The sequence below is a fragment of the Streptomyces sp. NPDC001153 genome (assembly GCF_053598315.1).
Genome location: NZ_JBSFJZ010000001.1, coordinates 170,877 through 226,044, shown reverse-complemented (window position 1 = coordinate 226,044; position 55,168 = coordinate 170,877). Strand labels below are relative to the sequence as shown.

Genomic DNA, 55,168 nt, shown 5'->3' with positions numbered 1-55,168 from the left:
CCGCCGGCGCGTCCAGCCAGGTCACCCCAGGCACCTCGTGCAGCCCGCCGGTGACCCGGTGGCCCAGCTCGGCGCCCGTCCCGTGCACGCTCACCCGGCGCACCCGGTTGCGCAGGCCCCGCACGGACACCGTCTCGCGCGGGACGTCGAAGCACACGAGGTACAGCGTCCGCCGGTCGGCCGACAGGGTGCTGGGGCCGTAGTGATGTCCCGGCGGCAGGCCGGCCACCGTGCCGTACACGGCGGTGCTGGAAACCCCAGGAGTCGTTGACGGTCAGGCACAACTCCCAGGCGCCGTCGGGTGCCTGGAGCGGCACGCCCTGCTCCGGGGTGGCGTAGTCGCCGTGGCTCAGCATGCGCGCGTTGAGGACCGTCTCCGGGTTGCCGGCCAGGATCCGCGCGGCCAGAGCCTGAAGGCCCCACTGCTCCTCGGTGCGCTCCCACTCGCCGTCGAACCACAGCAGATCCGGGCGGAACCGCTCCACCAGCTCCCCGACCTGACCGTCCCGGTAGGCGAGGAACCGCGCCCGGGCCGCCGGATCCTCCGCACCGGGCCGGGCGTGCGCGACGGGGTTCGGGGGATCCTCGTCCGGGTCGGGGTGCCGGGTGCTCGCGTAGTCGGGGTGGTTCCAGTCCGAGTGGGAGCAGTACAGGCCCACCCGCAGGCCGCGCCCGCGCAGCGCGTCGGCGTACCCGGCGATCAGGTCACGCCCCGCCGGCGTACGGCGCACCACGTTCAGGCCACCGTGGGCGCTGTCCCACAGGGCCACACCGTCGTGATGGCGCGCGGTGAGCACGGCGTACCGGGCTCCGGCACGGGTGAACAGGTCCGCCCAGGCACGCGGGTCGTAACGGGACGTGGTGAAGCCGTCCAGCTGCTTCATGTACCGCTCATGGGACACCTGCCCGGTGTAGAACGACCAGGACTCCGGGACGCCGTCCACCGCGTAGACACCCCAGTGGACGAAGATCCCCATCTTGGCGTCGCGGAACCATGGCTGCATCGGCATGCGGCCACGCTGGAGCCCGGGTGACCCGCGCGGGCGACGATGGCCCCTGCCGGTGGATTTTCACCGTCCCCGGCCACCACCGGGACCGGGCCACCACCGGATCTCCCGCCGATCCTCACGCATGTCCCGTGGCCCACCGGGTACGCGAGGCGGAGCACGCCCGGGCGCGGTTCCACCCCCCGGGTGGCCTGTACGACCGTCGCGACCTGGGGACATGCCATGGAGACACCCGCACAGAACGACCTGCCGACGCCGGCCCAGCAGGCGCTGGACGCGCTGGCCGTGAACGCCGAGGACCAGAGCGCGCTGGACGTCCTCGCCCACAGTGACGTGCTCGTCCCCGTGCCGGACGACGCGGTCGACGGGGAGGGCGCCGATGCCACCACCGTGGCCCTGCCCGTCCTGGAACAGCCCGGAGGCGATGCCGTCGTCCCCGTCTTCACCACGGAGGGCGAGATGGCCGGGCTCCTGCCCTTCGTCTCCCGTTACCGCCTCATCCCCCTCGGCGCCCTGGCCTCCCAGTGGCCCGACGAGGAGCTCTCCCTGGCGATAGACGGCAGCTCCACCCACGCCCTGACGCTCACTTCCCAGGGGGTGCGCACTCTGCTGGCCAGGTGAGGAAGCGCCCCGTCAGGGGCGCGGGGCCGTATCGACATGCGGCTCCGCCGCGCGCGTACGAGGACGGCTGGAACTGCCCCCTGCCGAGGGGTGGACACAGGCCTTCCGGAGGGGAAGATCCCCGGCGAGAGACAAAGCGCGGCGCGTGAAGGAGCCGATGGTCGTGAGGGTCGTCCTGCTCGGCACCGCCGCCGGTGGCGGCTTCCCGCAGTGGAACTGCGCCTGCTCCCTGTGTACGGCGGCGAGGGACGGCAAGCTGGCCTCCCGCACCCAGGAGTGCGCCGCGGTCACCGGCAACGGCCGCGACTGGTGGCTGCTGAACGCCTCGCCCGATCTGCGCACCCAGCTCTCCGCCACGCCGGCGCTGTGGCCCGGGCCCGGCCCCCGGGACACCCCGCTGCGTGGCGTCCTGCTCACCGACGCCGAGGCCGACCACGTCACCGGCCTGGCCGAGCTGCGCGGAGCGGCGGGACTGAAGGTCTACGCCGCCTCGCCGGTCCGCGCCGTGCTGGCTCCCGCCCGGGCCGCACTGGACCGTTACGCCCCCTGGGAGTGGGCGGACAGCCTGGCCGACGGCGGGTTCGTGCTGGCCGGCGGGCTGGTGGTCACGGCGCATCCGGTGGGCGCGAAGATCCCGAAATACGTGCCGGTGCAAGCGCCGGAGCCGGCCGGCCCGTGGGTGACGGCGTACCGCGTCGAGGATCTCGCCAGCGGGGGAGTGCTGGTGTACGCGCCCTGCGTGGGCGCCTGGAGTCCGGAGCTGGACGAGCTGTGTTCCGAGGCCGACTGCGTACTGCTGGACGGCACCTTCTACACGGCCGACGAGATGGGCACGACGGTACGGTCCGGGCCCCGCCAGGCCGCCATGGGACACCTCCCGGTCACCGGCCCGGACGGCACCCTCGCCGCCCTGGCCCGGCATCCCGCTGCACGCCGGATCTACACGCACCTCAACAACACGAACCCGCTGCTCGACCCGGAGTCACCGGCACGCGCGCGTGCCGCCGAGGAGGGCGTGGAGGTCCTGCCCGACGGGGCCGAGCTGGTGCTGTGAGGGTCCTGTCCGGTGCCCTAGTGGTCCTGACCGGTGCTCTGGCGCTCCTCGCCGGTCAGCATGCGCTCCAGCACGGCGCGCTGCAGTGGCAGCACCTCGGCGTGCAGCCCGCGGCCCCTGGGGGTGAGCGCCACCCACACCCCGCGCCGGTCCTCCGCGCACACCGAGCGCTCCACCAGCCCGTCCTTCTCCAGCCGGCCGATCAGCCGGGACAGCGCGCTCTGGCTGAGATGGACCCGGCCGACCAGGTTCTGCACCCGGCACTGGTCGCCCTGCGCGGGCGACTCGGTCGCCAGGATGTCCAGCACCTCGAAGTCGCTGGCGCCCAGCCCGTACGGATGCAGGGCCCGGTCGATCTCGCACATCGTGTGGGCGTGTACGGCGAGGATGTCTCGCCACCGTTCCTCGAGCCGGGCGTCGGCCGTCTTCACTGCCATACCCGCACCGTAGCACCGATCCGGCCAATCGTTGAGTGTGCAACTAGTGCGGGTGCAAGAAGGCGGTTCGTGCGAGTGGGGCCGGGTCTCAGGCGGCCGGGTCCTGGAGGAGGCCGATCATGTTGCCGTCGGCGTCCTTCACGGAGGCGATCAGCCGGCCGTTGCCGACGTCGCGCACGTCCTGGACCACCTCGGCGCCCGCCTCCAGCAGGGCCGCGAGCCGCTCGCGGAGATCGGTCACGTGCCAGAACGGCACCGGTCCGGTCAGCCCCTGGGCGTGCCCGTTCGGGTCGAGGCCGACGTCCTGCCCCTCGGCCTTGAAACCGACGTAGTAGGGCTGGTCCGCGTACGGCTCGACACCCAGCAGCGCGGTGAACAGGGCCTTGGCAGCGTCCTTGTCCTTGACGGGGTAGATGATCGTCTGCACGCCGGCGGTCATGGGAGTCTCCTTCTGAGGTGCGTGGCCCGACGGGTTTTCCGTCGGTGCACCTCACGCTAGGACCGGGGACCCCGCCCCGGCTTCTTCGATCCTGACCGGTTGCGGGCTCCCCGTGGGTCACTCGGTGTGCAGCACCTTCCCGGCCACAGCGGCGCCGCAGACGCCCGACGACGTTTCCTGGCACCCCGTGGAGCGCTCCGGCGGCTCACGCGGAAGCGCGCCGCACCAACTCCGTAGGAAGGATCACCGCCGCCGCGTCCTCCCCGCCGATCTGCGCGAGCAGCACCCGCACCATCTCGTTGCTGATCCGGTCCCACGGCTGACGGATCGTGGTGAGCTGAGGGGTCGCGGCCGTAGCCGCCGGCGAGTCGTCGAAGCCGCCGACAGCGATGTCATCCGGCACCCCCTTGCCCGCCCGGTGCAGCGCCGCCAGCACACCCTGCGCCATCAGGTCGGAGGCGACGAACACCGCGTCGATGTCCGGGGCCTGCGCCAGCAGCCGCTCCGCGCCCGCCTCGCCGCTCGCCCGGCTGTAGTCCCCGGAGACGATCAGGCGCTCGTCGGCCCCGATGCCGGCCTCGGCCAGCACCTCCCTGTACCCGGCGAGCCGCTCCACACCACCGGGGGTGTCCAGTGGACCGGTGACCACGCCGATCCGGCGCCGGCCCAGCGACAGCAGATGCCGGACCATGTCCCGGGCCCCGTCGCGGTCGTCCGCGGCCACGTAACTCACCTTGGAGCCCAGGCCGATCGGCTTGCCGCAGGCCACGAGCGGCACACCCGCCTCCCGCAGTTCCTCGGCGACCGGATCGCCGGAGTGACTGGACACCAGCAGCACCCCGTCGACGTGCCCGGCGGTGATGTACCGCGTGATGCGCCGCCGTTCGTCCTCGGTGCCCGCGATCATCAGCAGCAGCGGGATGTCGTGCGCGGCCAGCGCCTGGGTGCAGCCGCGCAGCAGGACGTTGAAGTTGGGGTCCTCGAAGAACCGCTCCTGCGGCTCGGTCAGCAGGAAGCCGACCGAGTCCGAGCGGCCGGTGATCAACGACCGGGCGTGCCGGTTCACGACGTACCCGGTCTTCCGGATGGCGGCGTTGACCGCCTCGGCCGCGGCGGGGCTGACGTAGTGCCCGCCGTTGAGCACACGCGAGACGGTGCCGCGCGAGACGCCTGCCTCGCGCGCCACGTCGTGGATCGTCGGCGGTTTGCGCCGGCCCGCCGAATTGCTCATGGTCATGACTTTACGGCTCCGGAGAGCAGGTCGAGGCTCCAGAACCGCTGAATCACCAGGAACAGCGCGATCAGCGGGAGCACCGCGAGGAACGCGCCCGTGATCACCAGCGTGTACAGCGCCGGGGTGTTGGAGCCCTGCTCCAGCAGCGTGTACAGGCCGAGGGTGAGCGGGAACTTCTCGTCGTCGCTGAGCATGATGTACGGCAGCAGGAAGTTGTTCCACACGGCCACGAACTGGAACAGGAAGACCGTGACCATGCCGGGGATCATCATCGGCAGCGCGATCCGGGTGAAGATCCGCCACTCGCTCGCCCCGTCCATCCGCCCGGCCTCCACCACATCGGCGGGGACGGCGGCGGACGCGTAGATCCGGGCCAGGTAGACGCCGTACGGGGAGAGGATCTGGGGCAGCAGTACGGACAGGTACGAGTCCGTGAGGTCCGCCTTCGCCAGCAGCAGATACTGCGGGATGGCGAGGATCACCGGCGGCATCAGGACGCCCGCGAGCAGCACGTTGAAGATCGTCTCCCGGCCCTTGAAGCGGTAGGTGGCGAGCGCGTAGCCGCTGAACGCCGAGACGGCCGTCGACACCAGGGCGCCGAGACCGGCGTACAGGGCGGAGTTGTCCATCCACTGCCAGTAGATGCCGTCCCGGTAGGCGCTCAGGTCCTTGATGTTCCGGGTGAACCCGGTGCCCGGCAGGAAGGTGAAGGTGGAGAACAGCTCGTGCCCGGACTTGGTGGAGGCGATCACCACCCAGGCCACCGGCAGCAGGGTGTAGATCGCGCCGATCAGCAGGGTGATCGTCGGGACCAGGGCGATCCGGCGCCGCAGCGGCGGGCCCTGCGCCGTACCGGGTGTGGTGCCGGCGGCCGGCGCGGCCTTGTGGACGGCGAGGGCACTCATCCTGCTGCCTCCTGCTTGGTACGGCGGTTCGCGGCCCGCAGGAACCCGAAGGACAGCACCAGGGTGGCAAGGGCGATCAGCGTCGCCTCGGCCGCCGCCGAGTAGATGTCATTGCGGTGGAAGGCGTCCTGGTACACCTTCATCAGCGGACTCCAGCTCAGGTTCACGGAGTTGGTCAGCGGATGGAGGGTCGTCGGCTCGTTGAACACCTGGAGCGTCGCGATGATCGAGAAGAAGAAGGTCAGCACCAGCGAGGGCGCCACCATCGGGATCTTGATCCTCAGCGCGATCTGCAGCGGGGTGGCCCCGTCCAGCCTGGCCGCCTCGTACACCTCGGCCGGGATCGACTGGAGCGAGGTGTAGATGACGATCATGTTGAAGCCGGTGCCGCCCCAGACCGCGATGTTCGACAGGGCGAGATAGAGCGGACCGCCGTCCAGCAGGTTCGGCTGCGGCAGGTGCAACTGCTGGAGGACGTAGGAGAAGGGGCTGACGGAGGGCAGGTAGAGGAAGCCCCACATCAGCGCGGCCACGACGCCTGGGACGGCGTACGGCAGGAAGATCGCGAGCCGGGTGAACGGGGCGAGCCGTACCTTGTCGGAGTCCAGCATCAGCGCGAACAGCAGCGCGAGACCGAGCATGACCGGGACGACGATGCAGCCGTAGCCGAGCACGCGCAGTGCGCCGTGCAGCAGTTCACCGTCGTGGAAGGCGTCGGTGTAGTTCTCGAAACCGGCCCACACCTCGTTCCGGGCCCCCGCCCCCAGGCCGAGGCCGGAGACGTGCACCTTGCGGAAGCTGAGCCAGAGCGCGTACCCGATGGGCAGGGCGAAGAAGAGGGCGAACAGGATCGCGGCGGGGAGAAGGAAAAAGTAGGGCGCGCGCAGCGCTCCTTTGAGGGCGGTGGTGGGAGACGGGTGGGTGTACGGGGCCCCCTTGACCCCGTACGACTTCCGGCTTGCGGTGCTGGTCACTGGGAAACCCCGAAGCCCTGCTTCTTCATGTCGGCGACCGTGGCGTCCTGCATGGTGTTCAGGGCGGCGACGAAGTCCGACTTGTTCTTGGCGGCGGCGCCGAACGCGTCGTTGAAGGTCGCGTAGGCGACGTTCACGTTCGGGCCCCACGCGGAGGGCGCCGTGGTCTTCGCGATGTCGGCGGCCTTCGTGTAGAAGTCGGCCTGGTTGGCGAAGAACGCCGGCGGGTCGGTGAAGGCGCCGCTGAGCTGGGCGGAGGTGGAGGCCGGGTAGATCCCGCCGTCCTTGGCCAGCGCGTTCAGGGCGTCGTGGTCGGTGTTCAGCCAGGCCGCGAACCTGGCGGCCGCCTCCTTGTGCGCGGAGTCGCTGGTGACGGCGGTGGAGGAGCCGCCCCAGCTGCCGGTCACGTCCTGGTTCTGGGACCACTGGGGGAGCGGGGCCATGGCCCACTTGCCCTTCGTGTCCGGCGCGGCCGTCGTCAGCGTGCCGGGCGCCCACACGGCGCTGACCCAGGCGATCTCCTGGCCCGTGTTCAGGGCCTTGTTCCAGGCCGGCTGGTACATCGGCTGGTTGTCGATGACACCTTCCTTGACCAGCCCGCCCCAGAACCGGGCGACCTTCTGGGTGGCCGCGTCGTTGATCGCGACCTTCCACTTGTCGCCGGAGGTGGTCCACCACTTGGCGCCGGCCTGCTGGGCGAGACCGGCGAAGAGGCCGGAGTCGTTGGCGGAGAAGGTGGTCAGGGACTTGTCCGGCGCCTTCTTCTTCAGGGTGCGGGCGACCTGGGCGAACTCGTCCCAGGTGGTGGGGACCTTCAGGCCGTACTTCTTGAACAGGTCCGTGCGGTAGTAGAACATCATCGGGCCGATGTCCTGCGGTACCGCGTAGACCGCGTCCGTGCCGAGCGTGGTCTGCTGCCACACGCCGTCGGCGAACTTGCCCTTCACGTCGCCGACTTCCTTGGAGATGTCGGCCAGCGCGCCATTGCTGACCAGCGTCGGCAGTGCCTGGTACTCGGCCTGCACCAGATCCGGGGCCTTCTTCGCCTTGTGCGCGGTGAGGATCTTGGTGACCAGCGTGTCGCCGGAGGCCTGCTTCTTCACCGTGACGGTGATCCGGTCCTTCTTCCCCGGCCCCTTGTTCCACAGGTCCACGACCTTGTCCATGCCGGGCGTCCAGGTCCAGTACGTCAACGAGACCGGACCGGACCCGGACTTGCTGTCGTCCCCGGAGCCGCAGGCGGCGAGGGTGGTCGCGCCGAGCGCGACGGCGAGGGCGGTTGTCACGAGGCGACGACGCTTCGTGTGCGGCATGGTTTCTCCCCTGACCTGGGTCCCCGCCCGCTGCGGGGACCTGCCATGCAGATGTGCACGTTCACATGACCTGGGTGCTCATTTCTGGAGGGACCCTGCCATGCTTCTGTGAGCGTTCACAGTAGAGAAACATCCTGGACACTTGTCAATGGTTGTTGCTGTGCGGTTATGTTGGGAAAGCACCGCCGCTGTTGTGTGTGCACGTTCCCAAATGATCGATCCAACGGGAGACACTCATGCCGGACACCAGCCCCAGGGGCCTCACCAGGCTCGCCTTCGGTGGGGACTACAACCCCGAGCAGTGGCCGGAAAGCGTCTGGCAGGAGGACGTCCGGCTGATGCGGGAGGCCGGCGTGACGATGGTGAGCGTCGGGATCTTCTCCTGGGCCCTGCTGGAGCCCTCACCGGGGGAGTACGACTTCGGCTGGCTGGACCGGGTCCTGGACCTGCTGCACGAGCACGGCATCCGCGTCGACCTCGGCACGCCCACCGTGGCACCGCCCGCCTGGTTCTACCGCGCGCACCCCGAGGCGCTGCCGGTCACGGCCGAGGGCCTGCGCTACGAGTTCGGCTCGCGCGGCGCGATCTGCCACAGCAGCACCGACTACCGCGCCGCCGCCGCGGCGATCACGACCAGGCTCGCCGAGCGCTACGGCGACCACCCCGCGCTCGCTCTGTGGCACGTCCACAATGAGTACGGCGTCCCCGTCTCGGCCTGCTACTGCGACTCCTGCGCCGCCCACTTCCGCCGCTGGCTCGCCGAGACCTACGGCACCGTGGACGCGGTCAACGCGGCCTGGGGGACGGCATTCTGGGGCCAGCGCTACACGAGCTTCGAGCAGATCAACCCGCCACGGGCCACCCCTACCGTCGGCAACCCGGGCCAGGCCCTGGACTACAAGCGGTTCGCCGACGCCACGATCCGCGAGAACTTCCGCGCGGAACGCGACATCCTGCACCGCCTCTCACCGGGCGTCCCGGTCACCACCAACTTCATGACCGCCCTCAGCCAGTGCGACTCCATGGACTACTGGGCCTGGGGCCGCGAGGTCGACCTCGTCACCAACGACCACTACCTGATCACCGACGGCCGCCGCACCCACGTGAACCTCGCGATGGCGGCGGACCTCACCCGCTCGGTGGCCGCCGGCGACCCCTGGCTGCTCCTGGAGCACTCCACCTCGGGCGTCAACTGGCAGCCCCGCAACCCCGCCAAGGCCCCCGGCCAGATGGCCCGCAACTCGCTCGCCCATGTGGCCCGCGGCTCCGAGGGCGCCATGTTCTTCCAGTGGCGCCAGTCCCGGCACGGCGCCGAGAAGTTCCACTCGGCGATGCTCCCGCACGGCGGCACCGGGACTCGGGTGTGGCGCGAGGTGGTCGAACTCGGGGCCTCCATCGCGTCGTTGAGCACGATCCGCGGCACCCGCACCGAGGCCGACGTGGCCATGCTGTGGGACTGGCAGTCCTGGTGGGCGCAGAACCTCGCCTGGCGCCCCAGCGCGGACCACGACCCGCGCGAACGCGCCGACGCCTTCTACGAGGCCCTCTACGACCGCCACCTCACGGCCGACTTCGCCCACCCGGAAGCCGACTTGTCGGCCTATCCCCTTGTCGTCGTACCGGCTCTGTACCTGATGACGGAGGCGGCCGGGAACAACCTCACCGAGTACGTCGGCAACGGCGGCACGCTCGTGGTGTCGTACTTCTCCGGCATCGTCGACGAACACGACGCCGTGCACCCGGGCGCCCACCCGGGCGCGCTGCGCGACGTGCTCGGCCTGACCGTGGAGGAGTTCTCGCCGCTGCTGAAGGACGAGCGGGTGCGCCTGACCGGCCCCGAGGGCTCCGAGCTGAGCGGCGACGTCTGGACGGAGTTCGTCGTGCCGTGCGGCGCCGAGACCGTGTGGACCTACGCCGAGGGGCTCACCGCGGGCCGCCCGGCCGTCACCCGGCACCGGCACGGCCGGGGCACCGCCTGGTACGTCTCCACCCGCCTCGACGCCCAGGGCCTGGACGCACTCGTCGGCCGGGCGGCCGACGACGCCCGGATCGCCCCACGTGCCGACCTGCCCCGCGATGTCGAAGTGGTGCGCCGCAGCGGCGAGTCCGGGACCTACCTCTTCGCCATCAACCACACCGCCGGCGACACCAAGGTGCCGCTGGACACGCCCGGCACCGAGCTGCTGACGGGCGAACGCGCCGCGGGCCGCCTTCCGGTCCCGGCGGGGGCCGTCCGGGTCGTACGACTCGACGGCTGAGCCGGCTCCCCTCCGCCCGCGTGTGCCACGAGAGCCGTGGGCGGAGGGGTTCTCCTCCAGCCCCACCGGAGGACCCCCACCCCGTTCACGTCGAAGGGACGACGGACGATGAAGTTCCATCCCGGACGCACCACCAGGGCCCTGCTGCTGCCGCTCACGGCCGGGCTCGCCCTCGCCTTCCTGCCCGCCCAGACCGCGCAGGCCGCGAGCACCCTCACCAACGGCGGCTTCGAGTCCGACGGCACCGGCACGGCCACCCCCACCGGCTGGTCCGAGTACGGCGACACCGGCGCCTCGTACACCGAGGCGGGCGGCCACAGCGGCGGTTACCGGCTCACCCAGTACTCGTCCTCGGCCTACAAGGTGGAGACGTACCAGTACCTGTCGGGGCTGACCGACGGCAGTTACACGTTGACCGCGTGGGTCCGCTCGAGCGGTGGGCAGAACGCCGCGTACATGGCGCTCAAGAATTGCGGGAGTCCGGAGCAGCGTACCGATCTGCCCGTCTCGTCCAGTGGGTGGATCCGTATCGTCACGCCGATCAAGGTGACGAACAACCAGTGCACCATCAGCATCAACAGTGACGCGAACGCCGGCAACTGGATCAACGTTGACGATCTGACCTTCACGTCCGGTACCACCGGCACGTCCATCCACGGCGCCGACATCTCCTCCCTCGCCAAGAGCGAGGCCAAGGGCGGCATCTACAGGACCGCGTCCGGCACCACCGGCGACGCGCTCGCCATCCTGGCGTCGTACGGCATGAACTACGCCCGCCTGAAGGTCTGGGTGAACCCGGCCGACGGCTTCAACGACAAGACGCACGTCCTCGCCATGGCCAAGCGCATCAAGGCGCAGGGCATGAAGCTCCTGGTCGACTTCCACTACTCGGACACCTGGGCCGACCCCGGCGCCCAGACCAAGCCGGCCGCATGGACGGGCCACACATACAGTCACCTCAAGACGGACGTGTACAACCACACATACGACGTGTTGAACGCCTTGAAGGCTCAAGGCACCACCGCCGACATGGTCCAGATCGGCAATGAGATCAACGGCGGCATCCTGTGGTCCGAGGGATCCACGTCCAACTGGAGCCGGCTCGCCGGTCTGCTCAACTCGGGCTACGACGCGGCCAAGGCGGTCAGCTCCTCCACGGTCGTCGCATTGCACCTGGCCAAGGGCGGGGACAGGGCCGGCACCGAGACGTTCTTCGACAACGCGGTCGCGGGCGGCGTGAAGTTCGACGCGATCGGCCTGTCGTACTACGGCTACTGGCACGGTCCGCTCTCCGACTTCCAGACCACCCTGGACGACGCGGCCGCCCGCTACGGCAAGCCCGTCTTCGTCGCCGAGACCGCGTACCCCTTCACGCTGGCCGAGGGCGACTCGCTGGAGAACCAGATCGACACCGCCGCCAAGCTGGTCTCCGGCTACCCGGCGACGGTGGCCGGCCAGACCAAGTGGATGAACGACGTGGCGAGCATCGTGGAGGCCGTCCCGAACCACCGCGGCCTCGGTGTCTTCTACTGGGAGGCCACTTGGACCGCCGTCACCGGCAACGGCTGGGACCCGACCGACGCCACCTCCGGCAACGGCTGGGAGAACCAGGCCCTGTTCGGCTACGACGACAAGGCGCTGTCCTCAATGACGTGGTTCAGCCACCGCTGAACCACCGGTGACGGGCCCGGCCGCAAGGGGCGGCCGGGTCCGCGCCCATTTTCCAGGGTCATATGCACCCGCCTCGGTCGTACGGCCGTTCGGTACCGGACAACGACCGCCGAGTCCCGGACGCGACGGAGTCGGCCGGGCCACAGTGGGAACACTGCGTACGAGGAGGCCGGGGACGGAGGCGGACGGATGATGGGAACCCCCTCGGGCCGGATGCGGCAGACGATTCTGGAATGGCTCAAGGATCCGGCGACCCACTTCCCGGCGCCCCGCCGCCGCGACCTCGCCGAGACGGGAGTCACCGCGCGCGCCGTGGCCGCCAAGCTGGGCGTGCCCCGCCGGACCGCCCTCGCCCACCTGGACTTCCTCACCCGGCTCGGCCTGCTGCGCACCCGCCGCAGCTGTTGGGGCACCTGCTACCGGCGTGACGAGATCCGCATCGCGGAGGTCGCCCGGGTCTTCGAGAAGGGGTGGTGAGCCGAGCCCATGGACCGGCCTGCGGCACTGATCCCGCTCCACCACGTCGCCCTGGGCGCCCGCGGCCCCGAGGACGTCGTGGTGGACGGTCACGGCAGCGTGCTCACCGGAGTGGAGGACGGCCGGATCCTGCGCGTCCACGACGTCGGCGACCCGCGCACGGCCCGTGTGGAGGTGCTGGCCGAGACCGGCGGTCGTCCGCTGGGACTCGAACCGCTGCCGGACGGCGGCCTGCTGGTGTGCGACGCGGAACGCGGCCTGCTGCGCGTCGATCCCGCCGAAGGCGCCGCCGGCACCGTCCGCGTGCTCGCGGACTCGGTGGCGGGGGAGCGGCTCCGCTTCTGCAGCAACGTCGTCGCCCTGCCGGACGGCACCGTGTACTTCACCGTCTCCAGCCGCCGTTACCCTCTGGAGCACTGGATCGGCGACATCGTCGAACACACCGGCACCGGACGGCTGCTGCGCCTTCCGCCCGAGGGCGGCGAACCCGAAGTCCTGCTGGACGGGCTGCAGTTCGCCAACGGCCTGGCGGCCGGAGCCGACGGCTCCTTCCTGGTGATCGCCGAGACCGGAGCCTGCCGCCTCACCCGCTACCACCTCACCGGCCCGCGCACCGGGCACACCGACCTCTTCGCCACACTGCCCGGCATGCCGGACAACCTCTGGCGCGAGGGACCCGACGGCCCGCTCTGGGTGGCGCTCGCCAGCCCCCGCGTCCCACCGCTGCACCTCCTGCACCGCGCCCCGCCCGCCGTGCGCGGCGCCGCCGCCCGGGCCGCCGTACACGCGCCGTACCGCCCGAGCGCGACGATCGGGGCGGTGGCCCTCGACGACACCGGACGGACCGTCCGGCACCTCGCCCGCCGCCGCTCCCGCTTCCGCATGGTCACCAGCGTCTGCGCGAGCGGGGACCACCTCGTCCTCGGCAGCCTGTGGGAGCCCGGCGTCGCGGTCTGCGCGCGGACCGCGGCCCGCTGACACGGCGGTACGCTGGTGCCCGGCCGTGATCACCCGTCGGGGCAGGCCGAACAGGAGACGCAACCGCATGACAGCCCCGGAAGCCGAGAGCCTCCGTGTCCGCCCCACCCCACGGCGGCGGTCCGAGTGGCGTACCCAGATGCCCGTCGTCGCGGTGGTCGCCCTCGGCGGCGCCCTCGGCGCGTGCGCCCGCTACGGCCTCGCCCTGGCCTGGCCCACGCCACCCGGCGGATTCCCCTGGGCGACCTTCCTCACCAACGTCATCGGCTGCGCGGTCATCGGTGTCTTCATGGTGCTCATCACCGACGTGTGGGCCGCCCACCGCCTCGTACGCCCCTTCTTCGGCACCGGCGTGCTCGGCGGCTTCACCACCTTCTCCACCTACGCCGTCGACATCCGCAGGCTGGTCGACGCGGGCCGCCCGGGCCTCGGGCTCGTCTATCTCGCCGCGACGCTGTGCGCGGCCCTCGCCGCGGTGTGGCTGGCCTCGGTCGCCGCCCGCCGGGTGCTGATCGGGAGGAAGCGATGACGTCACTCACCGGCCGGGCTCTCAGGCTGACCGTCTACATCGGCGAGGACGACACCTGGCACCACAAGCCCCTCTACTCCGAGATCGTGCACCGCGCGCACGCGGCCGGACTCGCCGGGGCGAGCGTCTTCCGGGGCATCGAGGGCTTCGGCGCCTCCTCCCGCATCCACACCTCCCGCCTGCTGTCCCTGAGCGAGGACCTGCCCGTGGCGGTCGTCGTCGTGGACACCGAGGAGCGGGTGCGGGCGTTCCTGCCGCAACTCGACGAACTCGTCGACGAGGGGCTCGTCACCCTGGAGGAGTGCGAGGTCGTCCGGTACGTGGGACGCACAGGCGGCCCGGCCGGCACGGATCCGAAGGGTAAGAAGTCGTTGTGAACTGGCTGCTCGTCATCGCGGGGGCCGTGATCGGCGCGCCGCTGCGCTATCTCACCGACCGTGCCGTGCAGGCCCGTCACGACTCGGTCTTCCCCTGGGGCACCTTCGTGGTGAACGTCACCGGCTCCCTGATCCTAGGGCTGCTCACGGGCGCCTTCTCCGCCGGGGCGGCCGGGCCCCATCTGCAGCTGCTGGCCGGCACCGGATTCTGCGGGGCGCTGACGACGTACTCGACCTTCTCCTACGAGACCCTGCGGCTGACCGAAGCGGGCTCCGGCCTCTACGCTGCCGCCAACGTCGTGGCGAGCGTGGTGGCGGGGCTCGCCGCCGCCTTCGCCGGTGTCTCGCTCGCCGCCGCCGTGTGGGCCTAGGCGTTCACAAGAGCGCCAGGTGCAACAAGTACTGTCTACAACAATGTCGACCAACTCTCCTCAGAACTGGATCCCATGAGCGCCATCTCCGTCGGTCAGGCCGTCGTCCTCGGAGTAGTCGAGGGGGTGACCGAGTTCCTCCCGGTGTCCTCCACCGGTCACCTGAAGATCACCGAGGGGCTCATGAGCATCCCCGTCGACGACAAGTCCGTCGTCGGCTTCTCCGCCGTCATCCAGGTCGGCGCCATCGCCGCCGTGCTCGTGTACTTCTTCAAGGACATCAAGCGGATCGTCTCCGCCTGGTTCCGCGGTCTGACCAACCGCGAGGAGCGCTACCACCACGACTACAAGTTCGCCTGGTGGGTGATCGCCGCCACCATCCCGATTGTCCTGGTGGGTCTGGCGGCCAAGCCGCTGATCGACGGCGCGCTCGGCTCCCTCTGGGTGGTCGCCGGCTCCCTGATCGTCGGCTCCGCCGTGATGTGGTGCGCGGACCAGATGGGCCGGCACAAGCGCGGTGAGGACGACACGTCGTTCAAGGACGCGATGTGGGTCGGCTGCTCGCAGATCCTGGCCCTGCTCTTCCCCGGCTTCTCCCGCTCCGGCGCCACCATGTCCACCGCGCTCATCCTGGACCTGGACCGCGTCGCCGCCACGCGCCTGTCCTTCTTCCTCGGCATCCCGGCCCTGACCGGCGCCGGTATCTACGAGCTGAAGGACGCCCTCGGCGCGGGCGTCGGCGCCGCCCCGCTGGCCGTCGGCACCATCGTGTCGTTCGTGGTCGCCTACGCCTCCATCGCCTGGCTGCTGAAGTTCGTCGCCAAGCACTCCTTCAACGCCTTCGTGATCTACCGGATCGTCATCGGCGTGGGCCTGCTCGGCCTGCTCGCCACGGGCACGCTCAGCGCCTGACCGAACCCTCCTGATCACCCACGGGGTGCGGATGCCTGCATACAGGCGCCGCACCCCGTGAATGTTTCCTTACGGGACGCCTTGACAGCCCTGCCACGCAACCCGCAGGATCGCTCCGTGAACCTGTCAGACAGCCAGACAGGTGGCTCGGGTCCGCGGCGCATCAGCGCCATGGAAGCGGTCCTGGCCCACCTCCGCGACGCCATCGAACGCGGTGAGTACGCCATCGGCGACAAGCTCCCCTCCGAGGCCGAGCTGTGCCGCACCCTCGAGGTGTCCCGGCCCGTGCTGCGCGAGGCGCTGCGCGCGCTGCAGACGATGGGCCTCACGGTCTCCCGGACCGGCAAGGGCACCTTCGTCGTCGCGAACGCCGTCGAAGACCCCACGTTCGGCGACTACGCGGCCAGCGACCTGCTCGAGGTGCGCCGGCACATCGAGATCCCGGTCGCCGGATACGCGGCCGTGCGCCGCACCCCGGAGAACCTGGACCATCTGGCCCACCTGCTCGACCGCATGGAGCGGGAGACGGACACCACGGCCTGGGTCGCGATGGACACCCTCTTCCACCTCGCGATCGCCGAGGCCGCCCAGAACCCGGTCTTCCGCCGGGTCATCGAGGAGATCCGCGACGCACTGGCGCGTCAGTCGGCCTTCCTCAACGAACTGGGCGGCCGCCGCGAGCAGTCCAACCGCGAGCACCGCGCCATCGTCGAGGCGCTGATCGACGGTTCCGAACACGACGCCGTCCAGGCCATGAGCCACCACCTGGACCGCGTCGAGACGACCCTCACCGACATCGTGCGTCCCCAGCGGACGGACGACCTCCCCACGGAAGGCGGACCCGAGGCGTGAGCGAGCAGCACCTCAAAGACGAGACGCGCCCCTCGTCCGGCCATGTCGACGCCGGAGACGCCGGCTACAGCAAAGGCCTGAAGCACCGGCACGTCAACATGATCGCCATCGGCGGAGCCATCGGCACCGGCCTCTTCCTCGGCGCCGGCGGAAGGCTCGCCGACGCCGGGCCGTCCCTGTTCATCGCCTACGCCGTCTGCGGCGTCTTCGCCTTCCTGGTCGTACGCGCCCTCGGCGAACTCGTCCTGTACCGCCCGTCCTCCGGCGCCTTCGTGTCGTACGCGAGGGAGTTCCTGGGCGAGAAGGGTGCCTACACCGCGGGCTGGATGTACTTCCTGAACTGGGCGACCACCGGCATCGCCGACATCACCGCGGTCGCCACCTACACCCACTACTGGGGCATGTTCTCGGACATCCCTCAATGGTTGATCGCATTGATCGCCCTTGCGGTCGTCCTGACCGTCAACCTGATCTCGGTCAAGATATTCGGCGAACTGGAGTTCTGGTTCGCGATCGTCAAGGTCAGCGCGCTCGTGGTCTTCATGTGCATCGGCATCTTCCTGCTGGTCACCCGGCACCCGGTCGACGGCCACCACCCCGGCCCGTCCCTGATCACCGACAACGGCGGCGTCTTCCCCAACGGCCTGCTGCCGATGCTGCTGATCATCCAGGGTGTCGTCTTCGCCTACGCCTCCGTCGAGTTGGTCGGCGTGGCCGCCGGTGAGACCGAGAACCCCGAGAAGATCATGCCGAAGGCGATCAACTCGATCATGTGGCGTGTGGGCCTGTTCTACGTCGGTTCCGTCGTCCTGCTGTCCATGCTGATGCCCTGGAACACGTACAGCGCCGCCGAGAGCCCCTTCGTGACGGTCCTGTCGCACATCGGCATCCCCGCGGCCGGCGACGTGATGAACCTGGTCGTGCTCACGGCCGCCATGTCCTCGCTGAACTCCGGCCTGTACTCCACCGGCCGCATCCTGCGCTCCATGGCCATGAGCGGCTCGGCCCCGAAGTTCACCGCGCGGATGAGCCGCAGCCAGGTCCCGTACGGCGGAATCCTGCTCACCAGCGGTATCTGTGTCCTCGGCGTGGGCCTCAACTACGTCGTCCCCGCCGACGCGTTCGAGATCGTCCTCAACTTCGCCGCGATCGGCATCCTCGCGACCTGGGGCATGATCATGCTCTGTCACCTGCTGTTCTGGCAGAAGACCCGGAAGGGCGAGCTGACCCGGCCGTCGTACCGGCTGCCGGGCTCCCCCTGGACCGAAGTCGTGACGCTGGCGTTCCTCGCCTCCGTCCTGGTCCTCATGTACGCCGACGGCGGCGCCGGACGCACCACCGTGCTCTGTCTGCCGCTGATCGTCGCAGCGCTGGTCGCGGGCTGGTACGCCATCCGCGCCCGCATATCCCGCACGTCCACCGGCGCCGACGCGTGACCCGCGTACCGGCCGACCCCGACCCGTCGATGCAGGCAGTGATGTACAGCAGTTCCCCCGCCGACGCACCCGTCGTCCGCGAACCCCTCCATGCCCCCGTCGCCCACCTCGTCCGCGGCGGAGTCGTCGAGGGCATCCACTACGGCTCCGTCGTCGTCCTCGGCGCCGACGGCAAGGCGGACTTCCAACTCGGCGACATCGAGGCCGCCTTCTACCCGCGCTCGGCCGTCAAGCCCCTCCAGGCCGTGGCCATGCTGCGGGCCGGGCTGCCGCTCGACGGCGCACTGCTGTCGCTGGCCGCCGCGAGCCACTCCGGCGAGGAGCGGCACCTCGCCGGCACCCGGCGCATCCTCGAACTCGCCGGGCTCACCGAGGACCACCTGCGCAACGTCCCCGACATGCCGTTCGACCCGGTCGTCCGGGACGCCTGGGTGCGCGAGGGCCGCATGCCCTCCCGCCTCGCCCAGAACTGCTCCGGCAAGCACGCCGCCATGCTGTGGACCGCACAGCTCAACGGCTGGTCCCTGGAGGACTACCTCGACCCGCGGCACCCGCTCCAGCAGGCGATCCAGGAGATCGTCGAGGACCTGACCGGCCAGCGGGTCGCCCGGGTCACTGTGGACGGCTGCGGCGCGCCGCTGTTCTCCATCTCCCTGCACGGCCTCGCCCGCGCCCTGTCCCGGATCACCTCGGCCGCCCCCGGCACGCCCGAGGCCCGGGTCGCCGACGCGATGCGCTCACACGCCGAGATGGCCTCCGGCTCGGGGCGCGATGTCGCCGCGCTGATGCGGGCCGTGCCCGGATTGCTGGCCAAGGACGGCTTCGAGGGCGTGCAGGTCGCTGCCCTGCCTGATGGCCGGGCCATCGCGGTGAAGATCGCCGACGGGGCGAATCGGGCGCGGATTCCGGTTGCGGCCGCGGCGCTCGCCCGTGCGGGCGTGGACCCCGAGTTGCTGACCGAGTTCGCCGGAGAGCCGTTGCTCGGGGGTGGGGAGCCGGTGGGTTGTGTGCGTGCGGTGCGTGCGCTCGATCCGGTTCCGTTCACTGCCTGCGCGTAGTTCGCCGCATACCAATGGGGACTGCGGGTCGTCGCCGGGCTGCCGGCCATCTGTGGTTGATCGCGCAGTTCCCCGCGCCCTTTACGGGGCGCTCTCACCTCCGTACCTCAGAAAGAGGACCGTACCCTCATGACCGCCGCCACCACGCGCAGTGAGCACGACCTGCTCGGCGACCGTGACGTACCCGCCGACGCCTACTGGGGTGTGCACACCCTGCGCGCGACGGAGAACTTCCCCATCACCGGCACCCCGATCTCCGCCTACCCGCATCTGATCGACGCCCTGGCCGCCGTCAAGGAGGCCGCCGCTCTCGCCAACGAGGAACTGGGCCTGCTGGCGCCGGAGAAGGCGCGCGCGATCGTCGCCGCCTGCCAGGAGATCCGGGCGGGCAAGCTGCACGACCAGTTCGTCGTGGACGTCATCCAGGGCGGCGCCGGCACGTCCACCAACATGAACGCCAACGAGGTCGTGGCCAACCGGGCGCTGGAGCTGCTCGGTCACGCCAAGGGCGAGTACATGTATCTGCACCCCAACGAGGACGTCAACCTCGGTCAGTCGACCAACGACGTCTACCCGACCGCCGTCAGGACAGCGACGGTGTTCGCGGTCCATGGACTGCTCAGGGCGATGGCCGTACTGCAGGACGCCTTCGCCCGCAAGGCCGTCGAGTTCCGTGACGTGCTCAAGATGGGCCGTACACAGTTGCAGGACGCAGTGCCGATGACGCTCGGTCAAGAATTCTCCGCGTTCGCCGTCATGATCGAGGAGGACCGCAGCCGTCTTGCCGAGGCCGTCGAGTTGATCCATGAGATCAACCTCGGTGCCACGGCGATCGGTACGGGCCTCAACGCCCCGGCCGGGTACGCGGAGGCCGCCCGCCGGCACCTGTCCGCGATCACCGGGCTGCCGCTGGTCACCGCCGCCAACCTGGTCGAGGCCACCCAGGACTGCGGTGCCTTCGTGCAGATGTCCGGAGTGCTGAAGCGGATCGCGGTCAAGCTCTCCAAGAGCTGCAACGACCTGCGGCTGCTGTCCTCCGGGCCCCGCGCCGGCCTCGGTGAGATCAACCTGCCGCCGGTGCAGGCCGGATCGTCCATCATGCCGGGCAAGGTGAACCCGGTGATCCCCGAGGTGGTCAACCAGGTCGCCTTCGAGGTGATCGGCAACGACGTCGCCGTCACCATGGCCGCCGAGGCCGGACAGCTCCAGCTCAACGCCTTCGAGCCGATCATCCTGCACTCCCTGTCGGAGTCCATCACGCACCTGCAGCGCGCCTGCCTCACCCTCGCCGAGCGCTGCGTGTCCGGCATCACCGCCAACACCGAGCGGCTGCGCGCCACCGTGGAGAACTCCATCGGCCTGGTCACCGCCCTCAACCCGCACATCGGCTACACCGCCGCCACCGACATCGCCAAGGAGGCTCTCGTCACCGGTCGGGGCGTGGCCGAACTGGTCCTGGAGAAGGGCCTGTTGCCGGCCGAGCGGCTTGCCGAGCTGCTGCGCCCCGAGGTCGTCGCAGGCAGCGGGGCACCTGCTGCCTGACCTGCGGTTACGGGCAGATGTCAACCAGTTCGCGAGTGGGCCCCAGGGCCGGTCCGGAGGCACAATGGTGATCATGACAACGACGTCGTCCCTCACCTTCCTGCCGGTCCTGGAGCGCATCGCCGAGGAGATCGAGCGCACGCCCGGCCGCGGCCGGGCCGCCGACTACATCCCGGCCCTCGCCGCCTGCGATCCCCGCAGCTTCGGCATGGCCGTCGCCGAGCTGGACGGCACGGTGTACGGGGTCGGGGACTGGCGCCGCCCCTTCTCCACGCAGTCCATCACCAAGGTCTTCACGCTCGCTCTGGACCTGGCCCGCGAGGGCGACGAACTCTGGGAGCACGTGGGCCGCGAGCCGTCCGGCAACCCGTTCAACTCCCTGGTCCAGCTGGAGTACGAGAACGGCATCCCGCGGAATCCTTTCATCAACGCGGGCGCCCTCGTCGTCACCGACCGGCTGCAGACCCGCACCGGAGACGCGGCCGGTGAGCTGCTGGCCTTTCTGCGCGCCGAGAGCGGCAACCCCGAACTCGACTTCGACAAGGAGGTCGCCGCCTCCGAGACCACGCACGGCGACCGCAACGCCGCACTCGCCCACTTCATGGCGTCCTACGGCAACATCGACAACGACATTCCCGTCCTGCTCGACCAGTACTTCCGGCAGTGCTCCATCGCCGCGTCCTGTGCCGACCTGGCCCTCGCCACTGGCTTCCTCGCGCGGCACGGCATCCGCGCCGACGGCAGCCGGCTGCTCACCCGCAGCCAGGCCAAGCAGGTCAACGCGGTGATGCTGACCTGCGGGACGTACGACGCGGCCGGGGACTTCGCCTACCGCGTGGGGCTGCCCGGCAAGAGCGGCGTCGGCGGCGGGATCATCGCGGTCGTGCCGGGCCGGTGCACCCTGTGCGTGTGGAGCCCGGGCCTGGACGAGCGCGGCAACTCGGTGGCGGGGGTGGCGGCCCTGGACCGCTTCACGACGCTCACCGGGCTGTCGGTGTTCTGACGGCACCCGCAGCCGACGCGCCCCACCTACCGGTTACATCGTCGCCCCCGCCCGGCAGGGCTGTCGTCGCCTTTCGGCCACCCGGCGTTGACACGCTGAAGCAGTGTTGGCCATGGCATTCCCCGTCGATCTCCGCCGCTGCCAGGTGCTCGGGCTGGCCGGCACCGCCTTTCTCGCACTGGGCGGTGAGACGGCCGGTGCCCTGCCCGTGCAGGATCTCCTGGCGCCCGCCTCGGCGCAGGCCGCGCTCGGCCTGGTCGGCGTGTACTTCGGCGTCGTCCTGCTGATAGCGGCCTGGGTGCTCCTCGGCCGCCTGGTGCGCGGCCCCCAGCCGCCCACCCCGCGCGCCCTGCTGCTGGTGCTCGCCGTGTGGACGGCACCGCTGCTGCTCGCACCGCCGCTGTTCAGCCGGGACGTCTACAGCTATCTCGCGCAGGGCGCCATGGTCGACGCCCACATCGACGTCTACGCCCACGGCCCGGCCCAGCTCGGCGGCCCGCTCGCCGACGAGGTGGCCCCGATGTGGCAGCACACCGGCGCCCCCTACGGCCCCGCCTTCCTGGCCCTGGCCTCCGCGCTGTCCGGACTGACCCGCGGCCAACTGCCCGAAGGCCTGCTCGGCATGCGCCTGGTCGCCCTGCTCGGCGTGGCCCTGATGGCGGTGGCACTGCCCCGCCTCGCCCGGCACAGCGGCGCCGACCCGGCCGCCGCCCTCTGGCTCGGCGCCCTCAACCCGCTCGTCCTGCTGCACCTGGTCGCGGGCGCCCACAACGACGCCCTGATGCTCGGTCTGCTGGGGCTCGGCCTGGTCGCAGCGCGGGGTGACCGCCCGGCCGACGGTGTCCTCGGAGCCGTCCTCGTGACCCTGGCCGCCCTGGTCAAAGCGCCGGCCGCGCTCGGCCTGCTGGCGGTCGTGGCCCTCCAGGCCCGCTCCGGCCGCCGCCCGCTGCCGGCCGTACTGACCGCGGCGGCCGCCTCCGCCGTGACGACGGTCGCCGCCACGGCCGTCGCCGGCACCGGGTACGGCTGGATCGGCGCCCTGGCCACCCCGGTCTCCCCCCACAACTGGGCCCTGACCAGCCTGCTCGGCCGCGCCACCGGTGCCCTGCTGGAGCACCTCGGCAGCAGCCTGGCCCCGCTGGCCGTGCCGGCCTGGCATCTGCTGGGCCTCGCCGCCACCGCCGTCGCAGTAGCGCTGATATGGCTCCGACTGCGCGTCAGGCCGGTGTACGCGCTCGGGCTCAGCCTGCTGACGGTCGCCGTGTTCGGCCCGGCCATCCGCCCCTGGTACGTGCTGTGGGGCCTGTTCCTCATCGCCGCCGCCGCGCCCAGCACCTCGGTACGGCACCGGGTCGCGGCCCTGGCCGGCGTCCTCGCCCTCGCCGTGCTGCCGAGCGGTGGCCCGGCCGACCTCGGGCAACTCGTGCTCGCCGTCTCCGGCGGGGTCCTCGGCGTCGTCGTGCTGTGGCAGGCCCACCAGGCGGCTCAGGCCCCGGCCCCGGGACGCATGGCGTGAGGGGGCCGCGTACGACCAGGGGCCGTCTGCTCCTGGTCCTCGTCCTCGGCGCCGCGGTCACCGTCTTCACGGCGACCGTGCCCCTGCTGCGTGACTTCTTCGACCTGCGTGTCTACTACGGCACCGTGCACACCTGGGCGCACCACGGCGGACGGATCTACGACTACCAGGTGCCGGGCACCTCGTACGGCTTCACCTATCCGCCGTTCGCCGCGGTCGCCATGCTGCCGCTGGCGCTGCTGGACCGTACGTCGGCGATCGCGGCGTCCCTGCTGGTCAACCTGGCCGCGCTGGCGGTGATCCTGCGGATCCTGGCCGGCCCCGACTGGCGGCGGCACGGCTGGTACCGCTGGTCGCTGTGCCTGTGCCTGCTCGCGCTGTTCGAGCCGCTGCGGGACACCTTCAGCTTCGGCCAGGTGAACCTGGTGCTGCTCGCCCTCGTCCTGGGGGACTGCCTGCTGCTGGCGACCGGCCGGGAGCGCTGGGCGGGCGCCGGGATCGGGCTCGCCGCCGCCGTGAAGCTCACCCCCGCCCTGTTCATCGGCCTGCTGCTGCTCGCCGGTAGGCGCCGGGCGGCCGGCGTCGCGACGGCCGTGGCCGCCGCGGCGACCGCGCTGGCCGCCTGGGCGGACCCCCCGGCGTCCCGGTTCTACTGGACCGAGGCGCTCTGGGACACCGGCCGGGTCGGCCGGCTCGGCTATGTGTCGAACCAGTCGCTCCAGGGTGTGCTGGCCCGCCTCGGCGAGCCGGGCCGCCCGCTGTGGGCGACGGCGGTCCTGCTCACCCTGTGCGTCTGGGCCTGGCGGGCCCGTCAGGCGGTGCGGGCCGGTGACTGGACGGCGGCCTTCGCGCTGACCGGGGCGGCGGCCTGCCTGGTCAGCCCCATCACCTGGGTGCACCACCTGGTGTGGCTGCTGCCGTCGTTCGCCGTGCTGCTGCGCGCCGGGCACCCGCGGATCGCGGGCGCCCTGTACGCGGTGCTGTGCACGAGCGTGGTCTGGCTGTGGTTCGACGACGCCTCCGGCATCGGCGGCTTCCTCGGCAGCAACACCTACACCTGGATCACGCTGGGCCTGCTGCTCGGCCTGCCGACGGGTCAGTCGCGCGGGGTGCGCCTGCCCCGGGCCCGCAGCACCACCACCACGGCGCCGCGCAGCGCCACGACCGCGGTGCCGGCGACGAGTCCCGAGAGCCCCGCGAGGACGGCGGGGCCCGGCCAGCCCGAGCCGTCGTCCGGTGCCTGCGACGTGGCCGCGGCCACCGGTTTGGCCGGCACCGCGGGCCGCGGCCTGACGCGCAGCCCGTCCAGCGAGCCGACCGGGTCCACCCGGCCGGCCGCCGCGAAGCCCCAGTCGAGCAGCTCGCGCGCCTCCTGGTACACCGCCAACCCGCCGCCCACCTGAGGGTTCATCACGGTCACCACCAGCGTGCGGCCGCCATGGCGGGCCGCGGCCACCAGGGTGTTGCCCGCTTTGGTGGTGTAGCCGTTCTTGATGCCGATCAGCCCGGGGTACTTGCTCACGCCGTTCGCGCCGGTCAGCAGCCGGTTGGTGTTCCTGATGCCGTACGTCGAGCCGTCACCGGGGAAGTACGCCTCGGCGGTGGAGCAGTACCGGGCGAAGTCGGGATTGCGCAGGCCCTCCCGGCCGAAGACCGCCAGGTCGTAGGCGGAGGACACCTGGCCTTCGGCGTCGTAGCCGTCGGGGGAGACGACATGGGTGTCCATGGCGCCGAGCGAGCGCGCCTTGACCTGCATCTGGGCGGCCGTGGCCTCCCAGCCGCCGTTCAGCGAGGCGAGGACATGCACGGCGTCGTTGCCGGAGTTGAGGAAGACCCCGCGCCACAGGTCGGCCACCCGGTAGGTGAGTCCCTCCTTGACGCCGACCAGGCTGCTGCCCTGGCCGATGTCCGCCAGCTCCGCGTTGCGCACGGTGTGCCGCATCCCGGCGGGCAGGGCGGGCAGCACGGTGAGGGCGAACAGGGTCTTCAGGGTGCTCGCGGGCGGCAGCTTGCGGTGCGCGTCGCTCGCCGCCAGCACCGCCCCGCTGCCGGCGTCGGCCACCACCCAGGACAGCGCCGACACGTCCGGCAGCTCGGGCGCGTCCGGGTGCGGCCGGACCAGGGTGCCGGAGCGGTAGAGCTGGTTCGGCCCGGGCATCGCCGCCCCGGGCCCGGGCGGGGCGGGTTGCCCGGCACGGGGAGCGGCGGAGGCGGTGGCCGGGGTGAGTGCCAGCACGCCCGCCACGCACAGGGAACAGGCCGAAACGGCCACCCGATGAGAAAGTCCGCTGATCATGTGATCAACGTACGAACGAGTTGGCCATCCCTCGCGTTGGAAGGGCCGTTCGGCCCACGCGAGCAACCCGTAAGCCGCACCCGGCCGCCTCCGGGCGGGCTCAGCCGGCGGGCAGGGTGGGCCGGATCTGCCGCAGGAACGCGGCGTTGTCGGGGGTGGCGCGCAGCCGCTCCAGGAGGGTCTCCAGACCGGACGGCCCGCCCTCGCGGGAGCGCAGGACGCGGCGCAGACCGTGTACGGCCGTCAACTCGGCCGGAGTCAGGAGCAGTTCCTCGCGGCGGGTGCCGGTGGCGTCGAGGTCCACGGCGGGGAAGAGACGCCGGGCGGCGGCCTCCCGGTCCAGGCGCAGCTCCATGTTGCCCGTGCTCTTCAGCTCCTCGAAGTAGTAGCCGTCGGCGCGGGAGCCGGTGTCCACCAGGACGGTGGCGAGGATCGTCAGGGAGCCGCCCTCCTCGGCCTGGCGGGCGGCGCCGAAGAACCGCTTGGGGCCGATCAGCGCGCCCGCGTCGACACCGCCGCTCAGGGTGCGGCCGCCGGCGGCGGAGGCGTTGTTGTGCGCCCGGCACAGCCGGGTCAGCGAGTCCAGCAGGATCACGACGTCCTCGCCGGCCTCCACCAGGCGCTTGGCCCGCTCGACGACCAGCTCGGCCAGAGCGATGTGCTCCTTGGGCGTCCGGTCGAAGGTGGAGGCGTACACCTCGCCGCGCACCGAACGGCCCATCTCGGTGACCTCCTCGGGACGCTCGTCCAGCAGCAGGACGATCAGCCGGGACTCGGGGTGGTTGCCGGCCACGGCGGCGGCCAGCTGCTGGAGCAGCACCGTCTTGCCGCTCTTCGGCGGGGCCACGATCAGTCCGCGCTGGCCCTTGCCGAGCGGCGCGAACAGATCGGTGACGCGCCCGGCGACTCCGGACGCGGGGTGTTCGAGGCGGATGCGCTCGTGCGGGTGGAGCGGGGTGAGGTCGCGGAAGTGGCGCCGGCCGCGGAGGTCCGCCGGGGCGTGTCCGTCGACGCGGGTGACCTCGGTCAGGGCGCGCCGGTCACCCCGTACGCCTTCGACGAGGTCGCCCTTGCGCAGCCCGTGGCGCCGGATCAGGGCCGGGGAGAGCTGCGGGTCGGCGGGGGCGGGCAGGAGGCTCGGGCCCCTCAGGTGCCCCTTGCCCTGCGTGTCGATGTCGAGGACGCCGGTGACGAGCCGGGGGGCCGGGGCCTGCCGGGCCACGGGAGGGTGTTCGAGTGTGGTGGTCATGGTGGGTGTCCTTTCGCGGACGGAACGAAGCAGAGGTGGGAAGGGGGGGGAGAGGCCGCGAACGGGAGGCTGGACAGCTGCCTCCGGGCGGCGGGAACGGCACCTCGGGTACGGCGGAAACGCCCTGGTCACGAGGTGGTGCAGAGAAGAAGCCCGGGCCGGTCGGAAGCCTCGGCCGAGGGGCTGATGGAGAGAACAGCGGCATCGGTGTCCGTACGACGGGACACGCACACGCGCTGATCGCACTATACCCGTGCGCTCGCTTCGGTCAACATGACGCCGCCCGCGTCCATTCCCGCCCGGGCCGCACGGCTCGTCCGGCGACCGCGGTCCCTGGCGGGGCGCGCTTCCATAACGCCGAAGCGCTCAACTGCAGTCCGTGAGCGGGAAGTTGAGCCACTGCGTACCTGATCGCGCCCGCGGTGGTGATGAGCAGGAAAGCGCCTGCGCGCGGCCGGCGCCCCGCATCGCATCCGGGTCAACGCCATGGCCCCCGGCATGACCCCGCGCCCAGCCCGTCGGTGCGAGCCGCCGTGGACATGGGGGGGCCGGAACCGTCCCCCTGGCCCTCCGCGCAGGTCCGTCAGGTCATGGAACCGCATCAGATGTCCCCAGACCATAACGATCCCGGACGTCGGGGGACTTGACCGTCAACCTGAGACTATGTTCAAGACATGTCCACGCCACCGCAGCCCCCGCAGCCGGCCGGCCGGCCGGCTCCGCAGCCCCAGCAGCCCGCGCAGGCGCCGGCCGTCCCGCCGCAGCCGACGGCCTACCCCTACCCGAACCCGCAGTCGCCGCCGCCGGGCAACTTCTACGCCCAGCCCACGCTGGTCGGCCGGCCCACCGACCAGCAACAGCTGGAACAGCCGGGCCAGTTCGGTCAGCCGGGACAGCCGGGCCAGTTCGGTCAGCCGGGTCAGCCGCAGCCGGGGAACCCCTATGCCCAGGCCGCTCAGTTCGGGGGTGCGATGCCGCCCGTCCCTCCGTCCGGTGGCGGCGGGGCGGGCAAGGCGCTGCTGTGGGCCGCGGTAGGTGCGGTCGTCGCCTCCGCCGCCTGGGCGGGCGGTGTCCTCCTCATCGGCGGCAAGGGCGACAGCGCGGATCTGCGTGGCTACTCGGCGCCCGCCAACCTCTGCTCCAGCGCCGACTACTCCTCCTTCAAGGACGAGTACCCCCAGGACGGCTCCTCGCCGACCAAGAGCTCCCTCAAGAACGCGGCATTGGACGAGGGTTACTGCTACGTGGACCTGAAGAAGACGGGCTCCTCGTATGCCGACGCCTTTCTGTCCATGCAGCTCGACCTGCACAAGAAGACCGATCCCGGGCCCGAGTTCACGGCCCTGTGGAAGAACTACGGTGACAGCCACACCGGTTACGACGTCTCGCCGGTCAGCGGCATCGGCGACGAGGCCTACCTGGTCAGCCAGGACACCACCAGAGGCTCGTCCGGCAGCGGTTCCCGCTATGCCACGCTCGCCGTCCGCGACGGCTGGGTGACGTACACGATGAGCTACAGCGCCTACCTCACCTCGTACGACCAGGACAAGAACCCGCCCGCGCTCGGCGACGTGGACGACTGGCTGAAGAAGGACGCCAAGGCGACGCTGGGGCAGCTCAAGGGCTGACCCTCAGGTCCTGCCCGGCGCGTTCGTGACGGACGAACGCCGGGTTCGCGGAGGCCGGCTCCGGGGCCGCCGCCCTGGAGTGTGCTCACGCCGACCGTGCCTCCGCCTCCTTCACGATCTCGTCGAACCGCGCACCCATGGCCTCGGCGAGGGCGTGCGCCCCGGACAGCGGGCGGACCATGACCATGAGCTCGTCGATCAGGCCGTCCTCGTTCACATGGAGGAAGTCGCAGCCGGTCAGCTCGCGGTCGCCCACCCGGGCGGTGAACACCAGCGCGTGGTCGGGCGCGGCCGGGTCGCCGATCTCCCGGACGTACCGGAAGTCCTCGAAGACCTGGGAGACCGCGCGCAGGATCGCCGCGGTGATCGCCTTGCCCGGATACGGCTTGAAGACGACCGGGCTGGTGAAGACGACGTCCTCGGCCAGCAGCGCCTCGACCGCATCGATGTCGCCGGCCTCGACCGCGGCGCGGAACGCATGCATCGGATCACCTCGCAGAGTCAATGAGCTTAGTCAATTAATTGAATAGGTGCGGATGAGATTAATCAACGGCTGCTAGCCTTGTCCATATGTCGCTCAAGTACGCCGTCCTCGCAGCCCTGCTGGAGGGCGAGGCCTCGGGCTATGAGCTGTCGAAGTCGTTCGACGTCTCGCTCGCGAACTTCTGGCCCGCCACCCCGCAGCAGCTCTACCGGGAGCTGGAACGGCTGGCGCAGGACGGACTGGTCCAGGCCCGGACTGTGCAGCAGGAGCGCCGGCCGAACAAGCGGATGTTCACGCTCACCGAGGCGGGCCGGGCCGAGCTGGACGCCTTCGCCGCCGAGCCGCCGAAGCGGCCCACCGCCATCCGCGACGAACTCCTCATCAAGATCCAGGCGATGGACGGCGGCGACCCGGAGATCACCCGCGCGCTGATCGAGGAGCGCATGGGCTGGGCGCGCGGAAAGCTCGACCGCTACCGGCGGGTGCAGCGCGGCCTCCTCGGCGGCCGGACCGAGGACGAGTACCTCCGCGACGCCGACCGGGTCGGCCCGTACCTCACCCTCATGGCCGGGATCGGCTTCGAGGAGGAGAACCTGCGCTGGTGCGAGCGGGTGCTCGCGGTCCTGGCGCAGCGCGTGGCCCTAGGCTGAGGGGATGTTCGGTCCCGAAGGCCCCGGCCTGCGTGAACTCGCCGTACAGGCGCTGTCGTCCGTCGAGCACGGGTACGACCTGCTCGCCCCGAAGTTCGACCACACGCCTTTCCGGACGCCCGACGACGTCCTGGAGTCCGTGGCGAAGGCGCTCACCCCGCTCGGCCCGTTCGAGGACGGACTCGACCTGTGCTGCGGCACGGGCGCGGGCGCCGAGGTGCTCACCGGGCTGTGCCGCCGGAGCGTCACCGGGGTCGACTTCAGCGCGGGCATGCTGGACGTCGCCCGGCACCGGGTGCGGCCCGGCGGCGGGCCCGAGGTCGCCTGGGTGCGCGGCGACGCCCGAGCCCTGCCGTTCGCGGCCGCCTTCGATCTCGTCGTCTCCTTCGGGGCCTTCGGCCACTTCCTGCCGCGCGAACTGCCAGGTCTGTTCGCCCAGGTCCACTCCGTGCTGCGGCCGGGCGGCCGGTTCGCCTTCCCGGTGCTCGCCCCGCCCCGTCCGACGCAGGCCGGCTTCTGGCTGCTGCTCGGTTTCGACGCGGTGATGCGGGTGCGCAACGCGCTGTGGCGGCCGCCGTTCGTCATGTACTACCGGGCCTTCCGGCTCGGTGGCGTGCTCGGCGAGCTGGGCCGGGCCGGGTTCAGCGTCGAGCTGCACCCCCTGCCCGAGTTCGGGCGGCGCGGCGACGGCAGCCCACGGGCCCGGCTGGTGGTGGCCCGGCGGACTCAGCCGGCCGCGGGCAGCGTGAACTCGTAGACCAGCGCGTCCCGTTCGGCGTCCACCACCAGATCCGTGATCTCCAGCGGCCGGGCGTACTGGTCGTGCACCCGCCGGGTCACCCGCACCGAGGAGGCGCCGTCGACCTGGGTGATGGAATCGCGGTGGTGCAGGGACAGGCCCGCCTTGCGCATCCAGTCGTAGGCCCGCCGCAGCTGCGCGGGAGTGGTGCCGTCGGCCCGGCCCCGGTAGCGGGCCAGCTCCGCCACCTCGGCCAGGGCCACCGCCGAGAACGACGACACCGCCGTCCGCAGCGACCGGCCGTCCGGCGTGGCCGACCGGTAGCGGTGCACCAGCGTGGGCCGGTGCGGGGCCAGGCCCAGCGCCCGCGCGTGCTCCTCCGGCGGCGCCTCCCAGGTCACCGTGGCCCGGTCGACCGCGGACGGGTCCGCCGAGCGGGCGCCCAGCGGGAAGGCCGGCGTCCCCGGCGTCGCGACCGGCCGGGCGGGCAGCGTGGCATGGCTGCCCCGGCGGTCGGTGGAGACGGCACCGCTGCGCCGCAGCACCTCCAGCGCCTGCCGGACGGTCTCCCGGCTGACCTGGAAGTAGGCGGCCAAGTGCCGTTCGCCCGGCAGCCGTTCGCCCGGCGGGATGGTGCCGGCGCGCAGTTCGTCGAGGAGCAGCGCCGCGATCCTTCCGTACAGGGGCCGGTCGTCGCTCAGGGCGGGTTCGTGCGGGGTGGTGCGGGCCATGCCGCGCCCTCCTGTTGTGACAAGACGTAGTCGTGCGGGCTCGTTGCGCGACCACACTTAGCATTGGTCTAAACCACGAGGGAAGAGCGGTCTGCCGGTTCGGCCGAAACCCGCCCGCGCGATCACGCCGTCACAGGGCGCTGTACAGGGCGTCGATCAACGCCATCTTCCGTGGGTCGTCGGCGATGCGCGGCCCCATGCGGTTCATCACGTACCCCAGTGACACGCCCGCCTCCGGGTCGGCGAGCCCGCACGAGCCGCCGAACCCGTCATGACCGAAGGCCCGCGGATTCGGGCCGTACGATCCCTGCGGACCGCTCAGCCACAGACCGAGCCCCGCCTCGGTCTCGCGCTCGAAGCCCGCGCCCAGCACCAGATCGCGGCAGCTTCCCTGGCCCTCGCGCACCCGCTCCGCCGCCTCCGGCGACAGAAGGCGCCGCTCGCCGTGGCGACCGCGCCCGGCGAAGACGCCGTACAGTGCGGCGACCGCGCGTGCGGTGCCGTGCCCGTTCGCCGCGGGAATCTCCGCCGCCCGCCACTCGGGCGTGTTCGCCTCGGCCGCGCCGACCAACGGATTCGCCAGCGCCGCCAGCGCGGCGGGCACCAACTGGCTGAAGACCGCCGCCTGTTCACCGCGGGAGGCGGTCGGCGGACGCACCAGCTCGGCCGCCCGGCCCGCCTCCTTCGCCGGCAGCCCGACCGTGAAGTCGATCCCGAGCGGCCCGGTCACCTCCCGCTCCAGGAAGGCCCCCGGCCGCAGCCCCGAGATCCGCCGGACGACCTCGCCGACCAGGTGGCCGTACGTCAGCGCGTGATAGCCGGAGCGGGTGCCCGGCTCCCACCACGGCTCGGTCGCCGCCAGCCGCGCGGTCGTCAGCTCCCAGTCGTACAGGTCCGCCAGGGAGTGCGGTTCGCGCAGCCCGGACAGCCCGGCGCGGTGCGACAGCAGATGCCGTACGAGCACCTTCTCCTTGCCGGCCGCCGCGAACTCCGGCCAGTACAGGGCCACGGGTGCGTCGAGGTCGAGCAGTCCCCGGTCGGCGAGCAGATGCGCGCACAGCGCCACCGGGCCCTTGGTGGTCGACCACACGTTCACCAGCGTGTCCCGCTGCCACGGCCGGGTGCCGGCCGCGTCCGCCCAGCCGCCCCACAGGTCCACCACGGTGGTGCCGTCGACGGTCACCGTCACCGCGGCGCCGAGTTCGCCCCGCTCCCGGAAGTTGTCCCCGAACGCCTCCCGCACCGCCGCGAAGCGCGCGTCGCAGTGGCCGTGGACCTGTGTCTCGTGCGCGGACATGGGACCTCCGTCGTCGCCGGAAACCCGGGCCGCGACGCCGCGACCAGGGTGCCCCGAACGTACCGACTGGTCGGACCGGAGGGAAGTGTCCGGCACGCTCTCACGCCCGCCCGCCGCCTCAGGCGTACGACCGCAGCCAGCGCAGCTTCTCCGCCTCGTGGAAGGGACCGCCGCCCTCGTGGTCGTTGAAGTCGTAGACCTCGATCGCCTTGTCCTCGTGCGCCCATGCGTTGAACGCGGCGAACACGGTCGACGGCGGGCAGGTCTGGTCCTCCAGCGCCGCCGAGAAGAGGGCCGGGGCCCGGCCGCGGGCCGCGAAGTGGGCCCCGTCGAAGTAGGACAGCGTGCGCAGCACCTCCGCCGAGCGGCCCCGGTGCGTCTTGAGGAACAGGCCGATCTCGCGGTAGGGGTGCCGGTCCGTCAGCGTCGTCGCGCGCGGGAAGTCGCACAGGAACGGCACGTCCGGCGCCACCGCGACCAGGTCGGGGACCAGACCGCCGACGGCCAGGGTGAGGCCGCCGCCCTGACTGGCGCCGAGCGCCACGGTCCGGCCCGAGTCGGTCAGCGGGTGCGAGCGGGCCGCCTCGACGGCGCGTACGGCGTCCGTGTACACCCGGCGGTAGTAGTAGTTCTCCGGCGCGTCGATGCCCCGCGTCATGAAGCCGGGGTACGCCGGGGCCGCGCCCACCGGGTCCGCCGTGCCGCCCCCGGCGCCCCAGGCGCTGCCCTGACCGCGGGTGTCCATCACGAAGTGCGCCCGGCCCGTCGAGGCCCACAGCAGGCTCTCGTGCGGCAGCCCGCGCCCGCCGCCGTAACCGACGAACTCCACGATCAGCGGCAGGGGTTCGGCCGCGCCGGCCGGCAGCCGGAGCCAGCCCCTGACCGGGTGGCCGCCGAACCCCGCGAACGTCACGTCGAACACCTGGACCGTCGACAGCCCGGTGTCCACCGGCTCGAAGCGGGCGTCCAGCTCGTGCTCGCGCGCCTCCTCGAGGGTCTTGGCCCAGAAGGCGTCGAAGTCCTCGGGCTCGGTGGACTCGCTGCGGTGCTCGCGAAGTTCGTCCAGGGGCAGGTCGAACAAGGCCATGTACAACCACCTTTGCGAAGGGAGACTGCGTCAGCTCACCGTACGTGGGTGCCGGAGACCTGACCAGTAAGCGTTTGCCCCCGCCCGGCGGCCGGGCACCTGCCCTCACGCCCGCGGCTGGGTCCACCTCGGTCCCGTCCGCGCCCACTCCCGTTCCCACTCCGCCAGCCGGTGGCGCAGCGCGATCCGGCGCTCCACGGCGTGTCCGAGCAGCACCACGGCCGCCGTACCGCCCGCCGCGACCAGGCCGACGGTCACCGCGTGCTGCCACACCGCCGCGTCGTCCGGCGGCGGCGCGACACTGCGGCCGCCCTCGTCGAACCACACCGAGACCGTGTCACCGGTATGAGTGCCCGCCGGCACCCGGGCCCATGCCGTACGGGTCCCCTTGCCGGGCTCGGTCCAGCGGACCTGGGCGCGGTACGCGTACGCGCGCCCGCCCTGCTCGGTGGAGAGCCGCTCGGGCGGGGCGCCGATCACCTGCGCGCGGATCCGGTGGCGCTCGGCCCGCTGGGCCGCCGCGATGGCACGGGCCGTGTCATGCGCGCGCAGGCCCGCGGCCGCGCCCGCCAGCGGTGTGACGACGAAGAGCAGGACGGCCACGATCAGCATCGTCCAGGCCTCCACGACATCCGAGCGGCGCCGCAGCGGATTGCGCTGCCAGCGCCAGCCACGCACCCGGGTACGCATGTCCACCTCCTCGCACCGTCGGAGCCGGAGAGCCGACGAGCCGGTCCAGACGGCCCGTCACCCCCGCCGCTCACGCACACGAGCGTCCACACCCGTTTCGTACCCCGTACGGAGCACCTCGCTCACGCCGCGAGCCACGACTTCGAGCCCACCTGGAGCACGGAATGAGCCACGCGCCCCAGGACCGCGCGTACGGCCCCGGCGCGCGACCCGGACGGTCAGCCGAAACGCTCGATCCGGATCCGGTCCACCGGCTGGCCCGCCGCGACCAGCAGCCGGGACGCGTGCTCGGCGAACCCGTTGGATCCGCACACATAGGCCTCCCACCCACCGGGAGGCCGCTCGGCCAGGAGCGGCGCCACATGTGCGGCCGCCATACGTCCCACGGGCTCACCCTGTGGGGCACTGCGAGTGAACACCGGCGTCGTCTCCGCGCCCAGCTCGGCCGCGTAGATCAGCTCCTCGGGGCTGCGCGCGGACACCAGCATGCGCAGCGGCACGGTGAGACCGCGCCTGCGGTGGTGCCGCACCATCGACATCAGCGGGACGATCCCGGAGCCGGCGCCGACCAGCAGCGCGGGCCGGTCGCCCGGCCAGGCGAAGAAACCGCTCAGCGGTCCGCGCACCTCGACCGTGTCACCGGGGCGGGCGACCGTGTGGAACCAGCCGGAGACCTCGCCGTCCGGCACCTGGTCCAGAGTCAGCTCGATGTGCCCGGAGTCGTCCGGCGCCGACGCGATCGAGTAGTGGCGCTGGGCCACATAACCGTCCGGCGCGGTCAGACGCAGCATCAGGTGCTGCCCGGGCAGATGCCCCGCCCAGCCCGGCACCGCCAGCCGGAACGTGGCCGCGCGCGGCGTCTCCCGCCTGATCTCCGCCACGGTGGCGATCTGCCACACCGCCGCCACCTGCTCACTCACCGCGATCCGCCCGGGCACGGCGAAACGCGGGACACGAACGCCGGCCCTGGGGGGCGCGGCGGGGACGGCCGGGTCCGGGGCCGTGGTGGGCGTGCCCGCATCCGGGGCGGGGGCCTTGGTGGGGGCGGGCTCGTTCGGTGGGGGAGCGGCTGCTGCCGGGGCCGGAATGTTCGGGTTCCGGTTCCCGGGTACAGCCCCGGCGGCCGGTCCCGGGGCCGCGGCGAGCGCGGACGCCTGCGGTGCCCGAGCGCCTGCTTCCGGTGCCGTGGTGCCGGCGGCCGTGTCCGGGAGGGGAGTCGTCGGCTCCGGGTTCGCGGTGCCGGGGGCCGGGTCCCGGGGCGCGGACGGAGGTCCCGGTTCCGGGTGGGCGGCGTGGGGGCCCGGGTTCGTCGTCACTGTGTCAGTCACCGGAGTACCGCTGCTCCTCCCAGGGGTTGCCGCGTTCGTGGTAGCCGTTGCCCTCCCAGAAGCCCGGCTCGTCGTGGTCGAGGAGCGTGAGCCCGGCGATCCACTTGGCGCTCTTCCAGAAGTACAGGTGGGGCACCAGCAGCCGGGCCGGGCCGCCGTGCTCGGCGGGCAGTGGCGTGCCGTCGTACTCCCAGACGATCCAGGCCCGTCCGCCGGTGACGTCGGCGAGCGGAAGACTGGTGGTGTAGCCGGTGTGGGAGCGGGCGACCACATGGGTGGCGGACACATGGGGCCGGACCACATGGAAGAACGCGTCGAGGGAGACTCCGCCGAACCGTACGCCGAACTTCGACCAGCCGGTCACACAGTGGATGTCGCCGTCGTACGCCGATGCCGGCAGCGCGTGCGCCTCGTCCCAGTCCCAGGTGTGCGGCCGTTCGACCAGGCCGTCGATCCGGAAGGACCAGTCGGCCGGCGTGAGGTCGGGGGTGACCTCGGCGGACAGGACGGGCCAGTCCTCGCCCGCGTCGTACTGTCCGGGCGGCAGCCCCGGGTTGTGGACGCGGGGGCGGCCCGTGAAGCCTCGCGTGACGTTCATCCTTCAACGGTACGGGGTCGTTCCGCGTGCTCCATCCCTGGTCTCCGCTCCTCACGCCGGATGATTGCGGCCGTATGAACGTTTTCGGACCAGGGGAATAGCTCTGCGGCGCTTCTCCTTTGCGCTCGATGCCGGCACCGGTAGACCGGTGACAGCGCGAGAGAAGCGAGGGAAGAGCATGCCCAAGGCGTACGTCTACACGCGGCACGGAGGACCGGAGACCGAGGCGCTGACCGACCTCGACCGCCCCCGCCCGGGCCCCGGCGAGATCCTGGTCGCGGTCCGCGCGGCGGGCGTCAACCCCGTCGACTGGAAGCTGCGCCAGGGCTTCCGCCGCCCAGGCGAGAGCGAGCGTGTCTTTCCGGCGGTCTTCGGCAGCGAGGCCGCCGGTGTCGTCGAGGAGGCCGGCCCCGGGGTCACCGGCTTCGCCGCGGGCGACGAGGTGTTCGGCAGCGCCGCCCAGGGCGCCTACGCCGAGTACGCCCTGCTCGCCGCCGACATGACCGCCCACAAGCCCGCCGCGCTGTCCTTCCGTGACGCCGCCACCCTCCCGGTCGCCGCCGCCACCGCCTACGACGGCGTCCGCCAGCTCGCCCTGCCCGGTGGCTCGACGCTGCTCGTCACGGGCGCGGGCGGCGGCGTCGGCAGCGCGGCCGTACAGATCGCCCGCTCCTTCGGACTGCGGGTCGTGGGCGTGGCGAGCGAGGGCAAGAGGGAATTCGTGGAGTCGCTGGGCGCCGTGCACGTCTCCTCCGGGCCCGATCTGGCCGAGCGGGTGCGGGCCGCCGCGCCGGACGGGATCGACGGGGTGTACGACCTGGTGGGCGACCCGGTGCTCACCGCGGTCGCCGACGTGCTGAAGGACCGCGGCAAGCTGGTCACCGCGGGTTCGCCGAAGGAGGCCGTGACCGCGCTCGGCGGCGCCCCCGTCCAGCGGGTCCGCACCGCCGCCGTCCTCGAGGCGGTGGCCGACCTCGCCGTACGCGGCGCCCTGAAGCCGCACATCACCCGCACCTTCCCACTGGAGCAGGCCGGCCGGGCGCTGCGCACCGTGGAGGACGGGCACGCCCTCGGCAAGATCGTGATCGAGGTGGGCGCGTGAGTCTCATAGCCGGAGCGGGTGTCGGTGACGGGCCCGCCGCCGGCGCCCCGCACGTCCTCGACAACCCCGCCCTCGCCTCCCTGACCGGTCCGCACGCCCACTTCGCCGAGCGGCGCGGCCGCGTGCTGCGCTACCCGGTCGACGTCTCTCCCTGGCTGGCACTGCCCGGCGAACCGGACGCGAGGGACTGGGCGGACCTGGCCGCGCTGGCCGGCCCCGGCGCGGAGATCCCGCTGTCGGGCTATCACAGCGAGGTGCCGGACGACTGGGAGGTCACCTTCTGGGTCGACGGCGTGCAACTCGTGGACGCCGGTCTCGCCGCCGCGCCGGACGCGGAGGCGGTCCGCCTCGGCCCGGCGGACGTACCCGAGATGCTCGACCTCGTGGCGCGGACCCGGCCGGGGCCGTTCCTGCCGCGCACCGTCGAGCTCGGCACCTACCTCGGCATCCGCCGCGGCGGCGCGCTGGTCGCCATGGCGGGGGAGCGGCTGCACCCGCCGGGCTGGACCGAGATCAGCGCGGTGTGCACCGACCCCGCCTTCCGCGGCGAGGGCCTCGCCACCCGGCTGATCCTCGCGGTCGCGCACGGCATCCGTGAGCGCGGCGAGACGCCGTTCCTGCACACGAGCGCGCGGAACACGGGCGCGATCCGGCTGTACGAGTCGCTGGGCTTCCGGCTGCGCCGCCGTACGGCCTTCCTCGCGGCGCGCGCCCCGCAGCGGCCGGCCGGCGAGCGGGCCGCGGTTCCGGTGGCATGAGCGCCGCCGGACCGCGGAGGGCTCAGTCGGCCCCGGCCGCGCCCGGGCCCGCGTTGTAGCGCTCCAGGTAGGCCGCGAAGCGCACCAGGTCCTCCTCCGGCCAGTCGGCGAGCCGCTCGCGGAACGCGGCCCGGCGGCTGCGGGTGACCTGGGCGAGGATCTCCCGGCCGGCCTCCGTCAGATGCAGCACCTGGACCCGGTGGTCCTTCGGGTCCAGGCGGCGCTCGATCAGCCCGGTCCGCTCCAGCGCGGCCACCTGGCGGCTGACGGTGGACTTGTCCAGGGCGTAGTGGGCGGCCAGGTCCGTCGCCCGGCAGCCGTCCTGCTCCTCCAGATGGCCGAGGAGGGTGTACGACACCAGGGACAGCTCGGGATGCATACGGCCCGCCGAGGCGCGGGCCCGGCGGGCGAAGATGGTCATCTCGCGCTGGATCGTCTCGACGGCCGACTCCGCTGTGCTCACGGGAATACCTCCTCCGGCGTTCTAGTTGTATAGTACAACTTGATGTGAGAGTTGTATAAGCCAACTACTTGGAGGTCGCGCGCGATGAGGTCACCCGCACTGCGCCATGTGCTCACGCACCTGATCACCCCGCTGCTGATGTGCCTGGGCATGGGGCTCGCGTACATGGGGGCCTTCGTGACCCCGGAGCCACACCACCTGCCGGTCGCCGTGGTCGGCAGCGCCCCGCGGGCGAAGGTGTTCGCCCAGACGGTCAAGGACACCGCCGGGGACAGGCTCGACGTCCGCACGGTCGCGAGCCGCGCCGACGCCGTCGACCTGCTGAAGTCCCGCGAGGTGACCGGCGCCTATGTGCCGAGCGCCAAGGCCCCCGAGCTGCTGGTGGCGAGCGCCGCCTCCGACATGGGCGCGACGGCGGTCGAGAAGGTCTTCACGCCGGTCGCGGCCAAGGAGGGCGTGCCGCTGAAGGTCACCGACGTGGCCGAGCCGGTCGCCGACGACCCCACGGGGCAGGGCCTGTTCTTCCTGCTGATCGCCCTCAGCATCGGCTCCTACGCCTCGGTCGCCGCCCTCGGTGCCGCGGGCGCCGCCCTCGCGATGCGGGTACGGGCGCTGCTGGCGCTCGGTGTCTCCGCCGTGGTCAGCGGCATCGGCGCACTGCTCGCCGGACCGGTGTTCCACCTCGCCCACCACGACCTCGCGGGCGTGTGGGGCCTGGCCTGGCTGTACTCGGCCGGCATCCTCTTCGTCGGCGTCGGCCTGCACACCTTCCTGAAGCGGTGGACCACGCTCACCATGATGGTGCTGTTCGTGATGCTGAACTTCACCAGCTCCGGCGGGTTGTTCCGGCCCGAGCTGCAGAACGGCTTCTTCGGCACGCTGCACGCCTTCTGGAACGGCGCCGGCTTCGTCGAGGGCGTCCGCAGCCTGCTGTACTTCGGCGAGGACGGTCTTGCGCGCAACGTGTGGACCCTCGCCATCTGGCTGCTGGTGGGCCTGGTCGTGACCGGGATCGCCGCCCTGTACGAGCGGCCCCGCCGGGCCCGGCACGCGGCCGGCCACACCGGCGCCGCGACCGCGACCGAGGTGACCGCCACGCCCGCCGTGCTGCCGGCCCGGCGGGAGGCGGCGCGGACTGCCGAGGAAAGGGCCGAGGAGGAGATCGAGGAGACGGTCGGCGTCTGACCCGATGACGTCGGGGACAGGGAGCGCGCCCGGTGACGGGCGGGGCTCCCAGCCGGCACGTCGTCGGACGGGCCCCTGCCCGGCGTGTCATCCCGCCGCCGACCCGATCGTCACCACCCGCGCCCACGCCGGCGGCGTGTCCGGCAGGTAGTAGGGATCGTCCTCGTCGTACGACCCACCGGCCCGGGAGAACAGCCCCACCACCGTCCGGCACGACGGCCGCTCGTCCGGCCACGGCGTCTGACCGTCGGTCAGGACCACCACCGCGTCGGGCCGTGTCCGCAGCGCGCGGGCGAACCCGGTGCGCAGATCCGTCCCGCCGCCGCCCACCAGCTCGATGCCCTCCGTCCGGCACAGCGGCTGCACGGTCCGGGCCGCGGCATCGCAGGACAGCACGGAGACCAGGTCCCGCCGGCCGCCCAGGGCCCGGCAGATCGCGGCCACCTCCAGCAGCGCGCTGCCCAGTTCGGCGTCGCTGACCGACCCCGAGGTGTCGATGACGACGCACACCCGGGGCGGCCGTCGCCGCAGACTCGGCAGGACGACACCGGGCAGCCCGGCCGACCGCCGCGCCGGACGGCCGTAGCTGTAGTCCTCGCCCGCACCCGGCGCGGAGACCGCCGACCGCAGCGCCGAGCCCAGCAACTGACGCCATGGCTGCGGCGGATGGAACACCTCCTCCGCCCACCGCCGCCAGCTTTGCGGTGCGTCGCCCGGGCTGCCCTTGATGCCCTGCGCCACCCGGAACCGCACCGCGTCCCGCTCCTGCTCGCTCAGCCCGTGCGCACCGTCCGGCCCCAGCTCCCACGCCCTGTCCAGCCCGTCGGCGCCGCTGCCGCAGTCCAGCCAGGCCAGCCGCTCGAGCCGCGGCCCGAGCCGGAAATGCCGCAGGTAGTCCTCCATGAGCTCACCCGGCCGCAGCCCCAACCTCCCCGGTGTCACGGCGCCTTCGGGCTCCACCAGCCCGTCGCCGTACACATCGTCGTTGATCTCGCAGTCCGCGGCGATGTTCATCCGCAGCCGTTCCACGGGCCCGGACAGCTGGTGCTCGCGGGCGTACCGCTCGCTGCGCCCGTGATGGTCGCGCAGCAGATGCGCCACCTCGTGCACCCACACCGCCGCCAGCTCCTCCAGCGGTGTGCGGTCCACGAACGCCGGGGAGACATAGCACCGCCAGTACCGGTCCACCCCCATGGTCGGAACCTCCCGCGACTCCACCGGCCGCAGCGCGAACAGGGCCGTCGCCAGGTACGGCCGGACGCGGGCCGCGTGCAGCCGCGCGGCCAACAGCTTGCCGAGGTCCAGCGTGCCGGGCGGGTCCGCCGTCATCGGCGTGCCCCGGCGACCCGGGCGGCCTGGTCGGCCCGCCGGGACAGCGACACCACCCCGGCGAGCCGCTCGACCGCCGCCGGTACGTCCCAGTCGTCCCGGCGCAGGGAGGCCAGCGTGGTCGCCGGCACGACCACCACGTCCGGCGCCCCGGTCTCCATCGCCCGCACCAGCACCGCCCAGGCCGCGTCCCAGCGCGCCCGCTCCGGGCGCCCCCGGACCGCGGCCACCACCCCGTCGAGCACGGCCTGCCGCAGATCCCCGCGCTCGGGCAGTTCGGCACCCGCCGGGTCGGCGAGCAGCGTCTCGGGGTCGGGCAGGTCCATCCGGTCCAGGCTCGCCAGCAGCTCGAGCCCGGGACCGTCCCCCACGGTGCCCCGGACCAGCAGCGACAGCACGTCCCGCGCCGATCCCGCGGCGGTCGCGAACGCGATCAGCCGCAGGGTCGCCTCCCAGCTCCGGGGTGACGGCCACGCCCCGCCCCGCCGGCTCTCCCCGCTCGGCAGCCGGTGCACCAGCCCCGGCCGCGCGACGAGGAACTCGCACACCGCGCGCCGGGCGAAGGCCACGGCCTCGGGCAGCCGCCCCGCATCGAGCCGGGGCAAAGTCGCATGCGGCCAGGTCCCGCCGAGGCCCCGTACGACCACGTCGTGGTCGTGGGCCCACTGCAGATGCACGAACCGGTTGGCCAGCGGCGGGCTCAGCTCCCAGCCGTCGGCCGCCGAGGAGCGCGGGTTGGCGGCGGCCACGATCCGCACCCCGGGCGGCAGGCGCAGCGCGCCGATCCGCCGCTCCAGCACCAGCCGCAGCAGGGCCGCCTGTACCGCCGGGGGAGCGGTGGACAGCTCGTCCAGGAACAGCAGGCCCCGCCCGGCCCGCACGAGCCGCACCGCCCAGTCCGGCGGGGCCATCGGGACGCCCTGCACCGCCGGATCGTCTCCCAGGACGGGCAGGCCGGAGAAGTCGGACGGTTCGTGGACGCTCGCGATCACGGTGGTCAACGGCAGGTCCAGGGCACCGGCGAGCTGGGTCAGCGCCGCCGTCTTGCCGATGCCCGGCTCGCCCCACAGCAGCACCGGAAGGTCGGCGGCCACGGCCAGGGTCAGCGCCTCCAGCCGGACGTCGGAGCGGGGTTCGGTGGTCGTGTCGCGGAGCAGGTCCAACAGGGCGTCGGCGACGTCGAGTTGGGGGACGAGGGAGGCAGGAGCGGTGGCAGCAGTCACGTGGGATCACCTGTGGGTGTGAAGTGAGCGGAAGAGAAAGGAAGTTCAGAGGGTGGTTCAGAAGAAAGTGACGGGGCGGGACTGCCGTCGGGTGGGGCGGCGGCCTCGGAGAGTGCGGCGGCTCGGGCCGCTGGAGGTGCCGCCGGGGCCGGTCAGACCGGCCCGGTACAGCCCGTAGGCGATGCGCCGTTCGGCGGCCGCCGTGAGCTCGTCCCGCAGCGGCCCCTCGCGCAGCACCGCGCCGGGGCCCAGCAGCCCTTCGACCACGGCCAGGGCGCCTTCGGTGTCACCGTGGTCCAGCCGTTCCCGCACACCGGCCAGGCAGTCGGGACGCCGGTGCGCCTCGTCGATGACCCGCAGACAGGGCAGTGGTGGTCCGCCGAGCCCGGCCAGCAGCTCCTCGCGCCGGATCTCGTCCGGATCGTGGTCCAGCGGTACCAGGACACCGTCGACCAGGCCGATCCGGTGCGTGGCTCCCCGGCACTCCACCTGACGCGCCCGCTCCACCGGATCCGGGTCGCGGAGCGTACCGGGCGCCCTGGGGCCGGGCAGCAGCGCGGCGGCGACCAGCGGATGCAGCCGGTCCGCGCCGATCAGTCCGGCACGCAGCAACTCCAGATCCGGCGCCACCCAGGTCGCCGCCTCGGGCAGCACCGGTACGGCGGAGAGACCGCCCGGCGGCAACTCGTCGACGATCCGCAGGTGCGGCGCACCATCAGGGTTCGCGACCCGGTGTGAGAGCCGGGCCGGGCCTGGCGTCCCGTCGGTCGGCCGCGCCGCGCGTGGGTATTCGGCCGGATCCGGCGCGTTGCGCCCGTCGGCGACGTGGTGCGGTCGGCCATGGTGCCGCGTCCTGGCCGGGGCCGGGGTCCCGTCAGGCGGGTGGGCTCCGCACCGGTTCTCGATCGGCTCCGGCGTGCCGCCCCCGTTCGCCGCCACCGCCAGGAGCAACCGGCGGCCGCCCCCGAGCCGTACGGCGAAGGCTGAGCCGGTGTGTCCGTCGGCGCGCAGCAGGATGCCCGCCTCGGCCGCCCACCGGCCGACGGCACAGCCATGTCCCGGCGGGACGAGACCCAGCGGATCGTGCTCCGGCGGCGCGGGACCGCCGGCGCCCGACCGGTCGTGGAGCTCGCCGGCCCTGCTCGCGTCCCACAGGTGCCGGTGCAGATCGAGCCGGTAGCGGCGGTGGGGGCGAGGATGGGGATGGCGGCCGGCGGGCGCGTCGGCCGGATCGAACAGGGCGAGGCTGATCCGCTGGCCGGCGTCCGCCCAGGCGGGTGGGGTACGGGCCACCAGGTGCAGCGGTCCGGCCCGGCCGAGCCGCTCGTACCGGGCCAGCGTCAGGGTCAGGCCGGGGCGCAGCAGCCCGTCGGGCGCGATCCTCGGCATGTGCCAGCGCAGCAGGTCCGGGGCGAGACGGCGCAGGTCGGCGCGGATCCGGGCCGCGATCTCCCCGCCGTGGGCGCGGGCGACGGAACGCAGATCGAGGTCGACGTCGATCCGGGCGGCGGCGCAGGCACCGGCCCAGTCCCCGGCGGCGCGGCGGCCGGTGGCGAGCTCGATCATGGACGGTGGCACGGCGTACGTCCGTACGCGCAGCCACATGGAAAGCCGGGAATCCCCGTACGCGGTGGAAGGGAGCATCAGCGCTCACCTTGCGCGGACGGGACCCCCAATCTCTGCGAGGCGTGAGTCGTCATCGCGGCGAGCGTACCCGCCCGCCCGGCACCGCGCGAGGCGTTTTTCCCGCCCGGAACCGGCGTCCCCCGTGGGGTAGTGTGGGCGTCCGGTCGCGGACGGTGCACCGGCAGCGGTGACCGCGAGAGCGCCCTGAATCCCCGCGCTCCGAAAGGCTTTCGGCCCCCATGTCCTCTCCTGGTTCCCTGTCCTCCTCTTCCCCCGCCGCTCTCGTCTCCGCCCTGCGCGCCGCCGGGTGTGTCTTCGCCGAGGACGAGGCGGAGTTGATCCTCGCCACCGCCCGCACGCCCGGGGAGGCGGCCTCCATGGTGGAACGGCGCGCCGCCGGGCACCCGCTCGAACACATCCTGGGCTGGGCCGAGTTCCACGGAGTGCGCGTCACGGTGGAACCAGGAGTGTTCGTCCCCCGACGCCGTACCGAGTTCCTGGTCGACCAGGCGCTGGCCCAGGCGCCGCGGGCGCGCGTCGTCGTGGACCTGTGCTGTGGCTCCGGCGCCCTCGGCGCGGCCCTCGCCGCCGCCCTCGACCCGGCCGAGGTGCACGCCGCCGACATCGACCCGGCCGCCGTACGCTGTGCCCTGCGCAACCTCGCCCCCTTCGACGGCCGGGCCCACCAGGGCGACCTCTACGACGCCCTGCCCGCCGCACTGCGCGGCCGTGTCGGCATCCTCGCCGCCAACGTGCCGTACGTCCCCACCGACGAACTGCCCCTGCTCCCGGCCGAGGCCCGCGACCACGAACCGCGCGTCGCCCTGGACGGCGGCGCCGACGGCCTGGGCGTGCTGCGCCGGGTGGCCGCCGGGGCACCCGAGTGGCTCGCACCGGGCGGCTGCCTGCTGACCGAGACCAGCGAACGCCAGGCACCGGCCGCCGTACGGGCCTTCGCGGACGCGGGACTGACGGCCCGTCTGGCGGTGTCGGAGGAGCTGTCCGCGCACGTGGTGATCGGCGTACGGCCCTGACTCCCCTCCCCGCTACGGCAGTTCCTGCGCCCGGGCGATGAGCAGGGCGACGTCGTCGTGGTTGTCGGGGTGGTGCAGGGTCCGCAGAAGGAAGTCGCAGGTCTCCTCCAGGGGGCGGGCCGGATCGTCGAGCAGGGACAGCAGGAAGTCCAGGCGTTCGTCCAGGGAGTGGCGGCGGGTCTCCACCAGCCCGTCGGTGTAGAACACCAGCTCGTCGCCGGGCTCGAAGTCCACGGTCACGGTGGAGAAGGCGATCCCGCCCACGCCCAGCGGCACCCCGGTCGGCAGGTCGAGCAGTTCCGGCGGCCGGCCCGGGCGCAGATGGGCCGGCGGCAGATGGCCGGCGTTGGCGATCCGGCACTGCCGCAGATGCGGATCGTGCACGGCGTACATGCAGGTCGCGATGGAGTGGTCCAGGGCCGACGTCGTCTTGTCCAGGTGCTCCAGCAGCAGCGCCGGGTCGAGGCCCAGGGCGGCCAGCGTGGTGGTCGCCGTGCGCAGCCGGCCCATGGTCGCGGCCGCGCTGAGTCCGCTGCCCATCACATCGCCCACCACGAGCGCGGTCTTGCCGCCCTCCAGCGGGATGACGTCGAACCAGTCGCCGCCCACCTCGCTGGTGGCCCCGGCGGGCTGGTAGCGGGAGGCCACCTCCAGGCCGGTCGTCACCGGCGGACGGCTGGGCAGCAGACTGCGCTGCAGGGTGAGGGCGGTGTTGCGGGCGTTCTGGTACCAGCGCGCGTTGTCGATCTGCACGGCCGCGCGGGCGGCCAGCTCCCGGGCCAGCAGGACGTCGTCCTCGTCGAACGGCGCCGGATTGCGGGTGCGCTTGAGGTCCAGGGCGCCGAGCACCTCGCCGCGCGCGATCAGCGGTACCGCGAGATACGAGTGCAGGCCCGCCCGGCCCAGCACCTCGGCCGCCTCGGGGGAGCGGGCGATGCGCGGCAGGTCCTCGTCCTTCACCTGCCGCACCAGCACCGCCTCGGCCGAGCGTACGCACTCGGTGATCAGCCGGTCGGGCCCGTACGTCGCGATCCGGCCGGGCGGGTCGGCGGCCCGTACCGCGTCCGAGCCGTCCTGCGGGCGCACCGCGAGGGCCCGGATCACCGCGGACTCCGACGGGCCGAGCGTGCTGGGCCGGCCGTCCACCACCGAGTCCAGCAGGTCCACGGCGGCCACGTCGGCGAGTTCCGGTACGGCGACCTCGGCCAGCTCGCAGGCGGTGCGGTCCAGGTCGAGCGTCGTACCGATCCGGGCGGAGGCGTCGGCGATGACCGCGAGCCGGCGCCGGGCGGCCTCCGCCTCCAGGGAGGCCCGGTGCTGCTCGGTGATGTCGGCCACCGAGATCGCCACACCGAGCACGTTGCCCATGGCGTCCTCGAGCCGGTACATCGAGTGCGCCCAGGTGTGGTCCTGGTCCGGGTCGGCGGGGGTGCGGCCGACCAGCGTGTTGTCGATCACGGGCTCGCCGGTCTCCAGCACCCGCCGGGCGTCGGCCTCCACGGGCGCGGAGTCCAGCATGGGCAGCACCTCGCGCATGGTGTGCCCCACGGTCTCACCGGCCGGCACCCCGTTGATCTTCTCCAGGGCGGGGTTGACCGAGACGTACCGCAGCTGGGTGTCCAGGACGGCGTAGCCGATCGGCGACTGCTTCACCATCCGCTCGGACAGCGCCACGTCCTGCTCCAGCCGCCGTACGGTCGACTGGTCGGCGCAGAGCCCGAGCGCGTACACGTCACCGCGGTCGTCCAACAGCCGCATGTTGCGGAACTCCACCAGACGGGTGCTGCCGTCCTTGTGCCGGATCGGGAAGCCGCCGGCCCAGCTCTGCCCGGTGCGCATCACATCGGCGAAGAGCTTGCCGACCAGCTCGAAGTGCCGCTCGTCGACCATGAGCCGGGCGGCGTACTGGCCGAGGGCCTCCTGCGCGCCGTATCCGAACAGCTCCTCCGCCTGCGGGCTCCACAGCACGATCCGGCCGGTGGTGTCCAGCACCACCGACGCCACGCCCAGCACGTCGAGCAGGCCGCCCGGCCGCACGGGCCCGCGCACGGGCTCGCCACCCGCCGTCACCGGAGCCCCGGCTGCACTCATGCCATGCACCGCCTTCGCCCGTCCGCACGGCACGTCCCCCGTGCCGACTCCCCTTGATCCACCGCGTTCACACCCGACTCTCCGACGTCGTCGCCGGTTACCACCACCATCTCTCACCACAGCGGTGCACGTCCGCCGAAGCCGTCACGCCGGGACCCGACCGCTTGCCCGGACATCCTGCACGTCCCCTGGGCGGACCGGGAGAGTTCACGCTCATGTTGCTGCATTGGCCTGTACATGACTAACGCGCCACGCCAGACTGTCCGCCGACCGAGTGTTCCCGCCCGCCCGCCTTGTGCCCCCATCCCGTCCGAGGAGTCGGCCATGCCCGCGTCCGCCCGGCAACGTTGTCACGCAGTTCTCACCGGACTCGTCACCCTCGCCACCGCCGCCGTCGTGTCCCTCACCGCGCCCGTGTCCGCCTCCGCGGCCGACACCTGGACCGAGACCGGCTCCGACCGCGCCCGGCCGCTGGACGAGAGCCAGGGACTGACCTCCGTCGAGGTCCCCGCGAACAGCCCCAACCGGTACACCGGTATCGGCACCATTCCCCTCAGCGTCTCCAGCCGGGGCTGGAACCACGTCGGCGACCCCGACGCCTCGTACAACGGCTACTACATCGAGCCCTACCAGCAGGACTCCGGCAACTCGAAGATGTACCGCGTGCAGGCGCCCGACGGCACCTGGTCGGAGTACGTCCACACGCTGAGCCCCGGCGAGGCCCTGAACAACTCCTGGGACGCGATCTCGCCCGACGGCCAGTGGATGCTCTCGGGCGAGTGGGGGACCATGAACCGCCTGCTGGTCTTCCCGACCCCCGGCGTCAACCCCTCCACCTCGCCCTCGGCGAACCTGCCGCAGGTCTCGAACGTCAACCTGGACCACGCCGTCCGTGACGTCCAGGGCTGCGACTTCTCCGGCCCCACCACCCTGCTGTGCTCCTCCGACGACCCCGACGGCAGCCTCTTCGGCATGACCAAGCCGCTGCTCCAGATCGACCTGTCGGCCCCGCCCAGCGGCTCGGGAGACGTCAGCGGCCATGTCACCGCCCTGCGCCAGCTGCCGCTGCGCAGTGCCTGCTCCGGAACGTTCGAGGTCGAGGGCATCGACTACGACCGCCGCACCGGCATCCTGCGCGTGATCGTGATGTCTCCGGGCTTCTGCATCCTGACGGACAGCAAGACGTACAAGTTCTCCCGCGGCTGACCGCGCCTGGGGTGTGCCGGGCGGCCGGTGGTGCTTTCCTGGGGATGGACGCGTTCGACGGGGTACTCCCTTCCACCGCGGCGCGGCACGAAAGGAGCGATCAATGGCACATACGGAGCGGTCGCACCCGGAAACCGTCACGGTGGAGATCAGCGGTTCCAAGGAGGACGCCCGCCTCGTCTTCGACGCGCTGGGCTCCTGCTTCGCCTCCGACCGGGGCGCGGACGAGATCCCTCAGCAGCTCCACGAGGTCCGGCCGATGGTGTGGCTCGGCACGTACGACGTCGCGGACGCCCGGGGGCCGGGCTGCCCGCCGGTCCACCTCGACGCGTCCGTCCAGGCGGACGTCCAGGGCGGCTACTGGGCGGTGGACCGGTTCCGGCACACCCTGGACTCGATGTTCACCGTCGAGGAGACCTGCACGGCCTCCGGCGACCAGGAGAGGGACCTGCATCTGCGCCTGCGCAGCCGCTGACCCTCCCGCGCACTACGGCAACGCCCCGGCCGGCTCCGCGTCGGCCGGGGCGTACTGCGCCTCGCCCTCGCCGAAGGACCAGTCGACGGGCGCGTTCTCGGTGACGGTGACGACGACATCGCGCGGCGGGGTGCCGGTGCGCTCGTGCACCAGCTCGGCGATCCGCCGGTAGAGCCCGCGCTTCAGTTCCGGGGAGCGCCCCGAGCGCATGGTGATGGCCACGAAGACCACCGAGTCGTCCTTGCGCAGGCCCAGGTGGTCGTCGTAGTGCAGGGTGCTGGTGGTGCCGTCGTGGCCGGTCAGTACCTGGAAGCGGTCGTCGGGCGGGACGCCGAGCGTCTGCACCAGGGCGTCCTGGACGGCCTGGCCGAGCGCGTCGAGGCGGGCGGGGTCGGTGCCGAGCGTGTCTATGCGGACGAAGGGCATGGTGGTACGTCCTCTCGGGGGGCGTCGGTTCGTTCCTCCTGAATGTACATACTAGTAGGTACAGAGTGGCCGGTGTCACCCCCGCCAGTTGTGCAACTAGTTGCATAAAGGCTCTGGCTTCCTCTACAACAAGAGGCGACGACACCGCGCACGGAGGGCCCGATGAGCCGTTACCCGCATCTGATGACCCCGCTCGACCTGGGCTTCACCACCCTGCCCAACCGCGTGCTCATGGGCTCCATGCACGTCGGTCTGGAGGAGGCCGAGCGCGGCTTCGAGCGCATGGCGGCGTTCTACGCGGCCCGCGCCCGCGGCGGCGTGGGCCTCATCGTCACCGGCGGCATCGCGCCCAACGAGGAGGGCCGGCCGTACGAGGGCGGCGCGAAGCTCACCACCGAGGCGGAGGCCGAGCAGCACAAGGTCATCACTGAGGCCGTGCACCGCGAGGGCGGCCGGATCGCGATGCAGATCCTGCACTTCGGGCGGTACGCCTACCACCAGGACCTCGTCGCCCCCAGCCCGCTCCAGGCGCCCATCAGCCCCTTCGTGCCGCGCGAGCTGACCGACGCGGACATCGAGCGGACGATCGACGACTACGCCCGCGCGGCCCGCCTCGCCCGGCAGGCCGGCTACGACGGCGTGGAGATCATGGGCTCCGAGGGCTACCTCATCAACGAGTTCATCGCCGCGCAGACCAACCGGCGCACCGACCGCTGGGGCGGCTCCTACGAGAACCGGACGCGTTTCCCCGTCGAGATCGTCAAGCGGGTGCGCGAGGCCGTCGGCGAGGACTTCATCGTCATCTACCGCCTCTCCATGCTGGACCTGGTCCCGGGCGGCTCCTCCCTGGACGAGGTGATCGCTCTCGGCAGAGCGGTCGAGGCCGCCGGGGCGACGATCATCAACACCGGCATCGGCTGGCACGAGGCCCGCATCCCCACCATCGCCACCTCCGTCCCCCGCGGCGCCTACACCTGGGTCACGAAGAAGCTCATGGGCGAGGTGTCCGTGCCGCTGGTGACCACCAACCGCATCAACACCCCCGAAATGGCCGAGGAGTTGCTGGCGGGCGGCTACGCCGACATGGTGTCGATGGCCCGCCCGATGCTGGCCGATCCCGACTTCGTCGCCAAGGCCGCCGCCGGGACGCCCGAGGCCATCAACACCTGCATCGGCTGCAACCAGGCCTGCCTCGACCACACCTTCAGCGGAAAGATCACCTCCTGCCTGGTCAACCCGCGCGCCTGCCACGAGACCGAGCTGGTGCTCTCCCCGACCCGGCTGAAGAAGCGCGTCGCGGTCGTGGGCGCGGGTCCGGCCGGACTCGCCTGCGCGATCTCCGCCGCCGAACGCGGCCACGCCGTCACCCTGTTCGACGCGGCGAGTGAGGTCGGCGGCCAGCTCAACGTGGCCCGCAGGGTCCCCGGCAAGCAGGAGTTCGACGAGACGCTGCGCTACTTCCGCCACCAGCTCGACGCGCACGACGTCGAGGTGCGCCTGGACACCTGGGTCACCGCCGCCGACCTGGACGGTTACGACGAGGTCGTGGTCGCCACCGGTGTCACCCCGCGCATCCCTGACATCCCCGGCGTCGACCACCCCCGCGTCGTCGGCTACCTCGACGTGCTCCAGGGCGGCGCGACCGTCGGCGACCGGGTCGCCGTCCTCGGCGCCGGCGGCATCGGCTTCGACGTCGCCGAGTACCTCACCGACGGCGGGGACAAGGCGAGCGAGGACCCGGAGACCTACTTCCGCGCCTGGGGCGTCGACATGGACTACCGGACGCCGGGCGGCCTCGCCGCGCCACAGCGGCCCACCCCGCCCCGCCAGGTGCACCTGCTCCAGCGCAAGACCACCAAGGTCGGCGCCGGGCTCGGCAAGACCACCGGCTGGATCCACCGCACCGAGCTCAAGCACCGCGGCGTGACCATGGTCCCGGGCGTCCGCTACGACCGGATCGACGACGCGGGCCTGCACATCACGGTCGGCGACGAGAGCACGGTGCTGGAGGTCGACACGGTGGTCCTGTGCACCGGCCAGGAGCCGCGCCGCGGCCTGTACGAGGAGCTGGCCGCCGCCGGGCGCAGCGTCCACCTGATCGGCGGCGCGGACGTCGCGGCGGAACTGGACGCCAAGCGGGCCATCAAGCAGGGCACGGAGCTGGCGGCGGCGCTGTAGGCCGCGCCGTACGGGCGATCCCTAGGATGAGGCCATGTCACTCCCGCACGCGATCCTCACCGCCCTGCTGGAAAAGCCGTCGTCGGGACTGGAGCTGACCCGCCGGTTCGACAAGTCGATCGGCTACTTCTGGTCCGCGACGCACCAGCAGATCTATCGCGAGCTGGGGAGGCTGGAGGCCGAGGGCCTCATCCGCGCCCTGCCGACGGAAGCGCCGGCCCGCGGGCAGAAGAAGAGCTACGAGGTCCTGCCCGCGGGCCGTGCCGAACTGGGTCGCTGGACCGCCGCCGCCCAGGACCCCAAGCCGCTGCGGGACACGCTCCTGCTGCGGCTGCGGGCCGCGGCGGTGGTCGGCACGGCGGGCCTGGACGCGGACCTGCGCCGCCATCTCGAGCTGCACCGGCGGCAGTTGGCCGAGTACCGGGAGATCGAGAAGCGCGACTTCCCGCCGGACCGGGACGCTCCCGAGGACCGGCTGCGCCATCTCGTGCTGCGGGCCGGCATCGACCTGGAGACCTTCTGGACCCAGTGGCTCACCCACGCGCTGGCCGAGTTCGCCGAACTGCCCGAGGGCGACTGAGCCGGGTTCGCGGACGGTGCGTCAGAGCCGGTACGGCTTCGAACGCCGGCGCAGGTACCAGCCCGTGGCGATGACCCCGGTGCCCACCAGGGCCGCGCCGATGCCCAGCGTCAGCGGGCCGTAGTCCCGGGCCGCACCGCCCAGGCCGCCCAGCACACCCCGGGAGGGCGCCGGCGAGGCCGTGGACGAGGTCGACGAGGTCGACGAGGTCGCCGTCGAGGTCTTCGGTGAGGCCGTCGAGGAGATCGTCGGCCCGGAGCCGGACGAGACGGTCACCGACTGGGTGCCCGCGGTGCTCCCGCTGGAGCACACCACGACCACGGTGTACGTCCCTGGGCTCACTCCCGACCAGGCCGCGGACTGGCTGACGGACGTGCCCGCCAGAGTCACCTGCCGGCCCTGGGCGAAGTTCGCCTGCTTGCTGGTGAGCAGGGCCGCGTTGCCCCAGCTGCCGTTGATCTCGGAGCACGCGCTGGTGACCACCGAGACGGCGGACCCCGTGGTGCTGACGGAGATGCCCGAGGCCGCGGCGGACGGCCCGGCGAGGACGGCGGGGAGCGCCGCGGCGGCCGCCAGGGCCAGACCGGAGCGGACGAGGAGTCGCGAGGTGTGCATGGGCTGGCCTCCGGCGGCACGGTCGGCGGTACGTCCCATGCGCCGCCGGGGGTCGGGAAACGTCCGTGCTGCCCGGGCAGCAGCCAACGTGGCCGCGGGGGCGGCCGCACCTGGAAGGAGGCCGGTCAGGTGACCGTGTCCCACGTCCGGCGCAGGGCGGTGCCCTCATGGCGGAGCCGTCTGCCGACCCGGTCCCGCGCCCTCTACGGGGCTGCCGTGGTCACCGTTCGCTCCGGCGACCAGCCGCCCCACGTGCCGTCCGGCAGCCGTGCCCGGAGCCGCACCCGGTGTTCCTCGCCGGCGGACCGGCCGACGTAGAAGCTGTAGCGCGACCGGCCGGTCGGTGGTGTGCCGCCCCACACCAGCGACGTCGCCGCGGTGCCGTCGAGCCGGATCTGGTACTCGGTGATCACCCCGTCCAGGCGCGGCGGGTCCCAGGACAGGTCGATGTAGTACGCCCCGCCGGCCCGGTGGGTCTTCGCGGTGAAACCGGTGGGCGCGGTGTTCCGGCCGTCGTCGGTGCCCGGGGTCGTGAGGCGGACCGGGGCGCTCGCGGGGGAGAGGTTGTCGGCGGCGTCGCGGGACCGCACGGTGAAGACGTAACCGGTGCCGGGGCGCAGTCCGGTGACCACGGTCGCGGTCTGGTTCCCGCCCACGCTGTGGATCTTCGCCCCGCCCTGGTACACGTCGTACGACGCCACGCCCCGGTCGTCCCGGGACGCGCCCCAGGACAGCTGGACCTCCCGGGCGCCGAGCACCCGCCCGGCGGGATGCGACGGCCGGGTGGGCGCCGAGCGGTCCGCCGGCGCCCCGGCCGGTGTCCGCGCCCGCACCGCACGGCTCGGCGGCCCGAGCCGCCCGTCGGTGTCCCGGGCCCGCACGGTGAAGACATACACGGTGGACGGCCTGAGCCTGGTGACGTCCACCATGTGCTGTGAACCCGGCACGTCCTCCACCTTTGTGGTGCCGCGATACACCTCGTAGGTGCGGACACCGGGGGTGTCCGGCACCGCGCTCCACATCACGTGCACGCTGGTGGCACTGCCCGCCTGTGCGGTGACCCCGGTCGGAGCGCCGGGTGCCCGGCCTTCGTCGCCTTCGTCGGCCTGGCTCCAGCCGCAGGACGTGACCAGCAGCAGGGCCCCGCAGAGCGACACGAGCGGCCATGGAGCGCGTCGCACGGCTCTGCCTCCCCCGGGACGGCGGATGGGTATCACGCAAAGGTCCGGACCAATATGGCGCGGCGGGTACGGCTCGGCAAGAGGGCCGCGCGAGTGACCGGCGCGAGGCCGCGTGGGTGACCGATCGGCGCCCGCGCGGGTGACCGTTGGGGGCCCGCGCTGGTGACCACGCCGGGGAGTTACGTATGCTGAGGCTCCCTGCGGCTGAACTGCCCGAGAGGACAGGGGAGTTCATGCCCTGTGGCGCGGACACGCTGTCGTCGCCGATCCCGCGCCGACGCGGGCGGCCGGGGGATCCGGACCGGCTCGGGCCCGGATCCCCGGCCCCTGTTGTCGAAGGCCACCGCTGCTCCTGCCGTGGCCCGGCCGATGTCCCTCCGTTCGACCTGCGGTTCCTTGTACGGCGTCCCTCACGGGGCGTCAGATGCTTGCTCCATCCGGCCGCTTCGGAGCGGCCCGTCCGGCCGGGGAGCGCGGATGCGCACCAGAGTGGGCTGGATGTCCGCCGCACAGCGGCCGGACGTCCGCCCCGTCCCCGACGAGAGGGTCCCTCATCGTGCGTGTCCCGACGCTGACGCCGGCCCTGGCCGGCGTCGCCCTGCTCGCCCCGGCCGCGCTGCACGTCCCGGCCGTGCTGCCCGCCCCGGCCGGCCCCGGCCCGGCCCGGGAACGGCCCGTGGCCCGCAGCAGCGAGGGCGCGGTGGCCGCCACCGAGCTGCTGGCCCGGCTGGGCGCATGCCACCGGATCTCCCGCGGCCGGTACCGCACCGACGCCGGCCGGCACCCGACCGTGCCCGTCTGCGGCACCCGAGACGCCGTCTTCTGGAAGGCCGACATGGACATCGACTGCGACGGACAGCCCACCGCCCGCTGCAACCGCCGCACCGACCCGCAGTTCGACACCATGACCGCCTACGATCAGTCCGACGGCCGCCATCTGAACGCGGAGAAACTGCCCTACATCGTGGTCCCGGCCCCCAGCCGCATCTGGAACCCCCGCAAGCACGGTGTACGCGGCGGCTCGGTCGCCGCCGTCGTCTACCGGGGCCGGGTGCAGTACGCCGTGGTGGGCGACATCGGCCCGCGCGACGTCATCGGCGAGGCCTCCTACGCCACGGCCCGGGGCCTGGGCATCCGGGCCGACCCGGACGGCGGCGGGGTGCCGTCCGGGGTCACCTACATCGTCTTCAGGAACTCCCGCGTGAACCGCATCGAGGACCACCCGGCGGCCGTGGCCGCGGGAGCGCGGCTGGCCAGGCTGTTCCTGGCGAACAGGTGACCGGCCGGCCCCGTGGTCGTGTCACACCTTGCGGTAGCCGTACGCCTCCGCCGCCGCGGCCTCCACCGCGTCCAGGCCGGCCCCCGTGGCGGCGGTGACCACCGCCGCCACCGCGCCCTCGACGAACGGCGCGTCCACCAGGCGGGTGCCGTCCGGCAGTTCGTCACCCTCGGCGATCAGGGCCTTCACGGTCAGCACGGCACTGCCGAGATCGGTGAGCACCGCCACCCCGGCGCCCCGGTCCACCGAGGCCGCCGCGGCGCGGATCAGCTCGGCGCTGGTGCCCAGCCCGCCGCCCTCGATACCGCCCGCCGGGGCCACGGGCACCGCCGGAGCCCCGCCCGCCAGGCCCTTCGCCAACTCGGCGACCGAGGCGGCCACTTCCGCGCTGTGCGACACCAGCACGATCCCCACCACCTTCTCGTCGCTCACCGTCCGCCCTCCGCCGCCTCTTCCAGTCCGGCGATGAGCAGCGCCGACGAGGTCGCCCCCGGGTCCTGGTGGCCGATGCTGCGCTCGCCGAGATAGCTCGCCCGGCCCTTGCGGGCCTGCAGCGGGGTGGTGGCCACCGCGCCCTCCTCGGCGGCGGCCCGCGCGGCGGCGAAGCCGTCACCGAGCGCGTCCACGGCCGGCACCAGGGCGTCGATCATGGTCTTGTCGCCGGGTGCCGCCCCAC

53 protein-coding genes and 2 pseudogenes (2 of these 55 only partly in view) are annotated in these 55,168 nt (G+C 72.5%); 29 read left to right on the top strand and 26 right to left on the bottom strand.

Features of this window, described 5'->3' with window-relative positions; genetic code table 11:
* Nucleotides 1-1,010, bottom strand: a pseudogene (locus ACWDEN_RS01015) (alpha-L-fucosidase); it reaches 86 nt to the left of the window's first position.
* Between the two features lie 219 nt (nucleotides 1,011-1,229).
* Between ACWDEN_RS01015 and ACWDEN_RS01010 the strand changes: the two are divergent.
* Nucleotides 1,230-1,628, top strand: coding sequence for an SseB family protein (locus ACWDEN_RS01010; protein ID WP_351604084.1), 399 nt, complete (start codon nucleotides 1,230-1,232; stop codon nucleotides 1,626-1,628).
* A gap of 163 nt (nucleotides 1,629-1,791) precedes the next feature.
* Complete coding sequence (gene pqqB / locus ACWDEN_RS01005) at nucleotides 1,792-2,682, top strand: pyrroloquinoline quinone biosynthesis protein PqqB (protein WP_450856564.1); 891 nt, start codon at nucleotides 1,792-1,794, stop codon at nucleotides 2,680-2,682.
* 17 nt (nucleotides 2,683-2,699) lie between these two features.
* Here the strand turns inward: pqqB and ACWDEN_RS01000 are convergent, their stop codons facing one another.
* The 6 genes from ACWDEN_RS01000 to ACWDEN_RS00975 form a co-directional block, all read right to left on the bottom strand.
* A complete protein-coding gene (locus tag ACWDEN_RS01000) occupies nucleotides 2,700-3,119 on the bottom strand; it encodes a MarR family winged helix-turn-helix transcriptional regulator (protein ID WP_351604080.1) in 420 nt (139 codons plus the stop codon).
* 88 nt (nucleotides 3,120-3,207) lie between these two features.
* On the bottom strand, nucleotides 3,208-3,558 hold the full coding sequence (locus ACWDEN_RS00995; RefSeq protein ID WP_351604078.1) for a VOC family protein: 351 nt from the start codon (nucleotides 3,556-3,558) through the stop codon (nucleotides 3,208-3,210).
* Nucleotides 3,559-3,763: 205 nt separating this feature from the next.
* Entirely contained in the window at nucleotides 3,764-4,795 is a 1,032-nt protein-coding gene (locus tag ACWDEN_RS00990) for a LacI family DNA-binding transcriptional regulator (protein ID WP_351604076.1), read from the bottom strand.
* On the bottom strand, nucleotides 4,792-5,697 hold the full coding sequence (locus ACWDEN_RS00985; RefSeq protein WP_450856561.1) for a carbohydrate ABC transporter permease: 906 nt from the start codon (nucleotides 5,695-5,697) through the stop codon (nucleotides 4,792-4,794). Before ACWDEN_RS00985 ends, ACWDEN_RS00990 begins: the two co-directional genes overlap by 4 nt.
* Nucleotides 5,694-6,671, bottom strand: a complete 978-nt coding sequence (locus tag ACWDEN_RS00980; protein ID WP_450856559.1) for a carbohydrate ABC transporter permease — start codon at nucleotides 6,669-6,671, stop codon at nucleotides 5,694-5,696. Before ACWDEN_RS00980 ends, ACWDEN_RS00985 begins: the two co-directional genes overlap by 4 nt.
* Entirely contained in the window at nucleotides 6,668-7,984 is a 1,317-nt protein-coding gene (locus ACWDEN_RS00975) for an ABC transporter substrate-binding protein (protein WP_450856557.1), read from the bottom strand. The genes ACWDEN_RS00980 and ACWDEN_RS00975 overlap by 4 nt, the downstream gene beginning before the upstream one ends.
* Nucleotides 7,985-8,220: 236 nt before the next feature.
* Here ACWDEN_RS00975 and ACWDEN_RS00970 point away from each other — a divergent pair, with 236 nt between their 5' ends.
* The 15 genes from ACWDEN_RS00970 to ACWDEN_RS00900 all read left to right on the top strand — a co-directional run bounded on the left by ACWDEN_RS00970 (nucleotide 8,221) and on the right by ACWDEN_RS00900 (nucleotide 24,367).
* The gene (locus ACWDEN_RS00970; protein ID WP_450856555.1) at nucleotides 8,221-10,242 is read left to right on the top strand and encodes a beta-galactosidase; all 2,022 of its coding nucleotides are present in this window, start codon (nucleotides 8,221-8,223) and stop codon (nucleotides 10,240-10,242) included.
* Nucleotides 10,243-10,350: 108 nt separating this feature from the next.
* Nucleotides 10,351-11,913, top strand: coding sequence for a glycosyl hydrolase 53 family protein (locus tag ACWDEN_RS00965; RefSeq protein WP_450856554.1), 1,563 nt, complete (start codon nucleotides 10,351-10,353; stop codon nucleotides 11,911-11,913).
* A 189-nt stretch (nucleotides 11,914-12,102) separates the two neighbouring features.
* A complete protein-coding gene (locus ACWDEN_RS00960; RefSeq protein WP_351604064.1) occupies nucleotides 12,103-12,390 on the top strand; it encodes an ArsR family transcriptional regulator in 288 nt (95 codons plus the stop codon).
* 9 nt (nucleotides 12,391-12,399) lie between these two features.
* Nucleotides 12,400-13,368, top strand: a complete 969-nt coding sequence (locus ACWDEN_RS00955) for an SMP-30/gluconolactonase/LRE family protein (protein ID WP_351604062.1) — start codon at nucleotides 12,400-12,402, stop codon at nucleotides 13,366-13,368.
* Nucleotides 13,369-13,435: 67 nt separating this feature from the next.
* Entirely contained in the window at nucleotides 13,436-13,897 is a 462-nt protein-coding gene (gene crcB / locus ACWDEN_RS00950) for a fluoride efflux transporter CrcB (RefSeq protein ID WP_351604061.1), read from the top strand.
* Nucleotides 13,894-14,274 (top strand): DUF190 domain-containing protein, encoded by a 381-nt coding sequence (locus ACWDEN_RS00945; protein ID WP_351604059.1) that lies wholly within the window; start codon nucleotides 13,894-13,896, stop codon nucleotides 14,272-14,274. The genes crcB (ACWDEN_RS00950) and ACWDEN_RS00945 overlap by 4 nt, the downstream gene beginning before the upstream one ends.
* The gene (gene crcB / locus ACWDEN_RS00940; RefSeq protein WP_351604058.1) at nucleotides 14,271-14,645 is read left to right on the top strand and encodes a fluoride efflux transporter CrcB; all 375 of its coding nucleotides are present in this window, start codon (nucleotides 14,271-14,273) and stop codon (nucleotides 14,643-14,645) included. Before ACWDEN_RS00945 ends, crcB (ACWDEN_RS00940) begins: the two co-directional genes overlap by 4 nt.
* 75 nt (nucleotides 14,646-14,720) lie before the next feature.
* Nucleotides 14,721-15,557, top strand: a complete 837-nt coding sequence (locus ACWDEN_RS00935; protein ID WP_351604056.1) for an undecaprenyl-diphosphate phosphatase — start codon at nucleotides 14,721-14,723, stop codon at nucleotides 15,555-15,557.
* Nucleotides 15,558-15,674: 117 nt separating this feature from the next.
* Nucleotides 15,675-16,409 (top strand): FadR/GntR family transcriptional regulator, encoded by a 735-nt coding sequence (locus ACWDEN_RS00930; protein WP_351604054.1) that lies wholly within the window; start codon nucleotides 15,675-15,677, stop codon nucleotides 16,407-16,409.
* Nucleotides 16,406-17,845 (top strand): amino acid permease, encoded by a 1,440-nt coding sequence (locus tag ACWDEN_RS00925; RefSeq protein ID WP_351604052.1) that lies wholly within the window; start codon nucleotides 16,406-16,408, stop codon nucleotides 17,843-17,845. Before ACWDEN_RS00930 ends, ACWDEN_RS00925 begins: the two co-directional genes overlap by 4 nt.
* A 41-nt stretch (nucleotides 17,846-17,886) precedes the next feature.
* Nucleotides 17,887-18,903 (top strand): asparaginase, encoded by a 1,017-nt coding sequence (locus ACWDEN_RS00920; RefSeq protein WP_351604182.1) that lies wholly within the window; start codon nucleotides 17,887-17,889, stop codon nucleotides 18,901-18,903.
* A gap of 129 nt (nucleotides 18,904-19,032) precedes the next feature.
* Nucleotides 19,033-20,445, top strand: a complete 1,413-nt coding sequence (gene aspA, locus ACWDEN_RS00915) for an aspartate ammonia-lyase (protein ID WP_351604050.1) — start codon at nucleotides 19,033-19,035, stop codon at nucleotides 20,443-20,445.
* 64 nt (nucleotides 20,446-20,509) lie between these two features.
* Nucleotides 20,510-21,448 carry a glutaminase gene (locus ACWDEN_RS00910; RefSeq protein WP_351604048.1) on the top strand — a complete coding sequence of 313 codons (939 nt, stop codon included), beginning with the start codon at nucleotides 20,510-20,512 and terminating at the stop codon, nucleotides 21,446-21,448.
* A gap of 112 nt (nucleotides 21,449-21,560) precedes the next feature.
* Nucleotides 21,561-22,964: a polyprenol phosphomannose-dependent alpha 1,6 mannosyltransferase MptB gene (mptB, locus tag ACWDEN_RS00905; protein WP_351604046.1), complete on the top strand. Its 1,404-nt coding sequence runs from the start codon at nucleotides 21,561-21,563 to the stop codon at nucleotides 22,962-22,964.
* Nucleotides 22,961-24,367 (top strand): glycosyltransferase family 87 protein, encoded by a 1,407-nt coding sequence (locus tag ACWDEN_RS00900; RefSeq protein WP_351604044.1) that lies wholly within the window; start codon nucleotides 22,961-22,963, stop codon nucleotides 24,365-24,367. The genes mptB and ACWDEN_RS00900 overlap by 4 nt, the downstream gene beginning before the upstream one ends.
* A 59-nt stretch (nucleotides 24,368-24,426) precedes the next feature.
* Here ACWDEN_RS00900 and ACWDEN_RS00895 read toward each other — a convergent pair.
* Together ACWDEN_RS00895 and rho are read right to left on the bottom strand one after the other, a co-directional pair.
* Nucleotides 24,427-25,122 (bottom strand): annotated as a pseudogene (locus ACWDEN_RS00895) (D-alanyl-D-alanine carboxypeptidase family protein); the annotation flags it as partial.
* Nucleotides 25,123-25,360: 238 nt separating this feature from the next.
* On the bottom strand, nucleotides 25,361-26,509 hold the full coding sequence (rho, locus tag ACWDEN_RS00890) for a transcription termination factor Rho (RefSeq protein WP_351604042.1): 1,149 nt from the start codon (nucleotides 26,507-26,509) through the stop codon (nucleotides 25,361-25,363).
* Between the two features lie 674 nt (nucleotides 26,510-27,183).
* Between rho and ACWDEN_RS00885 the strand changes: the two genes are divergently transcribed.
* Nucleotides 27,184-28,137 (top strand): hypothetical protein, encoded by a 954-nt coding sequence (locus tag ACWDEN_RS00885; RefSeq protein ID WP_351604040.1) that lies wholly within the window; start codon nucleotides 27,184-27,186, stop codon nucleotides 28,135-28,137.
* A gap of 85 nt (nucleotides 28,138-28,222) precedes the next feature.
* Here the strand turns inward: ACWDEN_RS00885 and ACWDEN_RS00880 are convergent, their stop codons facing one another.
* Nucleotides 28,223-28,621, bottom strand: a complete 399-nt coding sequence (locus tag ACWDEN_RS00880; RefSeq protein ID WP_228622380.1) for a nuclear transport factor 2 family protein — start codon at nucleotides 28,619-28,621, stop codon at nucleotides 28,223-28,225.
* 86 nt (nucleotides 28,622-28,707) lie between these two features.
* Here ACWDEN_RS00880 and ACWDEN_RS00875 point away from each other — a divergent pair, with 86 nt between their 5' ends.
* Nucleotides 28,708-29,271 (top strand): PadR family transcriptional regulator, encoded by a 564-nt coding sequence (locus ACWDEN_RS00875; protein ID WP_450856547.1) that lies wholly within the window; start codon nucleotides 28,708-28,710, stop codon nucleotides 29,269-29,271.
* A gap of 4 nt (nucleotides 29,272-29,275) precedes the next feature.
* On the top strand, nucleotides 29,276-30,028 hold the full coding sequence (locus ACWDEN_RS00870; RefSeq protein WP_351604036.1) for a class I SAM-dependent methyltransferase: 753 nt from the start codon (nucleotides 29,276-29,278) through the stop codon (nucleotides 30,026-30,028).
* Here ACWDEN_RS00870 and ACWDEN_RS00865 read toward each other — a convergent pair.
* The 6 genes from ACWDEN_RS00865 to ACWDEN_RS00840 form a co-directional block, all read right to left on the bottom strand.
* On the bottom strand, nucleotides 29,998-30,741 hold the full coding sequence (locus ACWDEN_RS00865; RefSeq protein WP_351604034.1) for a GntR family transcriptional regulator: 744 nt from the start codon (nucleotides 30,739-30,741) through the stop codon (nucleotides 29,998-30,000). The two genes, ACWDEN_RS00870 and ACWDEN_RS00865, sit on opposite strands and share 31 nt — an antisense overlap.
* A 130-nt stretch (nucleotides 30,742-30,871) precedes the next feature.
* Nucleotides 30,872-32,038: a serine hydrolase domain-containing protein gene (locus tag ACWDEN_RS00860; RefSeq protein ID WP_351604032.1), complete on the bottom strand. Its 1,167-nt coding sequence runs from the start codon at nucleotides 32,036-32,038 to the stop codon at nucleotides 30,872-30,874.
* 118 nt (nucleotides 32,039-32,156) lie between these two features.
* Nucleotides 32,157-33,125, bottom strand: coding sequence for an acetylxylan esterase (locus ACWDEN_RS00855; RefSeq protein ID WP_351604030.1), 969 nt, complete (start codon nucleotides 33,123-33,125; stop codon nucleotides 32,157-32,159).
* A 105-nt stretch (nucleotides 33,126-33,230) separates the two neighbouring features.
* The gene (locus tag ACWDEN_RS00850; RefSeq protein WP_351604028.1) at nucleotides 33,231-33,815 is read right to left on the bottom strand and encodes an Rv1733c family protein; all 585 of its coding nucleotides are present in this window, start codon (nucleotides 33,813-33,815) and stop codon (nucleotides 33,231-33,233) included.
* A gap of 218 nt (nucleotides 33,816-34,033) precedes the next feature.
* Nucleotides 34,034-34,753: a ferredoxin reductase gene (locus ACWDEN_RS00845; protein ID WP_450856700.1), complete on the bottom strand. Its 720-nt coding sequence runs from the start codon at nucleotides 34,751-34,753 to the stop codon at nucleotides 34,034-34,036.
* Nucleotides 34,754-35,135: 382 nt separating this feature from the next.
* Nucleotides 35,136-35,741: a sulfite oxidase-like oxidoreductase gene (locus ACWDEN_RS00840; RefSeq protein WP_351604026.1), complete on the bottom strand. Its 606-nt coding sequence runs from the start codon at nucleotides 35,739-35,741 to the stop codon at nucleotides 35,136-35,138.
* 178 nt (nucleotides 35,742-35,919) lie between these two features.
* On the opposite strand from ACWDEN_RS00840, the gene ACWDEN_RS00835 reads away from it, so the two are divergent.
* Both ACWDEN_RS00835 and ACWDEN_RS00830 read left to right on the top strand, forming a co-directional pair.
* Complete coding sequence (locus tag ACWDEN_RS00835) at nucleotides 35,920-36,843, top strand: quinone oxidoreductase family protein (protein ID WP_450856543.1); 924 nt, start codon at nucleotides 35,920-35,922, stop codon at nucleotides 36,841-36,843.
* A 5-nt stretch (nucleotides 36,844-36,848) separates the two neighbouring features.
* Nucleotides 36,849-37,601 (top strand): GNAT family N-acetyltransferase, encoded by a 753-nt coding sequence (locus tag ACWDEN_RS00830; RefSeq protein ID WP_450856698.1) that lies wholly within the window; start codon nucleotides 36,849-36,851, stop codon nucleotides 37,599-37,601.
* A gap of 22 nt (nucleotides 37,602-37,623) precedes the next feature.
* On the opposite strand, the gene ACWDEN_RS00825 is transcribed toward ACWDEN_RS00830, so the two are convergent.
* Entirely contained in the window at nucleotides 37,624-38,022 is a 399-nt protein-coding gene (locus ACWDEN_RS00825; protein ID WP_351604177.1) for a MarR family winged helix-turn-helix transcriptional regulator, read from the bottom strand.
* A gap of 126 nt (nucleotides 38,023-38,148) precedes the next feature.
* On the opposite strand from ACWDEN_RS00825, the gene ACWDEN_RS00820 reads away from it, so the two are divergent.
* A complete protein-coding gene (locus ACWDEN_RS00820) occupies nucleotides 38,149-39,249 on the top strand; it encodes a hypothetical protein (protein ID WP_450856541.1) in 1,101 nt (366 codons plus the stop codon).
* Nucleotides 39,250-39,336: 87 nt separating this feature from the next.
* Here ACWDEN_RS00820 and ACWDEN_RS00815 read toward each other — a convergent pair whose 3' ends face one another.
* From ACWDEN_RS00815 to ACWDEN_RS00805, 3 genes are read right to left on the bottom strand one after another with little or no spacing between them, the layout of a single operon-like run.
* On the bottom strand, nucleotides 39,337-40,578 hold the full coding sequence (locus ACWDEN_RS00815) for a vWA domain-containing protein (protein ID WP_450856539.1): 1,242 nt from the start codon (nucleotides 40,576-40,578) through the stop codon (nucleotides 39,337-39,339).
* Nucleotides 40,575-41,801 (bottom strand): AAA family ATPase, encoded by a 1,227-nt coding sequence (locus ACWDEN_RS00810; RefSeq protein WP_351604019.1) that lies wholly within the window; start codon nucleotides 41,799-41,801, stop codon nucleotides 40,575-40,577. The genes ACWDEN_RS00815 and ACWDEN_RS00810 overlap by 4 nt, the downstream gene beginning before the upstream one ends.
* Nucleotides 41,802-41,858: 57 nt before the next feature.
* Nucleotides 41,859-43,445 carry a hypothetical protein gene (locus tag ACWDEN_RS00805; protein WP_351604017.1) on the bottom strand — a complete coding sequence of 529 codons (1,587 nt, stop codon included), beginning with the start codon at nucleotides 43,443-43,445 and terminating at the stop codon, nucleotides 41,859-41,861.
* Between the two features lie 221 nt (nucleotides 43,446-43,666).
* Here ACWDEN_RS00805 and ACWDEN_RS00800 point away from each other — a divergent pair, with 221 nt between their 5' ends.
* A complete protein-coding gene (locus ACWDEN_RS00800) occupies nucleotides 43,667-44,461 on the top strand; it encodes a putative protein N(5)-glutamine methyltransferase (protein WP_450856536.1) in 795 nt (264 codons plus the stop codon).
* Nucleotides 44,462-44,473: 12 nt separating this feature from the next.
* On the opposite strand, the gene ACWDEN_RS00795 is transcribed toward ACWDEN_RS00800, so the two are convergent.
* Nucleotides 44,474-46,552, bottom strand: coding sequence for a SpoIIE family protein phosphatase (locus ACWDEN_RS00795; protein ID WP_450856534.1), 2,079 nt, complete (start codon nucleotides 46,550-46,552; stop codon nucleotides 44,474-44,476).
* Nucleotides 46,553-46,876: 324 nt separating this feature from the next.
* Here ACWDEN_RS00795 and ACWDEN_RS00790 point away from each other — a divergent pair, with 324 nt between their 5' ends.
* Complete coding sequence (locus ACWDEN_RS00790) at nucleotides 46,877-47,758, top strand: hypothetical protein (RefSeq protein ID WP_450856532.1); 882 nt, start codon at nucleotides 46,877-46,879, stop codon at nucleotides 47,756-47,758.
* A gap of 103 nt (nucleotides 47,759-47,861) precedes the next feature.
* A complete protein-coding gene (locus ACWDEN_RS00785; protein WP_351604009.1) occupies nucleotides 47,862-48,233 on the top strand; it encodes a hypothetical protein in 372 nt (123 codons plus the stop codon).
* Nucleotides 48,234-48,245: 12 nt separating this feature from the next.
* Here ACWDEN_RS00785 and ACWDEN_RS00780 read toward each other — a convergent pair whose 3' ends face one another.
* Entirely contained in the window at nucleotides 48,246-48,659 is a 414-nt protein-coding gene (locus tag ACWDEN_RS00780) for a tautomerase family protein (RefSeq protein ID WP_450856529.1), read from the bottom strand.
* A gap of 162 nt (nucleotides 48,660-48,821) precedes the next feature.
* Here ACWDEN_RS00780 and ACWDEN_RS00775 point away from each other — a divergent pair, with 162 nt between their 5' ends.
* On the top strand, nucleotides 48,822-50,837 hold the full coding sequence (locus ACWDEN_RS00775; protein WP_351604005.1) for an NADPH-dependent 2,4-dienoyl-CoA reductase: 2,016 nt from the start codon (nucleotides 48,822-48,824) through the stop codon (nucleotides 50,835-50,837).
* Nucleotides 50,838-50,871: 34 nt separating this feature from the next.
* Nucleotides 50,872-51,417 (top strand): PadR family transcriptional regulator, encoded by a 546-nt coding sequence (locus ACWDEN_RS00770; protein WP_351604003.1) that lies wholly within the window; start codon nucleotides 50,872-50,874, stop codon nucleotides 51,415-51,417.
* 21 nt (nucleotides 51,418-51,438) lie between these two features.
* Here ACWDEN_RS00770 and ACWDEN_RS00765 read toward each other — a convergent pair whose 3' ends face one another.
* Nucleotides 51,439-52,032, bottom strand: coding sequence for a hypothetical protein (locus ACWDEN_RS00765; RefSeq protein ID WP_351604001.1), 594 nt, complete (start codon nucleotides 52,030-52,032; stop codon nucleotides 51,439-51,441).
* 203 nt (nucleotides 52,033-52,235) lie between these two features.
* Entirely contained in the window at nucleotides 52,236-53,213 is a 978-nt protein-coding gene (locus ACWDEN_RS00760; RefSeq protein WP_450856526.1) for a fibronectin type III domain-containing protein, read from the bottom strand.
* A 556-nt stretch (nucleotides 53,214-53,769) separates the two neighbouring features.
* On the opposite strand from ACWDEN_RS00760, the gene ACWDEN_RS00755 reads away from it, so the two are divergent.
* Nucleotides 53,770-54,492, top strand: coding sequence for a glycoside hydrolase family 75 protein (locus ACWDEN_RS00755; RefSeq protein ID WP_450856524.1), 723 nt, complete (start codon nucleotides 53,770-53,772; stop codon nucleotides 54,490-54,492).
* A gap of 21 nt (nucleotides 54,493-54,513) precedes the next feature.
* Here the strand turns inward: ACWDEN_RS00755 and ACWDEN_RS00750 are convergent, their stop codons facing one another.
* Both ACWDEN_RS00750 and dhaL read right to left on the bottom strand, forming a co-directional pair.
* The gene (locus ACWDEN_RS00750; protein WP_351617171.1) at nucleotides 54,514-54,924 is read right to left on the bottom strand and encodes a PTS-dependent dihydroxyacetone kinase phosphotransferase subunit DhaM; all 411 of its coding nucleotides are present in this window, start codon (nucleotides 54,922-54,924) and stop codon (nucleotides 54,514-54,516) included.
* On the bottom strand, nucleotides 54,921-55,168 hold the end of the coding sequence (dhaL, locus tag ACWDEN_RS00745; RefSeq protein WP_450856522.1) for a dihydroxyacetone kinase subunit DhaL. The gene runs 358 nt beyond the window's last position; 248 of the gene's 606 nt are visible here — the last part of the coding sequence; its start codon lies beyond the right edge, outside the window; its stop codon occupies nucleotides 54,921-54,923. The genes ACWDEN_RS00750 and dhaL overlap by 4 nt, the downstream gene beginning before the upstream one ends.

Excerpts from the sequence above, each read along its gene's own strand:
- ACWDEN_RS00840 (WP_351604026.1), bottom strand. The coding sequence starts at position 35,741 with ATGAACGTCACGCGAGGCTTCACGGGCCGCCCCCGCGTCCACAACCCG.
- ACWDEN_RS00850 (WP_351604028.1), bottom strand. The coding sequence starts at position 33,815 with ATGCGTACCCGGGTGCGTGGCTGGCGCTGGCAGCGCAATCCGCTGCGG.
- ACWDEN_RS00970 (WP_450856555.1), top strand. The coding sequence starts at position 8,221 with ATGCCGGACACCAGCCCCAGGGGCCTCACCAGGCTCGCCTTCGGTGGG.
- ACWDEN_RS00800 (WP_450856536.1), top strand. The coding sequence starts at position 43,667 with ATGTCCTCTCCTGGTTCCCTGTCCTCCTCTTCCCCCGCCGCTCTCGTC.
- ACWDEN_RS00935 (WP_351604056.1), top strand. The coding sequence starts at position 14,721 with ATGAGCGCCATCTCCGTCGGTCAGGCCGTCGTCCTCGGAGTAGTCGAG.
- crcB (WP_351604061.1), top strand. The coding sequence starts at position 13,436 with ATGACAGCCCCGGAAGCCGAGAGCCTCCGTGTCCGCCCCACCCCACGG.
- ACWDEN_RS00965 (WP_450856554.1), top strand. The coding sequence starts at position 10,351 with ATGAAGTTCCATCCCGGACGCACCACCAGGGCCCTGCTGCTGCCGCTC.
- ACWDEN_RS00990 (WP_351604076.1), bottom strand. The coding sequence starts at position 4,795 with ATGACCATGAGCAATTCGGCGGGCCGGCGCAAACCGCCGACGATCCAC.
- ACWDEN_RS00960 (WP_351604064.1), top strand. The coding sequence starts at position 12,103 with ATGATGGGAACCCCCTCGGGCCGGATGCGGCAGACGATTCTGGAATGG.
- aspA (WP_351604050.1), top strand. The coding sequence starts at position 19,033 with ATGACCGCCGCCACCACGCGCAGTGAGCACGACCTGCTCGGCGACCGT.
- ACWDEN_RS00880 (WP_228622380.1), bottom strand. The coding sequence starts at position 28,621 with ATGCATGCGTTCCGCGCCGCGGTCGAGGCCGGCGACATCGATGCGGTC.
- ACWDEN_RS00975 (WP_450856557.1), bottom strand. The coding sequence starts at position 7,984 with ATGCCGCACACGAAGCGTCGTCGCCTCGTGACAACCGCCCTCGCCGTC.
- ACWDEN_RS00835 (WP_450856543.1), top strand. The coding sequence starts at position 35,920 with ATGCCCAAGGCGTACGTCTACACGCGGCACGGAGGACCGGAGACCGAG.
- ACWDEN_RS00955 (WP_351604062.1), top strand. The coding sequence starts at position 12,400 with ATGGACCGGCCTGCGGCACTGATCCCGCTCCACCACGTCGCCCTGGGC.
- ACWDEN_RS00785 (WP_351604009.1), top strand. The coding sequence starts at position 47,862 with ATGGCACATACGGAGCGGTCGCACCCGGAAACCGTCACGGTGGAGATC.
- ACWDEN_RS00985 (WP_450856561.1), bottom strand. The coding sequence starts at position 5,697 with ATGAGTGCCCTCGCCGTCCACAAGGCCGCGCCGGCCGCCGGCACCACA.
- ACWDEN_RS00770 (WP_351604003.1), top strand. The coding sequence starts at position 50,872 with ATGTCACTCCCGCACGCGATCCTCACCGCCCTGCTGGAAAAGCCGTCG.
- ACWDEN_RS00765 (WP_351604001.1), bottom strand. The coding sequence starts at position 52,032 with ATGCACACCTCGCGACTCCTCGTCCGCTCCGGTCTGGCCCTGGCGGCC.
- rho (WP_351604042.1), bottom strand. The coding sequence starts at position 26,509 with ATGACCACCACACTCGAACACCCTCCCGTGGCCCGGCAGGCCCCGGCC.
- ACWDEN_RS00860 (WP_351604032.1), bottom strand. The coding sequence starts at position 32,038 with ATGTCCGCGCACGAGACACAGGTCCACGGCCACTGCGACGCGCGCTTC.
- ACWDEN_RS00885 (WP_351604040.1), top strand. The coding sequence starts at position 27,184 with ATGTCCACGCCACCGCAGCCCCCGCAGCCGGCCGGCCGGCCGGCTCCG.
- ACWDEN_RS00995 (WP_351604078.1), bottom strand. The coding sequence starts at position 3,558 with ATGACCGCCGGCGTGCAGACGATCATCTACCCCGTCAAGGACAAGGAC.
- ACWDEN_RS00855 (WP_351604030.1), bottom strand. The coding sequence starts at position 33,125 with ATGGCCTTGTTCGACCTGCCCCTGGACGAACTTCGCGAGCACCGCAGC.
- ACWDEN_RS01000 (WP_351604080.1), bottom strand. The coding sequence starts at position 3,119 with ATGGCAGTGAAGACGGCCGACGCCCGGCTCGAGGAACGGTGGCGAGAC.
- ACWDEN_RS00795 (WP_450856534.1), bottom strand. The coding sequence starts at position 46,552 with ATGAGTGCAGCCGGGGCTCCGGTGACGGCGGGTGGCGAGCCCGTGCGC.
- ACWDEN_RS00865 (WP_351604034.1), bottom strand. The coding sequence starts at position 30,741 with ATGGCCCGCACCACCCCGCACGAACCCGCCCTGAGCGACGACCGGCCC.
- ACWDEN_RS00920 (WP_351604182.1), top strand. The coding sequence starts at position 17,887 with ATGTACAGCAGTTCCCCCGCCGACGCACCCGTCGTCCGCGAACCCCTC.
- ACWDEN_RS00780 (WP_450856529.1), bottom strand. The coding sequence starts at position 48,659 with ATGCCCTTCGTCCGCATAGACACGCTCGGCACCGACCCCGCCCGCCTC.
- ACWDEN_RS00790 (WP_450856532.1), top strand. The coding sequence starts at position 46,877 with ATGCCCGCGTCCGCCCGGCAACGTTGTCACGCAGTTCTCACCGGACTC.
- ACWDEN_RS00910 (WP_351604048.1), top strand. The coding sequence starts at position 20,510 with ATGGTGATCATGACAACGACGTCGTCCCTCACCTTCCTGCCGGTCCTG.
- ACWDEN_RS00805 (WP_351604017.1), bottom strand. The coding sequence starts at position 43,445 with ATGCTCCCTTCCACCGCGTACGGGGATTCCCGGCTTTCCATGTGGCTG.
- ACWDEN_RS00775 (WP_351604005.1), top strand. The coding sequence starts at position 48,822 with ATGAGCCGTTACCCGCATCTGATGACCCCGCTCGACCTGGGCTTCACC.
- ACWDEN_RS00815 (WP_450856539.1), bottom strand. The coding sequence starts at position 40,578 with ATGACGGCGGACCCGCCCGGCACGCTGGACCTCGGCAAGCTGTTGGCC.
- ACWDEN_RS01010 (WP_351604084.1), top strand. The coding sequence starts at position 1,230 with ATGGAGACACCCGCACAGAACGACCTGCCGACGCCGGCCCAGCAGGCG.
- ACWDEN_RS00875 (WP_450856547.1), top strand. The coding sequence starts at position 28,708 with ATGTCGCTCAAGTACGCCGTCCTCGCAGCCCTGCTGGAGGGCGAGGCC.
- ACWDEN_RS00945 (WP_351604059.1), top strand. The coding sequence starts at position 13,894 with ATGACGTCACTCACCGGCCGGGCTCTCAGGCTGACCGTCTACATCGGC.
- mptB (WP_351604046.1), top strand. The coding sequence starts at position 21,561 with ATGGCATTCCCCGTCGATCTCCGCCGCTGCCAGGTGCTCGGGCTGGCC.
- ACWDEN_RS00820 (WP_450856541.1), top strand. The coding sequence starts at position 38,149 with ATGAGGTCACCCGCACTGCGCCATGTGCTCACGCACCTGATCACCCCG.
- ACWDEN_RS00870 (WP_351604036.1), top strand. The coding sequence starts at position 29,276 with ATGTTCGGTCCCGAAGGCCCCGGCCTGCGTGAACTCGCCGTACAGGCG.
- ACWDEN_RS00825 (WP_351604177.1), bottom strand. The coding sequence starts at position 38,022 with ATGACCATCTTCGCCCGCCGGGCCCGCGCCTCGGCGGGCCGTATGCAT.